This is a genomic window from Paenibacillus terrae, assembly GCF_005217525.1.
Taxonomy (GTDB): Bacteria; Bacillota; Bacilli; order Paenibacillales; family Paenibacillaceae; genus Paenibacillus; species Paenibacillus terrae_C.
Window position 1 is genome coordinate 187,645 of record NZ_PNXQ01000011.1, and the last position, 57,671, is coordinate 245,315.

At 49.9% G+C, this 57,671-nt stretch carries 54 protein-coding genes, 1 pseudogene and 1 riboswitch (1 of these 56 running past the window's edge); of the genes and pseudogenes, 39 read left to right on the top strand and 16 right to left on the bottom strand.

The features are described from left to right. From C1I60_RS25515 to C1I60_RS09745, 4 genes and pseudogenes are all read left to right on the top strand, one after another. On the top strand, positions 1 to 235 hold a 235-nt coding region (locus C1I60_RS25515), incomplete at its 5' end, for an energy-coupling factor transporter transmembrane component T (protein WP_252361653.1). Between the two features lie 126 nt (positions 236 to 361). Next, positions 362 to 952 carry an ECF transporter S component gene (locus tag C1I60_RS09735; RefSeq protein ID WP_137061531.1) on the top strand — a complete coding sequence of 197 codons (591 nt, stop codon included), beginning with the start codon at positions 362 to 364 and terminating at the stop codon, positions 950 to 952. 40 nt (positions 953 to 992) lie between these two features. After that, positions 993 to 2,481 (top strand): annotated as a pseudogene (locus C1I60_RS26430) (ABC transporter ATP-binding protein). Between the two features lie 171 nt (positions 2,482 to 2,652). Further along, a complete protein-coding gene (locus tag C1I60_RS09745) occupies positions 2,653 to 4,167 on the top strand; it encodes an MDR family MFS transporter (protein ID WP_137061532.1) in 1,515 nt (504 codons plus the stop codon). 215 nt (positions 4,168 to 4,382) lie between these two features. Here C1I60_RS09745 and C1I60_RS09750 read toward each other — a convergent pair whose 3' ends face one another. Beyond that, positions 4,383 to 4,847, bottom strand: a complete 465-nt coding sequence (locus C1I60_RS09750; protein WP_014279758.1) for a MarR family winged helix-turn-helix transcriptional regulator — start codon at positions 4,845 to 4,847, stop codon at positions 4,383 to 4,385. A 277-nt stretch (positions 4,848 to 5,124) separates the two neighbouring features. Between C1I60_RS09750 and C1I60_RS09755 the strand changes: the two genes are divergently transcribed. Next, the gene (locus C1I60_RS09755) at positions 5,125 to 5,559 is read left to right on the top strand and encodes a hypothetical protein (protein WP_137061533.1); all 435 of its coding nucleotides are present in this window, start codon (positions 5,125 to 5,127) and stop codon (positions 5,557 to 5,559) included. Positions 5,560 to 6,007: 448 nt separating this feature from the next. Continuing rightward, positions 6,008 to 7,678 (top strand): ribonuclease J, encoded by a 1,671-nt coding sequence (locus tag C1I60_RS09765; protein ID WP_137061601.1) that lies wholly within the window; start codon positions 6,008 to 6,010, stop codon positions 7,676 to 7,678. 132 nt (positions 7,679 to 7,810) lie between these two features. On the opposite strand, the gene C1I60_RS09770 is transcribed toward C1I60_RS09765, so the two are convergent. After that, positions 7,811 to 9,076 (bottom strand): BaiN/RdsA family NAD(P)/FAD-dependent oxidoreductase, encoded by a 1,266-nt coding sequence (locus C1I60_RS09770; RefSeq protein ID WP_137061534.1) that lies wholly within the window; start codon positions 9,074 to 9,076, stop codon positions 7,811 to 7,813. Between the two features lie 293 nt (positions 9,077 to 9,369). Between C1I60_RS09770 and C1I60_RS09775 the strand changes: the two genes are divergently transcribed. The 3 genes from C1I60_RS09775 (at position 9,370) to nadE (ending at position 12,597) form a co-directional block, all read left to right on the top strand. Beyond that, entirely contained in the window at positions 9,370 to 11,103 is a 1,734-nt protein-coding gene (locus C1I60_RS09775; protein WP_137061535.1) for a two-component system sensor histidine kinase NtrB, read from the top strand. Between the two features lie 148 nt (positions 11,104 to 11,251). Further along, on the top strand, positions 11,252 to 11,686 hold the full coding sequence (locus tag C1I60_RS09780; RefSeq protein WP_044646128.1) for a BrxA/BrxB family bacilliredoxin: 435 nt from the start codon (positions 11,252 to 11,254) through the stop codon (positions 11,684 to 11,686). 101 nt (positions 11,687 to 11,787) lie between these two features. After that, complete coding sequence (gene nadE, locus C1I60_RS09785; RefSeq protein WP_137061536.1) at positions 11,788 to 12,597, top strand: NAD(+) synthase; 810 nt, start codon at positions 11,788 to 11,790, stop codon at positions 12,595 to 12,597. An 84-nt stretch (positions 12,598 to 12,681) separates the two neighbouring features. Here the strand turns inward: nadE and C1I60_RS09790 are convergent, their stop codons facing one another. Continuing rightward, positions 12,682 to 13,497 (bottom strand): alpha/beta hydrolase family protein, encoded by an 816-nt coding sequence (locus C1I60_RS09790; protein WP_137061537.1) that lies wholly within the window; start codon positions 13,495 to 13,497, stop codon positions 12,682 to 12,684. A gap of 179 nt (positions 13,498 to 13,676) precedes the next feature. Here C1I60_RS09790 and acpS point away from each other — a divergent pair, with 179 nt between their 5' ends. Together acpS and mutY are read left to right on the top strand one after the other, a co-directional pair. Continuing rightward, positions 13,677 to 14,081 carry a holo-ACP synthase gene (gene acpS, locus C1I60_RS09795; protein ID WP_137061538.1) on the top strand — a complete coding sequence of 135 codons (405 nt, stop codon included), beginning with the start codon at positions 13,677 to 13,679 and terminating at the stop codon, positions 14,079 to 14,081. Positions 14,082 to 14,085: 4 nt separating this feature from the next. After that, entirely contained in the window at positions 14,086 to 15,321 is a 1,236-nt protein-coding gene (gene mutY, locus C1I60_RS09800) for an A/G-specific adenine glycosylase (protein ID WP_137061539.1), read from the top strand. Positions 15,322 to 15,457: 136 nt separating this feature from the next. On the opposite strand, the gene yiaY is transcribed toward mutY, so the two are convergent. Next, the gene (yiaY, locus tag C1I60_RS09805; protein WP_137061540.1) at positions 15,458 to 16,612 is read right to left on the bottom strand and encodes an L-threonine dehydrogenase; all 1,155 of its coding nucleotides are present in this window, start codon (positions 16,610 to 16,612) and stop codon (positions 15,458 to 15,460) included. 238 nt (positions 16,613 to 16,850) lie between these two features. Between yiaY and C1I60_RS09810 the strand changes: the two genes are divergently transcribed. Beyond that, positions 16,851 to 17,774: an AraC family transcriptional regulator gene (locus tag C1I60_RS09810; RefSeq protein ID WP_252361654.1), complete on the top strand. Its 924-nt coding sequence runs from the start codon at positions 16,851 to 16,853 to the stop codon at positions 17,772 to 17,774. 80 nt (positions 17,775 to 17,854) lie between these two features. Here the strand turns inward: C1I60_RS09810 and C1I60_RS09815 are convergent, their stop codons facing one another. Together C1I60_RS09815 and C1I60_RS26300 are read right to left on the bottom strand one after the other, a co-directional pair. Then, positions 17,855 to 18,469, bottom strand: coding sequence for a superoxide dismutase (locus C1I60_RS09815; RefSeq protein WP_137061541.1), 615 nt, complete (start codon positions 18,467 to 18,469; stop codon positions 17,855 to 17,857). 80 nt (positions 18,470 to 18,549) lie between these two features. Continuing rightward, positions 18,550 to 18,684 carry a Cas8a1 family CRISPR/Cas system-associated protein gene (locus tag C1I60_RS26300; RefSeq protein WP_353505566.1) on the bottom strand — a complete coding sequence of 45 codons (135 nt, stop codon included), beginning with the start codon at positions 18,682 to 18,684 and terminating at the stop codon, positions 18,550 to 18,552. Positions 18,685 to 18,995: 311 nt separating this feature from the next. On the opposite strand from C1I60_RS26300, the gene C1I60_RS09820 reads away from it, so the two are divergent. From C1I60_RS09820 to C1I60_RS09850, 7 genes are all read left to right on the top strand, one after another. Next, positions 18,996 to 19,421, top strand: a complete 426-nt coding sequence (locus C1I60_RS09820; protein ID WP_137061542.1) for a GNAT family N-acetyltransferase — start codon at positions 18,996 to 18,998, stop codon at positions 19,419 to 19,421. A gap of 130 nt (positions 19,422 to 19,551) precedes the next feature. Next, positions 19,552 to 20,136 (top strand): signal peptidase I, encoded by a 585-nt coding sequence (gene lepB, locus C1I60_RS09825; protein WP_137061543.1) that lies wholly within the window; start codon positions 19,552 to 19,554, stop codon positions 20,134 to 20,136. A gap of 100 nt (positions 20,137 to 20,236) precedes the next feature. Continuing rightward, positions 20,237 to 20,674: a ribonuclease HI gene (rnhA, locus tag C1I60_RS09830; protein WP_025681918.1), complete on the top strand. Its 438-nt coding sequence runs from the start codon at positions 20,237 to 20,239 to the stop codon at positions 20,672 to 20,674. Between the two features lie 89 nt (positions 20,675 to 20,763). Next, the gene (gene queG / locus C1I60_RS09835) at positions 20,764 to 22,497 is read left to right on the top strand and encodes a tRNA epoxyqueuosine(34) reductase QueG (RefSeq protein ID WP_137061544.1); all 1,734 of its coding nucleotides are present in this window, start codon (positions 20,764 to 20,766) and stop codon (positions 22,495 to 22,497) included. 107 nt (positions 22,498 to 22,604) lie between these two features. Next, complete coding sequence (locus C1I60_RS09840; protein WP_137061545.1) at positions 22,605 to 22,859, top strand: YneF family protein; 255 nt, start codon at positions 22,605 to 22,607, stop codon at positions 22,857 to 22,859. A gap of 51 nt (positions 22,860 to 22,910) precedes the next feature. Then, a complete protein-coding gene (gene folE, locus C1I60_RS09845) occupies positions 22,911 to 23,504 on the top strand; it encodes a GTP cyclohydrolase I FolE (RefSeq protein WP_137061546.1) in 594 nt (197 codons plus the stop codon). Positions 23,505 to 23,624: 120 nt separating this feature from the next. Further along, entirely contained in the window at positions 23,625 to 24,470 is an 846-nt protein-coding gene (locus tag C1I60_RS09850) for a lipoate--protein ligase family protein (protein WP_137061547.1), read from the top strand. Between the two features lie 36 nt (positions 24,471 to 24,506). Here the strand turns inward: C1I60_RS09850 and C1I60_RS09855 are convergent, their stop codons facing one another. Both C1I60_RS09855 and C1I60_RS09860 read right to left on the bottom strand, forming a co-directional pair. Then, positions 24,507 to 25,907: a Fe-Mn family superoxide dismutase gene (locus C1I60_RS09855; protein WP_137061603.1), complete on the bottom strand. Its 1,401-nt coding sequence runs from the start codon at positions 25,905 to 25,907 to the stop codon at positions 24,507 to 24,509. Positions 25,908 to 26,160: 253 nt separating this feature from the next. Then, positions 26,161 to 27,198 carry an alpha/beta hydrolase gene (locus C1I60_RS09860; RefSeq protein ID WP_137061548.1) on the bottom strand — a complete coding sequence of 346 codons (1,038 nt, stop codon included), beginning with the start codon at positions 27,196 to 27,198 and terminating at the stop codon, positions 26,161 to 26,163. Between the two features lie 300 nt (positions 27,199 to 27,498). Here C1I60_RS09860 and C1I60_RS09865 point away from each other — a divergent pair, with 300 nt between their 5' ends. Next, positions 27,499 to 28,242 (top strand): IclR family transcriptional regulator, encoded by a 744-nt coding sequence (locus tag C1I60_RS09865; protein ID WP_137061549.1) that lies wholly within the window; start codon positions 27,499 to 27,501, stop codon positions 28,240 to 28,242. 107 nt (positions 28,243 to 28,349) lie between these two features. Continuing rightward, positions 28,350 to 28,462: riboswitch (TPP riboswitch) on the top strand. Between the two features lie 183 nt (positions 28,463 to 28,645). After that, positions 28,646 to 30,433 (top strand): phosphomethylpyrimidine synthase ThiC, encoded by a 1,788-nt coding sequence (thiC, locus tag C1I60_RS09870; RefSeq protein WP_252361655.1) that lies wholly within the window; start codon positions 28,646 to 28,648, stop codon positions 30,431 to 30,433. 104 nt (positions 30,434 to 30,537) lie between these two features. Here the strand turns inward: thiC and C1I60_RS24450 are convergent, their stop codons facing one another. Then, a complete protein-coding gene (locus tag C1I60_RS24450) occupies positions 30,538 to 30,690 on the bottom strand; it encodes a hypothetical protein (protein WP_010348453.1) in 153 nt (50 codons plus the stop codon). Positions 30,691 to 31,199: 509 nt separating this feature from the next. On the opposite strand from C1I60_RS24450, the gene C1I60_RS09875 reads away from it, so the two are divergent. After that, on the top strand, positions 31,200 to 32,036 hold the full coding sequence (locus tag C1I60_RS09875) for a YitT family protein (protein WP_044646111.1): 837 nt from the start codon (positions 31,200 to 31,202) through the stop codon (positions 32,034 to 32,036). A gap of 149 nt (positions 32,037 to 32,185) precedes the next feature. On the opposite strand, the gene acnA is transcribed toward C1I60_RS09875, so the two are convergent. Next, on the bottom strand, positions 32,186 to 34,897 hold the full coding sequence (gene acnA, locus C1I60_RS09880; RefSeq protein WP_137061550.1) for an aconitate hydratase AcnA: 2,712 nt from the start codon (positions 34,895 to 34,897) through the stop codon (positions 32,186 to 32,188). A gap of 456 nt (positions 34,898 to 35,353) precedes the next feature. Between acnA and C1I60_RS09885 the strand changes: the two genes are divergently transcribed. The 13 genes from C1I60_RS09885 (at position 35,354) to C1I60_RS09945 (ending at position 49,023) form a co-directional block, all read left to right on the top strand. After that, a complete protein-coding gene (locus tag C1I60_RS09885; protein WP_137061551.1) occupies positions 35,354 to 36,349 on the top strand; it encodes an amidase domain-containing protein in 996 nt (331 codons plus the stop codon). A 73-nt stretch (positions 36,350 to 36,422) separates the two neighbouring features. Next, positions 36,423 to 37,511 (top strand): D-alanine--D-alanine ligase, encoded by a 1,089-nt coding sequence (locus C1I60_RS09890; RefSeq protein WP_137061552.1) that lies wholly within the window; start codon positions 36,423 to 36,425, stop codon positions 37,509 to 37,511. Between the two features lie 100 nt (positions 37,512 to 37,611). Then, positions 37,612 to 37,926: a hypothetical protein gene (locus C1I60_RS09895; RefSeq protein ID WP_137061553.1), complete on the top strand. Its 315-nt coding sequence runs from the start codon at positions 37,612 to 37,614 to the stop codon at positions 37,924 to 37,926. Between the two features lie 277 nt (positions 37,927 to 38,203). Continuing rightward, on the top strand, positions 38,204 to 39,121 hold the full coding sequence (locus C1I60_RS09900; protein WP_170970772.1) for an inositol monophosphatase family protein: 918 nt from the start codon (positions 38,204 to 38,206) through the stop codon (positions 39,119 to 39,121). Between the two features lie 37 nt (positions 39,122 to 39,158). Beyond that, the gene (locus tag C1I60_RS09905; RefSeq protein WP_137061555.1) at positions 39,159 to 39,401 is read left to right on the top strand and encodes a hypothetical protein; all 243 of its coding nucleotides are present in this window, start codon (positions 39,159 to 39,161) and stop codon (positions 39,399 to 39,401) included. 174 nt (positions 39,402 to 39,575) lie between these two features. Beyond that, the gene (locus C1I60_RS09910) at positions 39,576 to 41,306 is read left to right on the top strand and encodes a sensor histidine kinase (protein WP_252361656.1); all 1,731 of its coding nucleotides are present in this window, start codon (positions 39,576 to 39,578) and stop codon (positions 41,304 to 41,306) included. After that, positions 41,284 to 42,843, top strand: coding sequence for a response regulator transcription factor (locus C1I60_RS09915; RefSeq protein ID WP_137061557.1), 1,560 nt, complete (start codon positions 41,284 to 41,286; stop codon positions 42,841 to 42,843). Before C1I60_RS09910 ends, C1I60_RS09915 begins: the two co-directional genes overlap by 23 nt. Before the next feature lie 174 nt (positions 42,844 to 43,017). Further along, positions 43,018 to 44,310 carry an ABC transporter substrate-binding protein gene (locus C1I60_RS09920; RefSeq protein WP_137061558.1) on the top strand — a complete coding sequence of 431 codons (1,293 nt, stop codon included), beginning with the start codon at positions 43,018 to 43,020 and terminating at the stop codon, positions 44,308 to 44,310. 226 nt (positions 44,311 to 44,536) lie between these two features. After that, a complete protein-coding gene (locus C1I60_RS09925; RefSeq protein ID WP_137061559.1) occupies positions 44,537 to 45,445 on the top strand; it encodes a carbohydrate ABC transporter permease in 909 nt (302 codons plus the stop codon). Positions 45,446 to 45,450: 5 nt separating this feature from the next. Then, positions 45,451 to 46,290, top strand: a complete 840-nt coding sequence (locus C1I60_RS09930) for a carbohydrate ABC transporter permease (RefSeq protein WP_137061560.1) — start codon at positions 45,451 to 45,453, stop codon at positions 46,288 to 46,290. Positions 46,291 to 46,327: 37 nt separating this feature from the next. Further along, positions 46,328 to 47,455, top strand: a complete 1,128-nt coding sequence (locus C1I60_RS09935; protein WP_137061561.1) for a rhamnogalacturonan acetylesterase — start codon at positions 46,328 to 46,330, stop codon at positions 47,453 to 47,455. A 73-nt stretch (positions 47,456 to 47,528) separates the two neighbouring features. After that, complete coding sequence (locus C1I60_RS09940; RefSeq protein WP_137061605.1) at positions 47,529 to 48,563, top strand: glycoside hydrolase family 88/105 protein; 1,035 nt, start codon at positions 47,529 to 47,531, stop codon at positions 48,561 to 48,563. Between the two features lie 55 nt (positions 48,564 to 48,618). Continuing rightward, positions 48,619 to 49,023, top strand: a complete 405-nt coding sequence (locus C1I60_RS09945) for a sensory rhodopsin transducer (protein ID WP_137061562.1) — start codon at positions 48,619 to 48,621, stop codon at positions 49,021 to 49,023. A gap of 142 nt (positions 49,024 to 49,165) precedes the next feature. Here C1I60_RS09945 and C1I60_RS09950 read toward each other — a convergent pair whose 3' ends face one another. The 3 genes from C1I60_RS09950 to C1I60_RS09960 all read right to left on the bottom strand — a co-directional run bounded on the left by C1I60_RS09950 (position 49,166) and on the right by C1I60_RS09960 (position 52,890). Beyond that, complete coding sequence (locus C1I60_RS09950; protein ID WP_137061563.1) at positions 49,166 to 50,125, bottom strand: DMT family transporter; 960 nt, start codon at positions 50,123 to 50,125, stop codon at positions 49,166 to 49,168. A 245-nt stretch (positions 50,126 to 50,370) separates the two neighbouring features. Beyond that, a complete protein-coding gene (locus C1I60_RS09955; protein WP_170970774.1) occupies positions 50,371 to 51,687 on the bottom strand; it encodes a glutamate-1-semialdehyde 2,1-aminomutase in 1,317 nt (438 codons plus the stop codon). A gap of 84 nt (positions 51,688 to 51,771) precedes the next feature. Beyond that, positions 51,772 to 52,890 carry an LCP family protein gene (locus C1I60_RS09960; protein WP_137061565.1) on the bottom strand — a complete coding sequence of 373 codons (1,119 nt, stop codon included), beginning with the start codon at positions 52,888 to 52,890 and terminating at the stop codon, positions 51,772 to 51,774. A gap of 104 nt (positions 52,891 to 52,994) precedes the next feature. Here C1I60_RS09960 and C1I60_RS09965 point away from each other — a divergent pair, with 104 nt between their 5' ends. The 4 genes from C1I60_RS09965 to bcp are packed head-to-tail and all read left to right on the top strand — an operon-like array spanning position 52,995 to position 56,142. Further along, a complete protein-coding gene (locus C1I60_RS09965) occupies positions 52,995 to 54,044 on the top strand; it encodes an ABC transporter ATP-binding protein (protein ID WP_137061566.1) in 1,050 nt (349 codons plus the stop codon). After that, complete coding sequence (locus C1I60_RS09970; protein WP_137061567.1) at positions 54,037 to 54,831, top strand: ABC transporter permease; 795 nt, start codon at positions 54,037 to 54,039, stop codon at positions 54,829 to 54,831. Before C1I60_RS09965 ends, C1I60_RS09970 begins: the two co-directional genes overlap by 8 nt. Before the next feature lie 4 nt (positions 54,832 to 54,835). Then, positions 54,836 to 55,624: an ABC transporter permease gene (locus tag C1I60_RS09975; RefSeq protein ID WP_137061568.1), complete on the top strand. Its 789-nt coding sequence runs from the start codon at positions 54,836 to 54,838 to the stop codon at positions 55,622 to 55,624. Between the two features lie 41 nt (positions 55,625 to 55,665). Then, on the top strand, positions 55,666 to 56,142 hold the full coding sequence (bcp, locus tag C1I60_RS09980; protein WP_137061569.1) for a thioredoxin-dependent thiol peroxidase: 477 nt from the start codon (positions 55,666 to 55,668) through the stop codon (positions 56,140 to 56,142). Positions 56,143 to 56,253: 111 nt separating this feature from the next. Here bcp and C1I60_RS09985 read toward each other — a convergent pair whose 3' ends face one another. From C1I60_RS09985 to C1I60_RS09995, 3 genes are all read right to left on the bottom strand, one after another. Then, the gene (locus C1I60_RS09985) at positions 56,254 to 57,348 is read right to left on the bottom strand and encodes a GerAB/ArcD/ProY family transporter (RefSeq protein ID WP_137061570.1); all 1,095 of its coding nucleotides are present in this window, start codon (positions 57,346 to 57,348) and stop codon (positions 56,254 to 56,256) included. A gap of 19 nt (positions 57,349 to 57,367) precedes the next feature. Then, positions 57,368 to 57,604, bottom strand: a complete 237-nt coding sequence (locus C1I60_RS09990) for a hypothetical protein (RefSeq protein ID WP_137061571.1) — start codon at positions 57,602 to 57,604, stop codon at positions 57,368 to 57,370. 65 nt (positions 57,605 to 57,669) lie between these two features. Next, positions 57,670 to 57,671, bottom strand: partial view of a Ger(x)C family spore germination protein gene (locus C1I60_RS09995; protein WP_137061572.1) — a 2-nt sliver only. The gene runs 1,210 nt beyond the window's last position; a 2-nt sliver of its 1,212-nt coding sequence is all that appears in the window; its start codon lies beyond the right edge, outside the window — the gene reads right to left on this strand; its stop codon straddles the right edge of the window (only 2 of its three bases are visible, at positions 57,670 to 57,671).

A 57,671-nucleotide genomic window follows, 5' to 3' on the forward strand; every position in this document is an offset into this window, starting at 1 on the left:
ACAGGAACCGCCGCGAGGACTGCGGAACCGGCTATCCTGGTGGGGCGGGTATACGGCTGCAGTGCTGGTGAATGCCGTGAGGCGGGTTCAGCAGACGGCGCTGGCGATGGAGGGCAAAGGCTTTGGAGCATATGCAGACCGGACTTATCTTCGCATGTTGGATCGTCGTCGTTCCGGCTATGTATGTGCTGTGGTTGCTGTATTAGGTACTGCTGTTTTATGGTGGAGCTTATAGGGAGCAGCCTCTTTTTTCGTCCTTATTGTCAACTTTAATAAAAAAATTAAGGTTGACAATAAGAGCTTGTATGAATACATTTAGAAAGTGGAAATTTATATTTGGAGAGGAGATAGAGAATTACATATGAAGGAATCTCGTATTTTTGCAAGATTTACGACGCTGGATATTGTACTGATGGCGATGCTGGCAACGTTGAATGGAGTCATGACCGTTTATTTGTCGATGATTAACAAAACATTAAACAGTCTGGGGGGCCCCATCGCCACTTCCGCCATTGTCGGGCTGTACATGATATATGGTTTGCTGGCCTATTATATTATTCGTAAGCCGGGTACGGCGGTAATTGCTTATTCATTCGGTGCAGTGGTGCAGTCCTTTATGGGCTCAGTCTACGGAATCGCTTCTATTATCGCGGCTGCGGTCTGCTATATGGTTGTGGCTGAACTGGTATTTGCTTTACTGCGCTATCGACGCTGGAATGCCGTTTCGTTGATGCTGGCAGGTGGGGCCATGGTTCCGTTGTGGTTTATCGTGGCAGCCAATATGTTCGGCTATATGCATTGGGGCTGGAAGGTGCTGGCGATTACACTGGTCGTGCGCATCCTGAGCGGCATTGTATTGTGCGGTCTGCTGACCAAGATGTTGGGTGATGCGTTGAGTCGGACAGGACTGCTAAAACGTTTTGAGCTGGGACGCGCTTCACGTGCGGAATGAATATAGCGATTATGGTTCTGGATGTAAAATAGCCGTGTCCATGAAGGATTTTGGCTATCGGTATGATGATCAGACGGAACCCGCGATACGTGGCTTGACGCTGGACATCGCGGTGGGCGAGCATGTTGCGATTGTCGGGGCCAGCGGAAGTGGAAAGTCTACGCTGTGCCAGCTTCTCCATGGAGGATTATCCCGTTCGGGTGAAGGTGAACGGACCGGGAAGCTGACCGTATACGGGCTGGACCCGGACACGGCTGACCTGGCGGCTGTCGCCTCTACCGTCGGCGTCGTGCTTCAGGACCCGGATGCCCAACTGGTGCAGGGAATCGTCGAAGACGAGCTTGCCTTCGGGCCGGAGAACCTGCGCGTGCCTCCGGCGGAAATAGCGCAGCGCCTGACGGCTGCGCTGGAGGCCGTTGGCCTTGCCCCCGAGCGCGACTCCTTCGTGCGTCGCCTCTCGGGAGGCCAGCGCCAGCGCACCGCTATCGCTGCGGTGCTGGCGCTGGAAGCGCCGCTCGTCGTGTTCGACGACGCAGCGGCGCAGCTGGACCCGCCGGCTGGACGCGACTTCGTCGAGCTATGCCGGCGGCTCCATGCCGCAGGCCGGACAGTGGTCACCGTGTCCGGCCGCATGGACGATGCCGCGCGTGCAGCGCAGCGCGTCATCGTGCTGGAGGGCGGGGCTGTGCAGCTGCAAGGCCTGCCCGAAAAGCTGCTGCGCGAGCATAGCGCGCAGTTAGCCGCCTTGGGGCTGCTGCCCTCTCCCGCAGGGAAGGGAGGCGTGCCCCAAGGGCCGGGAGCGAAGCCCGGCCTGCCGTTGCTGGAGGTGAAGGGACTGGCCTTCACCTATCCCGGCAGTAGCCGGGCAGCGTTGGCAGGCGTGAGCCTTGCCCTTGCGCCCGGCGAACGAGCCGTGCTGCTGGGCGAGAACGGCTCAGGCAAAACAACGCTCGGCAAGCTGATGATGGGCCTCCTGCCTGCACCCAAGGGGTGTATGTGGTGGGAGGGTCAGGATATGGAGAAGCTGCCGATTCATCAACTGGCCGCCGGGATCGGCTATGTGTTCCAGCAGCCGGAGCATCAGTTTGCGGCTGCAACGGTGTGGGACGAATGCTTGTACAGCGTCCGGATCAAGCTTGGATTACGGGCTGGCGAGCCGATTCCTGCTGCGTATGAGGAACGGGCACAGCGATTGCTGACAGCCGCCCGACTGGATCACAGGCTGAATGCCTCTCCGTACCTGCTGAGTGGCGGTCAAAAAAGGCTCTTGAGCGTAGCTGCGCAGTTCATTCTGCCCAAAAAGCTTTACATTTTGGATGAGCCTACGGCCGGAACGGATTATGAAGGAGCGAGCATCCTGCTTCGAGTGTGCGCAGAACAGTCTGCCGAAGGTGCAGCTTTCCTGATCATCACCCACGATATGCAGTTCGCTGAAAGCTTTTCCAGCCATATTCTGTACATGGAAAAGGGGCAGCTCAAGCGGGAGAGTACCGTGGAGTTATCATGAGATTACAGTTGACAAAAATTAAGTATATGTAGACAATAATTTATATACATCGTACAAAACAGGCGGCCTATATAGGCCGCCTGTTTACGATTATGCAGTGCGGGTAATACCAATCCTGTGCAGTCGAATTGCACAGGTGCAACCAGTTTACATAAGGAAAGGATTTGTGATTTGCTTGGGAAAAGATAAACCCATGAAGCGCGGGCTCGTGCTGACCGGTGTCCTGTTGGCCACCTTTCTGGCCGCGATTGAGGGAACCGTCATCGGTCCTGCCGGACCGACTATTGTTAGTGAACTGGGCAGTGTGAATTTACTCAGTTGGATTTTTACGGCCTATTTGCTGACGATGGCTGTAACCACACCTATTTTCGGCAAGCTTAGCGATTTATTTGGCCGCAAACCGATTTTTCTGATCGGCTGTTCATTGTTTGTACTCGGTTCTTTGCTTTGTATGCTGGCTGGTAGTATGGAGCAGCTTATTTTGTACCGGGCTATTCAAGGGATTGGAGCGGGCGGCGTGATTCCCGTTACCTTTACCATTATCGGAGATATATACAAAATGGAGGAACGCGGCAAAGTTCAGGGAATGATCAGCTCGGTATGGGGGATTTCTTCCCTAATCGGGCCTTTGCTGGGCGGTTACGTGGTCACTTATTTTGGCTGGGAATGGATTTTTGGTTTTAACGTCCCTTTTGGACTGCTTGCAATGTTCTTCATCGCTCGTTACCTGCGGGAGCAGGTAGCGAAGCGTACCGCACGTATCGACGTGCCGGGAGCTGTTACCTTTACCATCGGAATGACAGCCCTGTTGCTCGTATTGGCGCTGGGCGGACAGTATATCGGCTGGGCTTCTCCTGAATTGCTGGCCTTGGCTGCTGTTGCTATTTTATTCCTGATCCTGTTTTTGTTTATCGAGAAACGCGCTCAGGAACCGATGGTGCCGCTAAAGCTGTTTCGGATACGGGACATTGCTTTTTCCTGTGCCGCAGCACTGCTGGTGAGTTCTCTGCTGATTGGCCTGACCAGCTACCTGCCGCTTTGGATTCAAGGCGTACACGGTGGGGATGCTGCTTCGTCCGGTCTGGCACTGGCTCCGATGTCGGTAGGCTGGCTATTCGGCTCCATGATCGGAGGACGCATTTTGCTGACTCTGGGTTCGCGTCGAACCTCATTAGTGGGACTGACCCTGATTGTATTGGGTGCCTTCGTGATGACCTTGATGGGCCAAACGGCGCCGATCTGGCTGCTGTTCCTGTCTACTTTATTGTACGGATTGGGATTTGGCTTCTCCATGACCGTGTTTACGATTATTGCCCAGTCTTCGGTCGGGTTCCAGTTGCGTGGTGCATCTACAGCATTGAATACGTTCCTGCGCACATTGGGGCAGACGATTGGTGTCGCAGCCTTCGGTTCATGGCTGAATTATCGCATTGCTGCCCAGACAGCAGACGGACAGCTTACACAGCAGGGGGTTACGCAAGAGGATATTAACGGTCTGCTTGCACCTCATTCTTCACAAAGCTTGAGTGGCAAGACTGCCGGCTTGCTCCGTTCTGTGCTGGAAAACAGCCTGCATTCCCTGTTCATCATCATGGTCGTTATTGCAATCGTTAGCTGGTTTGTCGTTCTCGGACTTCGGAACCGTCCACCGGGTACGCAAGAAGAAGCAAGCAAGCCTGCAAAGGCGGCACAGGGAGGAACTGCATAGGAATAAAGGAAACGTAGATCGTTTCCTTGTTACATGTGGCGCTTGCCAACAGAATGTTTATTGCTTGTATAGCGATGGCACGAGACAGGAAAATATGAATTTTTGCCCATTTATTCAAGCTGAAAAGTCCGCTCCAGGTACAAAAATGGGGCGGACTTTGCTATGAATGTCGGATTATAGGAACTAAATGCTTAAAAACTGCTGATTGGTTAAAACTATTTGTGATAGGGTGACAGGTTGTCAGCGCTACGGCCTAGCTTTTTGAGCAATCCGATAAGCTGATCTCTTTCGGTTTCGCTGATTCCGCTAAAAGCACGTTCAATCTGACGTGTATAGTCTGGGTAAATTTCGTCCATGACGCGTTGTCCCTCGTCCGTCAATTCCGCATATATAATCCGACGATCCTGGTCGCACGGGTGACGGTGCAAATAACCGCGGCTCTCCAGCTTGTCGATAACATAGGTGACATTTCCGCTTTGCAGTAGCAGCTTGGCTCCAATTTGCTGGATCGGCTGCGCACCCTTGTGATATAAAACTTCCATTACGGCGAAGGCCGTTGGGTTAAAGCCCACCGTTTTGATGCCAGCAACCGCATGCTCGTTTACACTTTTGAATGACTTGCCAAACACGCTATACAAATGCATAGATTGCTGTGTCACCAGTGTCCGGTAATCTATCATCTTCATTCCGCCTTTATGTATGGATTTGGGCATCCTTTGACCGCTCGGCTTGGATGACCGGGCAACCATACCCTTGTTACTAGCATAAAGGGATTTACGTAATGAGAACATGCGATTTGTCACAGTAGCTGCTTTTTTAACTATTTAATTTCAAAGCTTTAAAGTAAATTTTTGAAAAATAAAGGTTTTGAATGTAAAAAAACCTTTCCAGATGGTTATATTAAAAAATAATAAATCTTACAGACCCCAAATAAATGCAACAGAGGAGATGAGGCACATGGATACGGGTTCTTTCCGTTTTCATTTTCGTGATCCGCAGCAGGCCGCCAAAGCCTGTGAAACATTAAAAGAAATTGGGTACACCGCCAGCACAAACGGTGACACAGGTCTGAGTGTTCATATTGAGAATCAGGATGTACTGTCTGCACTGGAGATTTGCCAAGCCTATGAGGGCAGCATGATTGAGGGGGGGGATCTCACTTCTGATTCGGGTGACATTCCTGGCTTGCAAGGAAGTGTGTGGGTGCCAAATCCGGGTTATCGCTCGGAGGATTGGATGATTCCCGCTCACATCATCAATGAGGATTGGAGCGAAGCGTATAAGAACGGTTCCTCCCCAACGAACAGCAGCCCGACAAAGGAGCACAATGTCAGCTCCGATCAACAACCCGAAGAGGATGTAGACGGTTTTTCTGGCAGCATCCATATCTGAATTCACATGAATGAGCGTAATAACCGACCAAGTGGTGCTTTGATTTGTTTAAATCCAAAAAGGAGCTCTAATTCCGTGCACAAAAGGATTAGAGTTTTTTTAATGACAGGCTGATCAAAATGGGTGAGAACGAAATTTTTGCCGAAGTCTACACCCAAATCCTGCTACTGAATCCTGCCTATGAAGAGGCTTATATGCCTGTTGTAGCAGGCAAAGGGAATGAGAGTCGCTTTTGTAATCTTCAAGCTATTCCCGATCTTGTGGCTAGTTGCTGCTATTTTTGCTGCTATTTCGGCAGCGGTGGGTATTTAATAAATCAAGCACAGAACCCCTGTCTTTCAGAGACAAGGGTTTCTTTTTGTGCCATTTTTTTAACATGTATGGTGCATAAGTTTACGTGGGAAATGAATAATATGGATAGCTTTTTCCTAAGGAGGAAATAAACTTGATGCTTGCTGATAACAGACTACTCATTGCTGCTCTAGGCGGTGTGAATGAAATCGGGAAAAACATGTATTTCATCCAGTACAATCAGGATATTGTCGTTATAGATTGTGGCTCCAAGTTTCCTGACGAAAATTTGCCTGGTATTGATCTCATTGTGCCGGATGTCACCTATTTACTGGAAAATAAGGACAAGGTCAGAGCGCTTATCGTGACACATGGGCATGAGGATCACATTGGAGGCATTCCTTATTTGCTGAAGCAAATTAATATTCCCGTATATGGGACAAAGCTCACCATCGAATTGATTAAGATTAAGTTAAAGGAGCATAACCTTTTACGTGAAGCCAAGCTTCATCTTATAGATGCGAATTCAACCGTTCAAACTGGCACGATCCAGGCCTCCTTTTTCACCACCGTCCACAGCATCCCTGATTGCTTGGGAGTCTTTTTTCAGACACCAGAAGGAAATGTGGTTCATACCGGGGATTTCAAATTCGATATGTCTCCCGTCAGTGGACCGTTTCCAGATCTTCATCGAATGGCCGAAATTGGACAACAGGGGGTTAAAGTGCTTCTTTCCGAAAGTACAAATGCCGAAAGACCAGGCTTTACTCCTTCAGAACGTTTGGTCGGCGGGCATATTTTAGACGCATTCGCCAGAGCCAAACAGCAAGTATTTATCTCTACGTTTGCTTCCAATGTTAACCGTGTCCAACAAGTCATTGACGCGGCTGTGGAAACAGGACGCAAACTGGTTTTACTCGGACGAAGTATGATAAATGTGGTATCGGTGGCTAAGGAACTGGGCTTCTTAAGCATGCCCGAAGATCTGCTGATCGAGGCGGGTGAAACAGAGCGGTTTCCTGCAGAAGAAATCGCCATTTTATGTACAGGAAGTCAGGGCGAACCGATGGCTGCACTGTCCCGGCTAGCCAATTCGATGCATCCAAAAATCGAAATTTTGCCCGGTGATACCGTAATCATTGCCGCAGGAGCCATACCGGGGAATGAACGGAATCTTGCCCAAGTGATTGACAACCTGTACGTACTGGGCGCCAACGTTATTTATGGATCAGGCAGCAACACAGGGATGCATGTATCCGGTCATGGTAGCCAAGAAGAGTTAAAATTAATGATGACCCTGATGAAACCCCAGTATTTGATTCCCATACATGGTGAATTCAGAATGCTGTATCAGCATCGTCAGCTAGCAGAGTCTGTGGGCATTCCCATGGAGAATGTATTTATTGTCCATAACGGTGACACTATTCAAATCGAAGAGGGAAGGGCATCCATGGGGCCCAAAGTACCATCCGGCAATAGTCTGGTAGACGGGCTGGTAACAGGTGACGTAGGCAACATTGTACTGCGAGACCGCAAAAAGCTTTCTTCAGACGGAATGCTGATTATTGTGATGACGTTGAGCAAAAACGAGAAGCAAATGCTCGCAACGCCAGAGGTTATATCAAGGGGATTTGTATATGTCAGGGATTCCGAAGAGCTCATGAATCAGATTCACGACACGATCATGTCCACGGTGAACGAGTTAACAGAAATTGAAATGAGTCAGTGGGGTCTGATTAAGCAGATGTTAAAAGATGATGTTGGCCGGTTCATTTACAGTCAGACCAAGAGAAGACCCATGATTTTGCCTATCATTATTGAGGTTTAGGAAACTGGCATGGATTGTGTTCACTATGCCATTAACCAAAAAAAGACTTAAATCAGTAACACCACTGATTTAAGTCTTTTTAATTCCCTCCTACCTCCCCAAAAAACGAGGATGCGTAGCGTCTCCACACTCCTACAGCATTTCGTTTAAAGCCGCCTGTGTTCCCGCCGTATGCCCCGTCGTAAACGCTGCGGTAATATTATAGCCGCCCGTATACCCGTGAATATCCAAAATCTCACCGCAGAAAAACAGTCCCGTCATCAGCTTGGACTCCATCGTTTTTGGATTGATTTCCTTCAAATTTACACCGCCTCCGGTAACGAACGCCTCCTTCAGAGAGAGCGTACCGTTCACCCGAATCGGAAATGCCTTGATTCGATGGGCTAACTCCTGCCATTGCTGCTTCGGAATATGATCATACGTCAAATCCTCACGCAGCTCGGTTTGCTGGAGCAGCAGCGGAATCAGGCGTTCCGGCAAATAGGGCTTGAGCACGTTTTTAATCGCCTTTTTGGCATCGGCTGCCGCCAGCTCCAGTGTTTCCCGATAGACTTCATCAGCATGCTTGTGAGGCTGCAAATCCAGAGTCAGCAGTACCGTGCTGGTCTTGTCCTTTTTCATCCCTTTTACGACAAACTGACTGCATCGCAAGGCGGAGGGACCGGACAGGCCAAAGTGTGTAAAAATCATGTCCCCTTCGTGGGTGATTACCTTCTTTTGCTTCGCATTCCACACGGTTAGGCTGATGTCGCGCAAAGATAGACCTTGTAGCTCCTTCGTCTGGATAAACGTCTCACCTGACGTTAATGGAACCTCCGTGGGATACAGCTCGGTGATCGTATGGCCTGCTTGCTCTGCCCATGCGTAGCCGTCACCTTCCGAGCCTGTATGAGGGACGGACTTGCCGCCAACCGCTACAATCACGTTGCGGCTGCGAAGGGTTTCCCCGGAACGCAGTCTTACCCCCGCAGTACGACCTTCTTTGTATAGAACCTCCTGTACGGGGCAATTCGTCCGAATGTCGACTCCTTGAGAACGAATCTTGTTGACCAAAGCATCGACAACTGTTTTGGCCTTATCCGTCACCGGAAACATACGCCCGTTGTCTTCTTCCTTTAAGGCTATGCCCAGTTGTTCAAAAAAGGCGATGATATCCCGGTTGCCAAAAGCCGCCAGCGCACTGTGCAGAAAACGTCCATTGCCGGGGATGTGCCGGATCAGCTCGTCCAGCTCTTTTGCATTCGTGACGTTGCAGCGCCCTCCACCGGAAATACCCAGCTTTCGTCCGAGTTTATTTCCTTTTTCGAGTAAAAGCACCTGGGCGCCCTCACCGCTGGCTGCCGCAGCGGCCATTAATCCGGCTGAGCCGCCTCCAATCACAATAACGTCGTATGTCATGAACCTCTTCCTTTTTGTTGAAAAATTTTTCGAAATCTCAAAATAGGTTAACAGGATTTTCACCATATCGTAATACCGTTACCTTAGATACACATTATCGCTGTATTTCTGTATAAGGATATACCCTATCACATGCTTGGGTATTCACGTAAAGACGTCATCTTCTATTAATCTATGTTTCGCAGAATTTGTCGTTCTATACCGGGATTTTAACACATATATTGTAATATATTGTAGCCTGTGCTTTAATTCAACTAACGGCGTCAAGGAAAGATGATGAGGGGGAGAAGTCCTTGTTAATTGCGTTGAAGGAAAGTATGCTTCAAGTTCTCCTTGCCGTGATGCCTGCGGGTTTTTTCTCTATATTAACGGATTATGGGGATAAGAAAAAGGTTTGGGGTGGCAATCTGCTTTCCGCATCTAATCAAAGGATCCTTTTTTGGTGCTGCTTGCCAGCCATATTGCTATGTTCGCTCTTTCAATATCAGCCTCCTTATGGCCTACCTTCCAATCTGGGGATTATCCCCCTCGCTGTTGGCATCATGTACGGCAGACGGCGCACAGCATGTATTCTTGCCGCTTCTGCGCTGGTTAGTGTTCTGATTATAGCCCAGTCTACGGCAATGTCGCCAATGTATGTGGGTACGGGTTTTATTCTTTTTCCTTTTATGCTGCTGCACGTCAAGTTCTTTCAAAGAGGAACATTATTGGACAAAAAACTTCTTATTTCTGCCTATGTTGCGGCTGATTTGCTGCTTAAGGCGATTTTCTCGCTACTGTGGGGCAAACAGGATGTTTGGGTATATGTTCCTGATCTCCTTACGACGCTTTGGAACATTGCAGCAGGTGTGCTGGCAAGCTTTTTGGTCGTCAGTCTGATGCGAAATGCCTTCGAAAAGCTGGCGTTGCGGCGGGATGTGACCGAGTTTACGAGCAAATATCTAATTGAAGCCGATAAGCTGCGTCAAGTTATGGATCTGATGCCGTTAGCTCTAGTCACTCTGGACAGCGAAGAACGGGTTATACATATGAACAAAACGATGCTGGAACTCTATCGGGACGTCGATCCGTTTATTACGCTTCCTGAGGTGGTGGGGCGTCCTTTGACAACGCTGTTTGGTTTAAGCACTGCACCAGTGGTCAATGAACGGGTTGCGAAGGCCCTTGAAGGAGAGGCGGGTGCTGATTTTATAAATGTGCCTCCCAAAGTATTTTTCTCAAGCTTCCTTCCCATTCATGATAAACATGTAAGCCGAACGACAGGTGTCATTATCGCCTTACAGGACATTACAGAGCTGGAGACACTGCGCAGCGAGCTGGGCAATTTCGAGAGGCTTAGTCTGGTCGGACAGATGGCGGCGGGCATTACTCATGAAATACGCAATCCGATGGCGGTTGTGCGAGGATTTTTACAGCTCATGCGCGAAAAGAGTCCCGATTCCCTCGGTCACTATTATCGTATTGTGATGGAGGAGCTGGACCGGGCGAATGGAATTATTAACGATTTTCTGTCACTTGCCCAAAACCGGATTGTCGAGAAGGAGCAATGCCATCTGCATGATATTATCCGTGAACTCACTCCTCTGCTGTGGGCAGATGCCAATCTGAGAGGACAGACGATCGAGCTGAAGCTGGAGGATCATGTCGCAATGTTGCATTTGAACTCTAAGGAAATGAAGCAATTGCTGCTCAATCTGTCGCGTAATGCGATGGAGGCTATGGGGGATAAAGGTGTGCTGACGATTTCAACGCATGAAGAGGGCGATTTTGTGGAGCTGGAAGTGAAGGACACGGGTCCCGGTATTCCGCAAAATCAGCTTGAAAAGCTGTTCCAGCCTTTTTACACGACCAAAACGAAAGGTACAGGTCTGGGCCTGGCCTTATGCCAAAGTATTGTAGAGCGTCATCACGGTACGATTGCCGTAGATTCGGTGGAGGGAATGGGAACGCAGTTTAAAGTTCGATTGCGCAGAACCATTCCAACTCACAGGGATCATTCTGAATCACCCTCCATGAATTCCATATAGAAATAATTGTACAAATATATATCTGGATTTTTGCAAATTGCGTGAAAAAGATTGTATAATAAAGATTAGATGTCCATGTCTTTCACACGGCAGAGGCTGAAATGAAGCAACATAATATACATGATTTTTCGAAAAGGAGTGAACGAATATGTCGATGTCTTTTGATCAATATATGAGAGATTCTGTTCAGCCGATGCGCGAAGAACTGACAAGTCTCGGAATTCAGGAGCTGCGTACTCCGGAAGATGTGGAGGCCAAGCTGCCTGATGCCAAAGGCACAGTGCTGGTCGTTGTGAACTCGGTGTGCGGTTGTGCCGCAGGTCAATGCCGTCCGGGTGTAGCCGAAGCGCTGAAGCATGATATTACACCGGATCATCTGTACACGGTTTTTGCTGGTCAGGATAAGGAAGCAACGGCGAAGGCACGCGAATTTTTCGCACCATATCCGCCATCTTCTCCTTCGATCGCGCTGTTGAAGGACGGCGAACTGGTTCACTTCATCGAGCGTCATCAGGTGGAGGATCGTTCGGCAGACCAAATCGCTGCTGATTTGACCAGTGCATTTGACCGTTTTTGCCGGTAATACTGCTCAAGCTAGGCCCCGCATTTTTCGCTTGCGAAACTTGCCGGGGCTTTTGCATGTTGGCTTGTGAAGGAAATTCCTAAAAAAGAGGTGCTTATCTGATGAGTTTGCAGGAACAGATTATTGCTGAATTGGGAGTACAGCCTACCATTAACGTAGAGGCCGAGGTCCGCAAGCGTGTGGATTTCCTCAAGACGTATGTCACGAAAACCGGAAGCAAGGGCCTGCTAATCGCCATTAGCGGCGGGATCGACAGTGCCGTAGCGGCTGCCTTGTGCAAACAGGCTACGGATGAGCTGACGCAGGAGCAAGGCGAAGAGTACAAAACGCTTGGAGTATTTCAGCCGTATGGCAAGCAGGAAGATATCGAGCATAGCTACGCGGTAGCCAAAGCGTTTGACCTGAAATATGCAGGGGAAACGAACATTCAGGAAGCGGTGGACAAGATTGCCGTGGAGGTGGAGCATTCGTTGAAGGATATTGGTCTTGAGCGCTCCATTACTCCGCAAGTGAGAGGGAATGTAAAGGCAAGAACACGTATGGTGGTTCAGTACGCGCTTGCAAATGAGCTGAATTTGCTCGTTGTAGGTACAGATCATGCCTCGGAAGCTATCACAGGCTTTTATACCAAATGGGGTGATGGTGCCGTTGATATTACGCCGCTCAGCACGCTGAACAAACGTCAGGTGCGTTTGCTGGCGAGCTACCTGGGAGTTCCGCAGGCCATTTTATACAAAGCGCCTACAGCGGGATTGTGGGAAGGCCAGACGGATGAAAAAGAACTGGGTATTTCTTACGAAGCGAACAGCGACTATCTGGAAGGCAAGGAAATTGACCCGGCGGCACGTGAAAAGCTAGAAAGCTTCTTCACACGCACAGCGCATAAGCGGACAAGCATTCCAGGCATTTAAGCAGCGAACAATTATGGAATTGTAAAATAATAATGCGGCGATCCGCCCGGCGGATCGCCGTTTGTATTGACAGCAGGCTATGGCTTAATTGGTGATCCATTCCATGAAGCGGCGGGTTTCGGTAATCGCCTGATCCAGCGGAAGGCTGCTTCCCTGGAACGGATGAACAGTATTGAAGGTATGATTGCCCCCTTGAATTTGTACCCACTCAATATCGGGACGAACTGAGGTAAGCAGGGCAGAGCCTTCACGCAGGCGTTTGGAATCATCCGTACCTTGAATGAGTACGGCAGGCAGTTGGCTGTCTTTAAGCCTGTCCACGATGGCAAAGCGCTGGCGATTTTGCTCCAGATCCTCCAAAATAACAAGATCCAGCGGAAGCTGCTGTCCGGTTCTGGCGTTGGGTACGTAGCTGCGGCCCTTGGTCCGCATTTCTTCTTTTTGCGGCAAGGTGAACAGGTCCAGGTCAGTCACGCCATTCCATGAAATGACGCCTGAAACCTCTTCCGGATGATCCAGCGCATAGATGAAGCAGCTTCCCGCACCTCGGCTGTGTCCTAACAGAAACAACGGCAGTTGTCTGAACTCGTGGCGTGCTCTCAGATTTGTCAGCAATAAGTCCAAATCCTCTTGTTCCCGGCTGTAGGTGTTCCGTGCGAACTTTTCCAGCTCGGTAAAATTCGTTAGATCCTCACCTATGCCGTTATGTGAAAAGTTGAAGGTTATGACATGGTTGTCTGTGCTCAAGGCTTCTGCTATATAGGGGAACATGCCCCAATCCTTGAAGCCCTTATAGCCATGAGCAATGACGAGTAAGCTTTTGGCTGTATTTTTGGAGGGAAACCAGGAAGCCCTGATTACCGCATCTGTACCTGCTTCAATAACGAGTGATTCTGACATCCTATCCTTCCTTTCTACGGGAATTTTAAATGGGCATATAAGCTAAATCAACATTTCGCAAATAGCCTTTCTTATTTTAACATATTTTGGTGCTGATTTTACGGCTTTGCGACTCGCCATGATGTGGACACGCTGTTACAATAAGGGAAGTAAAGTATAAAAGGACGGGGAATACCCAAATGATCTACGGAATCGGACATGATGTGCTGGAAATGAGCCGGATGGCTGACATATTGGCAGGCAAGCATGCAGACGCTTTTTTAAATCGGGTGTTGACCCCGGCTGAACGCGACCTTGCTATGGAGCGAAAGGGCAGGCTGGCGGAGTTTGTAGCAGGGCGCTTTGCCGCGAAGGAAGCGATAACGAAAGCCTTCGGCTGCGGAATTGGGCAGATCATCGGGTTCGGCGATATGGATATTTTACCGGAGTCTGGGGGCAAGCCAGCGGTTTATTTGTCTGCCCCTGCGTGGCACAGACTCGGGCTACCGGGTGCGGGCGGCGCGGATTACAGCATTCACCTGAGTATTACACATCAACCCAACATTGCCTCTGCTTTTGTGATTGTTGAATATAAGGAGACGTGATGTGATGACCACCCATACATTGGAACAAAAACGTTATTTCAGCTTCGAGCTGCTGAATTGGTATACACGAAGCAAGCGGGATTTGCCGTGGCGCCGACACCGGAATCCTTTTTATATCTGGATTTCGGAAATTATGCTCCAGCAGACGCGTGTCGATACGGTGATTCCGTATTTTAACCGCTTTATTGCACGGTTTCCGACGATTGAGGCGCTGGCGGAAGCGCCCGAGGAGGATGTACTTAAGCTGTGGGAAGGGCTGGGATATTATTCCCGAGCCAGGAATTTGCAAACGGCCGCGAAACAAGTGGTTGAGCTTCACGGTGGGGAAGTACCGGATGATACGCAGGCTGTCGCCGCTCTGAAAGGCGTAGGCCCGTATACGACGGGAGCGATTATGAGCATTGCCTTCAATCGGCCAGAGCCTGCTGTGGATGGGAATGTGATGCGGGTGCTGTCGCGCTATTTCTTGATTGAAGAGGATATCATGAAGGGCAGCACGCGAGCACATATGGAAAGTCTGGTGCGGGAACTGATCCCTGAAGGGAGAGCCTCCGACTTCAATCAGGCACTAATGGAGCTGGGTGCGCTGGTCTGCACGCCGAAGTCGCCCCAGTGCCTGACCTGCTCGGTCATGGAGCATTGCTCAGGCCGATTGGCAGGCCGCGAGGAGACGCTGCCGGTCAAGACGAAGGCGAAGCCGCCGCGGCTGGAGCCGCGTTCCGTCGCCCTCATCGAGGGCAGCGGCGCGAACGCAGGCCGCCTGCTCGTGCGTCAACGCCCGGCCAAGGGCCTGCTGGCCCGCATGTGGGAGCTGCCGCACGAGCTTGTCGGGCCGGAGGGCTACAACGGCCCGGTGCCGGATGAGCCAGCCATGGATCACCTGGCGGGTCATTTGCTGGCGGAGGGCGTGCTCGCGCGTCCGGTGCGGTTCGTACGTGAGGCGGAGCACACGTTCAGCCACATTCACTGGAACCTGCGTGTGTTCCAGTGTGAAGAGGTCGCCAGCTCTGCTGGAGAGGCTGGCGGACAGTCGCTGGCTGCCGAGCAGCGGGCAGGCTACAACACCGACGGTGCGAAGCCGGGTGCGCTGCTTGCGCTGGCGGAGCAGGAGGAGCGCGTGGCGCTGCCTACGGGGTACCGCTGGATCAGCGAGGCCGATATGAACACCTTGGCGTTTCCCAAGGTGTTCCTCGATCTGATCACCGAATATTTTGCGAAGCAAAAAGGGACCTTGGTGTAGGTCCCCAAGCTGTCGGGAGAAGTCCCGACAGCTTTTTTTGTTCTTTTTTTATTCAGCCTGACATCTCATTTAAATAACGATGCGTATAGGTAATACCTATCCATAGTCGTAGCCGGGTTTTAGGCTATGCCTCTATCTACATCGCCTGTTCAAAAATGTCGATCACTTCTTGCTGCGTAGGTTGAATCGGATTGGTTACACCGCAAGCATCCTTGAGTGCGTTGGCGGCGAGAACAGCGAAATCTTCTCGCTTGACGCCGAGTTCTTCTAGCCCGGAAGGGATGTTGACCCGTTTAGCCAGCTTTTCAATGGCGTGCAGGGCTAGGCTGGCACCTTGCTCCGGTGTAACACCGTCCGTTTTTTCGCCAAGTGTACGGGCAATATCGGTGAGTCGTTCGGCGGAAGCCTTGGCGTTATAGCGCTCTACATGCGGCAGCAAAATGGCGTTACAGACCCCATGCGGCAGATTATAGAAGCCACCCAGTTGATGTGCCATGGCGTGAACAAAGCCCAATCCGGCGTTATTGAAGGCCATCCCTGCGAGGAACTCGGCGTAGGCCATTTGGCTACGGGCTTCCACATCGTTTCCGTCATCCACGGCTTTGACCAGATAATCCCGAATCAGCTCAATGGCTTTAAGCGCGCAAGCATCCGTGATCGGTGTGGCATTGGTGGAAACATAAGCTTCAATAGAGTGAGTGAGCGCATCCATCCCTGTTGCGGCAGTTAATGACTTGGGCATAGCCATCATCAGATCAGGATCATTGACGGCAATGAGTGGTGTCGTGTGCTTGTCAACAATCGCCATTTTGATATGACGCTCTTCATCCGTAATTATACAAAACATAGTCATTTCACTAGCTGTTCCTGCCGTGGTGTTAATGGCAATCAGAGGGAAGGAAGGCTTCTCGGATTTATCCACGCCTTCGTAGTCCCCGATCTGTCCGCCGTTGGAGGCCAAAAGCGCGATTCCCTTGGCACAGTCATGCGGTGACCCGCCTCCGAGCGAAATAATAAAGTCGCACCCGGATTGGTTCAACAGCTCCAAACCCTCATTTACATTTGAAACCGTGGGATTCGGTTGAGTGCCGCTGTATACGACGGATTTTACGTTTAGACTGTCTAACATGCTTGTTACCTTTTTCGCAATTCCAATATCAACTAAAGGCTTATCGGTTACGATCAATGCATTTTTAAAGCCCAATTTTCCGATTTCTGTACCTGCATCCGCCAATGCACCCGAGCCCATAAGACTCATACCCGGCATCATGAATTTGGAGGTTCCCGTCATAAATATGCATCCACCTTTGTTATTATTTTGAGGTAAATCAAGGTATAATGATGGAATAAAAGGATCTTTCAACCATCCTTATATCCTTATCATACTGCCCTATATTGGCGGGAACTAACGCATTTTATTATAAAATATCGTGATTTTTAAAAGGGAGCATTTTGCATAAATCCAGGGAGCGGCCTTCAATCAGCAATATAAAGATCGGAATGATTCTGTCCGCCTATATATTGTATCCATGAGCGACTGGAATCGAATTATGCAACTGCTGAAGGGTGAAACGATGGAGCATTCCAAAACTTTAGGCGACTTTAATCGTTATAGTGAGCTGCAATATGGATATGAAACCGAGCTGATCAGAATTTTGTATTATGATCTCCCAGAAAATTATTACGAGAAATATGCTTCATATGAATGCCCAAAGCTGTGTACGATTTTGGAGGGGAGAAAAGAAGTCAAAATTAATGAAATGGAGCGTTTTGAATACGATTCTCAGGAGATTATCCTGCTTCCTCCTCAGTCCAGCGTAGAAATGAAGATCAAAGAACAAACCAAGGCACTGGTCTTTGAATTAAGCGATCAGTTGATGGAACGGTTAAGGAACGTGGTAGAGGAGGAATTTCAGGTCCCGGAGAGTTCCCCGACTCATGCGGTGGTTCGCTGCGAGCTGAACGAAAAGGCGAATTCACTTACCGCATCTATGGAGCGGATCAAGCAATATATGGCACATCCCGCCGAAAGAAAAAATTTCCTGATTGATCTGAGCGCTCAGGAAATGGCCTATCATCTGCTACAGATGCAGGTGCTTGAGCAGAATCTGCTTACGAACCATCGGCATCCTGTGTTTCGGGCAATCCGGGATATTCAGGAGCAGTTGCCTGGGATCAGGTATGTGAAGGATCTGGCGGATAACTATAATATGTCACATGCGAATTTCACGAATCAGTTTAAAAAAATAACAGGATTAACCCCGCTCGACTATATTACGAATCAAAAAATGCAGCTCGCCAAGCAATGGCTCCAGCACCGGAACGTGACAGAGGTCGCTTTTGATTTGAATTATGAGAGCGTTTCCTATTTTATCGGTCTTTTTAAGAAAAAGTACGGGGTTACACCCAAGCAATATCAGATGAGTGTGCAGCGCCAAGTTGTGGTTACGTAATGTAAAAAAAGTAAAGCGGCGATTCCACAGTAACCGTGGAATCGCCGCTTGGCTTTTTTTACAGATATAGAGTTACCAGCTTATTTTTTCGCTGCTGCGTAACGTTTGTTCACTTCATCCCAGTTGATGACATTGTAGAATGCTGCAATGTAATCCGGGCGTTTGTTTTGATATTTCAGGTAGTAAGCATGCTCCCAAACGTCCAGTCCAAGTACCGGAGTCAGACCTTCGGAGAGTGGGCTGTCTTGGTTAGGAGTGCTGGTGATTGCCAGTTTGCCGTCTTTGCCGACAACCAGCCAAGCCCAACCACTACCAAAGCGTGTTGTAGCTGCTTTGGTAAAATCTTCTTTGAATTTGTCATAGCCGCCCAACTCGTTGCTGATTGCTTCAGCAATAGCGCCAGTTGGTTGTCCGCCGCCGTTAGGGCCAATAACTTCCCAGAACAGGCTGTGGTTGTGGTGCCCACCACCGTTATTGCGAACCGCAGGGCGGATGCTTTCAGGAACGCTGTCCAGATTGGAGATCAGATCCTCCAGGCTTTTGCTTTGCAGTTCAGGAGCGCTTTCCAGAGCTGCGTTCAGGTTTGTTACATATGTGTTATGGTGACGATCATGGTGAATTTCTACTGTCAGCGCATCAATGTGCGGCTCCAGTGCGTCTTTCGCGTAAGGAAGTTCTGGTAATTGAAATGCCATTGTAAAATCCCTCCTGATTATATGGTTTGGGTAAGGTATTCCTATGTAATAATACCCTCTACAGTTATATTAAACCGCATTCAGGCTATTTTATCAACATTTTTGTTTGTAAAATAGCAAACTGGGCAATACGACCTGGTAGCTATCATGTCCAAAAACCCGCTTGGAATACATGATGTATAGGTAATAAGAGGAAAATTATGCTGCCCAAAAATGTAAACGCTTCATATATAGCGCTTACATGAGAAAAAGGGATGTATTCCTTCTAAAAGTGTGGTTTAATGTTCAAGGAAGCAGAAATTTCGGCTTTTTTGTCGACTGCTATATCTTGTCATGTCTGCGGATATGACGAATTTGAGGGAATTCACCCTTTTCCTGTTCTTCAATTCATATATAGCAGATCGTTTGCATTTTTATCATAATGCCTTGTGATTAACACTATGCTAACAACTTTAAGGATTTATGTAAAAATGACGGTGCTGTCTCAATTTGTTTTATTAAGCTTACGAAAAGGGAGATATTACTTATGCACGTTCGTTCCTTTCAATTGAGTGATGTGAATCCAGTAATGGGACTCATGCAGGTTGCCTTGTCTGAGGAGTGCTACAAAGAGACGGTGGGTGCTTTTGCCCGTCAGCTTTCGTGGGATTCCGGCTTGATCGTTGTTGCAGAAGAGGATGATGAGCTGGTTGGCGCCCTGATTGGCACGATTGATCAGAATCAGGGTTGTTATTATCGTATTGCTATTCACCCGGATCATCGTCGGATGGGAATTGGCAAATCGCTTGTGGAGTTCATGGAGCAGCGTTTTCAGCAACGTAAGGTTAGTCGCATCTGGGTAGCCGGAGACAAGCACAACAGCGCAGCCATGCCTTTGTATGAAGCGATGGGTTATGGGGCAAACCAGATTTTGCAGGCTTTTCAGCAGCTCAGTATTTTGGCTCCTCATTAATCAGCAATGGATATAAAGAGAATCGAATATTTTCAAAGCTAATACTTCCATTTAAAGCATATCTGAGTAACCGTTGCAATCGGGTACGGGATATGCTTTTCTATTTATAACAGGGTTGAGGAGGTTTAATATGGACACACTGGCTCCTTCGTCAGGCCCGCTTCCTACGCCGGAAACGTCCAAGCATACTGGTCGTTGGAGTTATATACGCGATTGGCTGGTGACTCTTCTGATCGCGATGACCGTCTTGCTGCTGCTGAACCTGTTCGTGTTTAATTTGTCTACGGTCAGGGGACATTCCATGCAGCCGACGCTGATGGAAAGTCAGCATTTGTTCGTTAACAAGCTGGTTTACAATTTTCATGATCCAGGCAGGGGGGACATCGTGATCCTACAGGATCCCGACTCCAAGCCGTCCAGCCCGAGATTTTTAGTGAAAAGAGTCATAGGTACTCCCGGGGATGTAATCCGGGTTGAGCATAATCATTTATATGTGAACGGCGAGCTGCAAAATGAGCCTTACACCGACTCAGAGATTGAGGATGGTGATTACGGTCCTTTTACAGTGGAGCCGGGACACTTTTTTGTCATGGGCGATAACCGACACGCCGAGGGCAGCAAGGACAGCCGATATTTTGGCAGCATTAAATCTCAGGATTTGCTGGGGCGTGCGGAGCTTGTATTTTGGCCGTTATCCGAGTGGAAGTGGCTGTAGAGAAAGTATAGTCTGTATGCTAAAAATCAATGCGGAACGCGTGCCAATCGTCAGGACCATGACGGGGCAGGCGGTGACCGATCAGGAAAGGAAGAGAAGTATGAAAGAAGTGATGGTATATACCGACGGCGCTTGTTCGGGCAATCCCGGCCCTGGGGGCTGGGGCGTCGTTTTGCTATATGGAGAGCATCGCAAGGAGCTGTCCGGGGCCGAAAAAATGACGACAAACAATCGTATGGAGATAAAGGCCGTGATTGAAGCGCTCAAGCTGCTCAAGGAGCCTTGCCATGTCAAGGTGCACAGTGACTCCGCCTATGTCGTAAACTGCTTCAAACAGGGCTGGATTAAGAATTGGCTTCGTAACGGTTGGCGTAACAGTAAAAATCAGCCCGTTGAAAACAAGGAGTTATGGGAAGAACTGTGGGAACTGATGAGCAAGCATGAGGTAGAGTATGTGAAGGTCAAAGGTCACAGTGACAACGAGCTGAACAATCACTGTGATTTTTTGGCGACCAGCGCTGTTAAAAATTTACGGTAGCATCTGCTGAACTAATCTGTTGAAATTTGAGATATGAGGATTTTGCAAAAAACCTCATATAAGTGATATGAAAGAGAGGTGAGTATCGGATGCAACGCGGACAGACACCAACGGCTGCCGGAACCGCTTTGGTTTGGGCCTCGCTCAAGCAGGAGATTATCGAAGCCGCTCCGGGGCTGGGCATCGACTCCATCGGGTTCGCATCCGCCGATCCCTTTCTGTCTCTGAAAGCAATATTGGAGGAGCATCGCGCCAAAGGCTATGAATCCGGTTTTGAGGAGCCGGACATTGATAAACGGATCTACCCGGAGCTCTACGGTTCGCAGCCTGCATCCTTGATTGCCATTGCGGTGGCTTATCCTTCCAAAATGAAGGACCCGCCGAAGTCGGATAAAGGCAAGTACCGTGGCATCTTGGCGCGTTCCGCCTGGGGTAAGGACTACCACATGGTGCTGCGCGAGGCGATGGAAAAGCTGGAGGCTTTTATAGGTGAACGGGTTCCCGACGCGATTATGAAAAACATGGTGGATACCGGGGAGCTATCAGACCGGGCTGTTGCGGAACGGGCGGGTATTGGCTTTAGCGGCAAAAACACGATGATGATTTCACCGACACTGGGATCATGGATTTATCTTGGTGAGCTGCTGACGAATATCCCTTTTCAGCCGGATGAGCCGGTGACGGACGGTTGCGGGGAGTGTACCAAATGCCTGGATGCGTGCCCTACGGGTGCGCTTGTCGGGCCGGGGCAGCTCAATGCCCAGCGATGTGTGTCCTTTTTGACGCAAACGAAAGGCTTTCTGGATGAGGAATTTATGCTGAAAATCGGGAACCGGTTGTACGGATGTGATACCTGCCAAATCGTATGTCCCAAAAATCGGGGCCTCAACTGGGATCATCATCCTGAGCTTACACCCGATCCCGAAATTGTGAAGCCATTGCTGCTGCCGTTGCTGGAGTTGAGCAATCGTGAATTCAAAGAGAGATTTGGTCAAAGTGCGGCAGCCTGGCGGGGAAAGAAGCCGATTCAGCGCAATGCAGTTATTGCGCTCGGCAATTTCAAGGATATTAGCGCCGTGCCCAAGCTGACAGAGGTTCTGCTGGATGATCCGCGACCTGAGCTTCGAGGCACGGCGGCATGGGCTTTGGGCCGAATAGGAGGGGGAAATGCAATGACAGCGATCAAGCAAGCATCTGAGAAGGAACAACATGAGCAAGTACGTGAAATGGTCGCGCAGGCGCATTCCAAACTTGAGGAACGAGAACAGGCTGAGCAGCAACAGGTCTCAGAAGTAACGGTTCAAGGACCGCAGGGACCGACTACGATTTATTATGATGAAATAGAGACACCTATAGGTATTTTGACGCTGTGTGCAACGGACCGGGGGCTATGCCGGATTGATTTTGGCGTTTTTCATGCGAAGGAGGCGCTGCTTCAGCAATGGGCACGTACATGGATCGGGGAATATGTCTATGTGCAGGAGCCGGAAAAGCTGCGCGAGGCTGCGGATCAACTGCGTGAATATTTTGCCGGGAAACGACGGGATTTCACTGTGGCCTATGATTTGAGGGGCACCCCTTTTCAGGAGCAGGTATGGCGTGCGCTTCAAAATATTCCGTATGGGCAAAGCGTGTCCTACAAGGATGTCGCGGAGTCAATTGGCAGAGCCAAGGCGGTACGTGCGGTCGGAGGAGCGAACAACAAAAATCCGTTGCCCATTCTGATTCCATGTCACCGGGTATCGGGTGCAAACGGGAGTTTGGTTGGATATGCCGGGGGTCTGCCGACCAAGATGAAGCTGCTGGATTTGGAGAAGGAATGAGGACATACGTTTGCAAATTGTGATTTGCTAGCTGTCCCATGTTTTGCTATGATAGGTTCGTGTATAATTCAAGAGGTTTCATATAAATATACAGAGGTGACGACTTCGTGGTGTGGAATATTGTCATTCCGATCATTACCCTGATTGTTGGTTTGGTCGGGGGATTTTTCATCGGTGCTTATTATCTTCGCAAACAGCTTGAAAAGATGCAAAACGATCCTGAGACGCTGCAAAAAATGGCCAAGCAGATGGGTTATAATCTGAATGGGAAGCAAATGCAGAAAGCCCAGCAGATGATGAAGAACCAGCAGTTCTCCAAAAATCAGCCAGGTCAGCGTAAAAATCAGGGCCATCGTAAATAATGAGCAACATAAGCACGAATGCCGCATGAGGTTGCACAGAGGAGGATTACTGTGGCTGGCGTAAAAGATTATATTAACCGCAAAGCTGCGGATAACCGGGATAAAATCGAGTACCATGTGGAGCAAATTCTACAACTGATCGGTGAGGACCCCAAGCGTGAAGGCTTGCTGGAAACACCGGCACGCGTAGCGCGCATGTATGAGGAGATATTCGCAGGTTATGAGGTTGATCCCCGGGATGCGCTGGGTGTAACATTCGACGAAAATCACGAGGAGCTTGTGATTGTGAAGGACATCGTCTATTACAGCCAGTGTGAGCACCATATGGCTCCTTTCTTCGGAAAAGTGCATATCGGCTATGTACCCAGTGGCAAAATTGTAGGACTAAGCAAGCTTGCCCGTCTGGTTGAGGCTGTAACGCGCCGATTACAGGTGCAGGAGCGCATTACGGCACAGATCGCAGATATTTTGAATGAAGCGGTCTCCGCTCACGGGGTTATGGTGGTCGTGGAAGGCGAGCACTTGTGTATGTGCGCAAGAGGCGTCAAAAAGCCTGGCAGTAAAACGGTAACATCTGCGGTACGCGGAACGTTTCGTGATGATGCGGCGCAGCGTGCAGAGTTCCTCTCGCTGCTTAAGGATTGACCGAACAGGCGTGACAGTGATGTGATGAATAAAAAGGGGGGTTACGCATATAGGCGTAGCCACCCTTTTTTGCTAACATGAGAATAGGTGGACGTTAGCTGCTTTGAAGGAGGATACAGTATGGAGAATGTACATATGCTAGCAGCCAAAACAACGGTTTTGCCTGATCTGCAATGGTTTGAAGCGCCACTCGTGACCACTCAGACGGATGTTTTGTCTCCACTGGCGTGGGAGGAACTGGCCTGCCGGCAAGTAGGGCAAGGAGCTGTGCCTGTTTTGCATCTATGGCGGCACCCGGCTGCGCTGGTGATCGGCCACCGGGACCGCAGGCTTCCGTACGCGCCGCAAGCGATGGAGCGTGTGCGGAACGCCGGAACCTCGGTATGCGTGCGTCCCTCGGGCGGAGCGGCCGTCATGCTGGACAGGGGGGTACTGAACCTGTCCCTGATCTTGCCGAATCCGCAGCGAGCGATCAGCCTGCATGAAGATTTTCGGCTTATGGCGGGGCTGATCAGCGATGCGCTGGCCCCGTGGTCCGCCGAGGCGCAGACCGGGGAAATCGCCGGGTCCTTCTGTCCCGGCGATTACGATGTCAGCGTCCGAGGCCGCAAGTTTTGCGGCATTGCGCAGCGGCGGCAGGCCAAGGCCTATATCATCACGGCCTTTGTGATGATTGAGGGCAGTGGCGCGGAGCGCGCACAGGCGGTGCAGCGGTTCTATGCGGAGGCAGCCGGAGCTGCGCCGACGGGTGTGCCGAAGCCGGATTATCCGCAGGTGAATCCGTCAACGATGGGCAGCCTGGCGGAGCTGGCCGGGGTGCCGTCGGTTGAGGCGTATACGGCATCGCTGCGCCGTGTAGTCGAAAGTCGGGCGGCGATTTTGCCTGCCGATGGCTCACTGGTGCAGCCTCAGGGACTGACAGAGCAAATGGCAGCACTTAGAGAGCGATACGATTTGCAGGTGTAGTGTGGAGCATGCGCTTAGCTACAGATGACTCTTAGCTTAGAACGGCTGCCATCTCAGCTTAGAGGCTTGGGCATAGCGTTTTTCCACCTCAGGCCAGTTCACGACATGCCACCAGTCCTCGATGTATTTGTTGCGCTCGTTCTGATGCTTTAAGTAATAGGCATGCTCCCAGACATCAATCGCCAGTAGTGGAATGGACTCCCATTGAGTCAGGTTCTGGTGCTTTTCGGCCTGCAAAATTTCAAGCCGTCCTGCACGTGGACTCCACGTCAGGATGGCCCAGCCGCCACCCTCGACCTTCTCGGCTGCCGAGCTGAATTGTTTCTTGAATGCCTCATAGCTGCCAAAGTCCTTTTTAATCTGCTCAGCCAGCGGCCCGCTTGGTGTCCCGCCGCCTTGAGGACTCATGATCGTCCAGAAAAGAGTGTGCAGATAATGGCCTGCACCGTTAAACGCCAGCTCGCGTTCCCAATGCTTCACAAGGTCAAAATCACCCGTTTTCCGGGCTTCCTCCAGCTTTTTCTCCGCTTTGTTTAAATCATTTACATAGCTTAAATGATGCTTGTCATGGTGAATGCGCATCGTTTTCTCATCAATATATGGCTCAAGCGCATTATAGGGATAAGGAAGCGGTGGTAAACGATGTCCCCCGATGGGAACAGGTCGGCCGGGTGAAGTTTTTTCCATTGCCGCAGGCTCAGTCTGGCTTGACTGCACGCCTTTGTCTTTGTTCGCCCACGGTCCTTCCCACCTCGTGCTGTCTGTCTGGCCTGTCTGCCGCTCTCGGAGCGCATCCTCGGGGTAATCCTCACCCTCTGCCGCCATATGATACAATGCAGTGGCCCGCGCAATGGAGCCGGGCTCCTGAAAGGGATTGGTCGATATCAGGAAATACTGGCTCTCATGTGCTGCATGCAGCACAATTCCGGTGGATTTTGGCTGCTGTCGTAACGCATGGCTGTGCTCGGTCAGCAGACTGAGCTGCCGTACATACTCCTGTGACTGGCGGTTTGCGGTTAGCAGCAATTCGTCCAGACGACGATTCAGCCCTTGTGAGACAGGCTGTGAATCTGATGTCACTCCTGCCGTTGCCTCAGTCGATTGTAGCCCTTCTGGCGCCGATTCTGACTCCGAATCTCTCGACTGTCCCGATTGCCCGGCTTGTGCTTGTGCAGCAGCCGACGACCGCTCCCATTGACGATGCCACGCCTGATCTGCCGGATCGAGGGCGCTTCGCTGCTCTTCAAGCAGCTCTATAGCGGTGCGTTCCGTCTGTTCGAATACCGTCCTCCAGTCATCCAGCAGCCGCACGTAGGCAGGCTCCAGGCCCTCTGTAGCGGACTTAATCACTTCCACATGCCAGCTTTCCTGCTGCTTCCAATGCCGGATTTCCTCCAGCACACGCAAGGGCAGGAAAGACCCGTAAGTACTCAGCATCATTTTTACCTCCCGTTTCCCACTATGGCTATCCGGGCTGGTTCCAAGAGCCTGACCCGGATGCATACGTACACAGTATATTCGCCGTCTCATCGGGAATATGTCTACAAACTCCCCCGATCTGGCGCGGACATGTAATGTGGGGCAATGATACATAGTTGGACGCAAAAAAGAAGCCTCGCTGCGGCTCGGGTTAAGTGTCCACAGACGGGCTTCTCCAGGTTGAAGGAATATGGCTTCTAAAATAGAACCCTTACTTCGTAGTCGTTTGTTTACTGGCATTAGCAATCGTTTTCTTATCCTCCAGCTCTTGAACACCGCTTAAAAACGTCGATACCCGCCGCAAATACTCACGTGGGTGCTCTCTAAAAATAAGCTCATGCAGTCCGTTTTTGACAATCCATACACTGGAAAGCGGGTTGGTTTGATTGGCAGCGAGCTTTTCCGCAATCGGGTAAGGGGCTTTTTCATCCTGCGTCCCATGTACGAACATGATCGGGAACGGATAGTTTTCCGCTTTGACCTCTTGATATGGAATCTGATGCAGGCTGGTACCATTCAAGACTGGAAACAGCAGCTCCAGAATTTCCAGAGACGGATGGCGCGGCAGATCGATTTGATTATGAATGTTATGATACAGCGTATCCGGCTCCAGTAGGAAGGTGCTGTCCAAAATCATGGCGTCCACATCCTTGGTTTGCAAGCCCGCCTGAAGAGCGGTTCCAGCACCCATCGAGAAGCCCCATACGATGATCTCCGAGGAGCCGCGTTGCTTCGCAAGCTGGATGGCCCCGAGAAGCTGCTGGGATTCCGCTTTGCCCCCAGTTGCGACGGCTTTGCTATTTTGTGATGCGAATCCGTAATCGAACATGACTACGTTAAAATTCAAACGGTGGGCATAATGCGCCAGATCATACATCGGAATCCAGCTTTCTTCGCGATTGGCCCCGTAACCGTGGCTGAAAATAATCGTTTTCTTCGATTGACCTGCCGGGATATACCAGCCCTGCACCATCCGGCTGCCGTCCTTGGCGGGGAAGCTGATTTCCTCGTAGGGCATTCCTTTGGCCTGCATCGGGTTCGAGTAGAGTGGCGCGACGGTTGGATTTGTCAGCACCCATGCGATATAGGCGTGCAGGGTAATAAAGCAAAACAATAGAAAAAATACGACCGACAGCAGCAAGGCAATGACCACATGCTTGATCCGCAATAGCCGGGGGTTGATCAGTGGGGTGGACGGCTCCTGGACAGCATGCTGTAGCTGAGAGCTGCGCTGGGATGTCGAAATCATGTAAGAGCCTCCTTCATATAAAAATGAACTTCGTTTCATAGAATATTAGGTACAATTCCACTTGAAATTGATAGTTTATGCCCGTATCGATACCTATTATCGTATGATGCGTGTTATCCAAAGTCAACGCTTGAACCGGAAAAGTAAAAATGATGCAAAGAATTGTCGATGTTTGTCCTCGTTCTGTAATATGGCTGTCACAAAAACATTGGTTTACAGTAGCCGCGATTATTCTATATAATTTATGTAACCATGTTTCATGGTGTGAAACGAATATGAAACAAAGAGGAGCGGTTCACAATGGAAGACCGTAAATTAACCGTTCGCGCCGTGGAGCGTGCGCTTGATATACTGATGTGTTTTACCGGAGATTCCGATCTAGGCCTAACAGAGATTGCTTCCAAAATTGGTTTACATAAAAGCACGGTTCATCGGCTGCTGGCTACGTTGGAGGATCGGGGCTTTGTTGTTCGGAATGCTGCAACGGAAAAATATCGGCTCGGCATCCGGATATGGGAACTGTCCACCCATCTGTCGCAAAGCGACGAGCCGGCGATCCTGTTACAGCCAGCCATGGAAGGATTGCGTGACCGTCTGGGCGAAACGGTCAGCTTATACCTGCGCGATGGCAGCATGCGTATCCGCATACAGGCCGTGCAGAGCAATCAGGCGATCCGTCGCGTTGCACCAGTAGGTGCAAGCATGCCGCTGGCTGTAGGAGCCTCCAGCAAGGTGCTGGCGGCCTTTATGCCGCCGCAGGAGCTGGAAGCCCTGCTAACCGGGGATGAATGGCCGCCCTCGGTAGATCCGGAGGTCTATAAGGCTCAATTGCAGGATATCCGCGAGAAGGGCTATGCGACCAGCTATGAGGAACGGGAGCCGGGCGCTGCTGCTGTCGCTGCGCCTATCGTGAATCGGAAGGGGCAGGTCGCTGCGGCCTTGTCTGTATCTGGTCCGGTTAGCCGACTAGCGCCCGAGAAGCTGCATGATTTTGCACCGATTTTAATCGAGGCAGCCAAGGAAATGGGGCTTATGCTTCCATAATCTTTGGAAAAAGGGACCAGGGAAGGGTTGCCAAAGCCGCAAATTTGAAGTAATCTGTTGGTGATGGCGGGTTGTCCGTTATAGCCGCCACATGAGAACAGAATTAACAGAGTTACTGGGGGAGCCTGTAATGCCGGGCTGAGATGGAATCGCACTAGATTCCGGACCCTTTGCACCTGATCTGGATCATACCAGCGTAGGGAAGTAATCGGCCATTGAAATGTATACGCAGCCGCTGTCTACGGCAACGCATCGGAGTATGTTTCCGCGTGCGTAGCCGTCTGGATAACGGTTTCGTTAGATTAGCCGGTTCCCTTGGGAACCGGCTTTTTTGCATAGATCAGCCAGCCTGGGGATGGTTCCGGATCGGTGTGTCATTTCATCGAAACGGGAGGAATGGACAATGAAACCGACAGAAACAGAAGGAACAGTAGGGAACGCAGTGGATGAACAGACTGGAGGGGTAAAGCCCTTTCCAGGGAGCCGCAAGGTGTATATTCAAGGCTCGCGGCCGGACATTGCCGTGCCGGAGCGTGAAATCGCGCTGCATCCCACACATACGCCACAGGGCACGGAGCATCATGAGCCGTTACGCGTGTACGATACGAGCGGTCCCATGACCGACGAAGCCTATCAGGTCGATATCCATCAGGGCTTGCCTCCATTACGGCGGGCTTGGGCACTGGAACGGGGCGATGTGGAGGCTTACGAGGGGCGCGCCGTCAAGCCGGAGGATAATGGGCTGAAGCCCGGCTCCAAACGGGAGACGGCGGAATTTCCCGGCGTCACCAACCGTCCGCTCCGTGCGCGGCAAGGGCGTAGTGTAACGCAAATGCATTATGCGCGGCAAGGGATCATTACGCCCGAAATGGAATTTGCAGCCATCCGCGAAGGAGTGGAGCCTGAGTTTGTGCGGCAGGAGTTGGCGGCTGGACGAGCCATCTTGCCTTCAAATATCAATCATCCGGAAAGTGAGCCGATGGTGATTGGACGTCATTTTCACGTGAAGATTAATGCGAACATTGGTAATTCTGCGGTTACGTCCTCCATCGAGGAGGAAGTGGAAAAAATGACCTGGGCTGTACGCTGGGGCTCGGATACGGTCATGGACCTGTCCACAGGCCGTAACATCCATACGACGCGTGAGTGGATCATCCGTAACTCCCCTGTGCCGATCGGAACTGTACCGCTGTATCAGGCGCTTGAAAAGGTGAACGGCGAAGCTGAGGCGCTAACGTGGAAGTTGTATCGTGACACGCTGATTGAGCAGGCAGAGCAGGGCGTGGACTATTTCACCATTCATGCGGGCGTGCTGCTGCGGTATATTCCGATGACGGCAAGCAGAATGACGGGAATTGTGTCCCGTGGCGGTTCAATCATGGCGGCTTGGTGCCTTGCGCACCATCAGGAGAACTTTTTGTACACGCATTTTGAAGAAATATGCGAAATTATGAAAGCCTACGATGTAGCCTTTTCCCTTGGGGATGGTTTGCGTCCGGGTAGTATCTATGATGCGAATGATGAGGCACAGTTTGCTGAGCTGGATACGTTGGGCGAGTTAACGCAAATTGCCTGGAAGCATGATGTTCAGGTTATGATTGAAGGGCCGGGACATGTCCCGATGCACAAAATCAAGGAGAATGTGGATCTGCAAATGGAGATTTGCAAGGAAGCTCCCTTTTATACATTGGGACCGCTCACGACGGATATTGCACCTGGCTACGACCATATTACCTCGGCGATCGGGGCGGCAATGATCGGTTGGTTCGGGACGTCCATGCTGTGCTATGTGACGCCGAAGGAGCATTTGGGCCTACCGAACAAGGATGACGTTCGTGAAGGAGTCATTACGTACAAAATTGCGGCACATGCTGCCGATTTGGCCAAAGGCCATCCACGGGCGCAGCAGCGGGACGATGCTTTGTCCAAGGCACGTTTTGAATTCCGCTGGCGCGACCAGTTCAATCTTTCACTCGACCCTGAGCGGGCCTTGTCCTACCATGATGAGACACTGCCAGCAGAGGGAGCCAAGGAAGCACACTTTTGCTCGATGTGCGGTCCCAAGTTTTGCAGCATGCGTATCACGCAGGACATTCGCGCCTATGCGGCGGATAAGGGGCTGGACACTGAAGAAGCGATAGCCGCCGGGATGCGTGAGAAGGCAGAGCAGTATCGTGATGCCGGGCAGTAAAAAATGCATAAATAACAAAAGCCGTGGTTCTCTACAGATGATGTAGGGGCCACGGCTTTTTAGCTTATGTAAAGCGAGATCATCCAACCGGATAAACGACTGCTTTATTTTTTACCCATTTTCTCATTCAAAATGTCCTGAAAGCTGAGCTTCTTCTCCGAGCTGTCTTCCTTCTTCTGCATACTCACTGCGTTGGCACGTTGGTATTGGTGATGAAAGGGCATCAAGGTATGTACAGTTAAATTCATTGTATTCATGCGGGCTGTTCCTCCAATTCCATTTTGTCAAATTCAGATTGAGTTGCTTAGGACGTCTGTATAGGACTATTTGTATGTACATGATGTGGTAATGCCATGTAGGTTGCTTGGTTATGTTGCAATCATTATAACCGCATTTTTTCAAAGTAAAACGCTTTTGACATAAAACAGGAAGATGGTCGTATGTGTCTAAAATGAGGATTAGGTGTATGGTCATTTTGAGGGAAAATGTGCCTAGGTCCAGAACAAGGGCCAGAGGCCCGTTTTCTCAGTTTAGTAGTCGGGATTGTGTTTTTTTGTCGAACATCCTTATATAAGTGAGGATTTTGCAAAATCCTGAAATCAATATGAAGTCAGTCTGGTGGCGAATTAAAGTGTCAAAGTTGTATTGACTTTATGTTTGGGAGTGGATACCATGAACTGGTTGTAAGCGTGTTTTAGCTACTAGAGTCAGCCAATCCATCTGGCGATTCATCCGTTGAAATGTTTGAGAAAGGACCAGGACATATATGAAAAAAAGAATTGCAGACATCGCATTTATTATTCTGGGTGCGTTTTTTTTCGCGCTGGCTGTTAATCTGTTTGTTATCCCGAATGAGTTTGGCGAGGGGGGCGTTACAGGGGTCACGATCATATTGTACTACCTGTTTCAGTGGTCCCCCTCGATCGTCAATCTGGTGATCAATGGATTGCTGCTGATTGTCGGATATAAATTTTTGGACAAGAGAACGACCCTGTACACCGTCATTGCGGTTGCTTTTAACTCGTTGTTTTTACATTTAACGGCCAACTGGCGGATTGATTCGCATGAGCCGACGATTAATGCCGTATTTGCCGGGGTTTTGGTGGGGATCGGGATTGGTTTGATCGTGCGGGTGGGCGGGACAACAGCGGGAACGGTTATTTTGGCCCGGATTGCCAACAAATATCTGGATTGGAACATCAGCTATGGCTTGCTGTTTTTTGATCTGATTGTTGCATTTTCTTCCTATTTTATTATTGGCCCGGAAAAGCTTATGCTGACCATCGTTATTTTGTACGTCGGAACGAAGGTTATGGATTTTATGATCGAAGGACTGAACCCGAAAAAAGCGGTCATGATTATTTCGGAGCATCAAAATAAAATTGCCGAGATGGTCATTACCCAAATGGATCGGGGAGTTACCGTCCTGTCAGGCCACGGTTACTACACGAAAAATCCGAAAGAAGTTCTGTATATCGTCATCAGCAAGCAAGAGGTGTCAGCGCTTAAAAAGATTGTGAAGGCTATCGACACAGCGGCGTTTATCACGATTCATGACGTGCGGGATGTATTCGGAGAGGGCTTTTTGGATATTTCGAAGTAACTGGTGGTGCGAAGGCAATTTCATAGGAGACATAGATTGGAAGTCGGTCCTGAGGGATCGGCTTTTTTGTTTTATATAGATAAAAAAATACCCCCGATTCGCAGATAGAGCTGCAATCGGGGGTTCTTCACATATGACGTTAAAAAAACTTAGTCTGCGATCATTTGACGCAATACGGTTTGCAGAATACCGCCGTTGTGGTAGTAGTCGATATCGACGGTGCTGTCCAGACGGGCAGTGACCGGGAACTCGAACTTCGTGCCATCCTCGCGTTTGGCTACAACGGTAAGCTCTTGACCCGGCTTCACGTCATTGTCGATGCCGAGAATATCAAACGTTTCACGACCGTTCAGACCCAGGCTGGACCAGCCGTTGCCTTCCTGGAATTGCAGTGGAAGCACACCCATACCGACCAGGTTACTGCGGTGAATCCGTTCGAAGCTTTCTGCAATGACGGCTTTGACGCCCAGCAGAAGCGTACCCTTCGCTGCCCAGTCACGGGAGCTGCCTGTACCGTATTCCTTGCCGGCAATAACGATCAGGTTTTGATCGGCTGCCTGATATTTCATAGATGCATCGTAGATGGACATTTCCTCATCTGTCAGCAAGTATTTGGTCACGCCGCCCTCGGTACCCGGAGCCACGTTGTTGCGAATACGGATGTTAGCGAACGTACCGCGCATCATGACCTCATGGTTGCCCCGACGAGAGCCGTAGGAGTTGAAGTCCTTGCGCTCTACGCCATGCTCCTTCAAGTACAGTCCTGCCGGGCTGGAAGGGGCGATGTTGCCTGCTGGTGAAATGTGGTCCGTAGTGACCGAATCGTTCAGCAAGGCAAGCACACGCGCATTACGGATTTCCTGGATATCCTGTACACCATCTTGAAGTTTTTCAAAGAATGGCGGATTTTGAATATAGGTTGATTTTTCATCCCATTCATACAGTTCGCCTTCAGGAACCGGAATGGAATTCCATTTTTCGTTGGCAGTGAACACATTCTCGTATTTACGACGGAACATATCCGGGCTGAGAGACAGGCTGATCGCTTCCTTGATTTCCTCGGAAGTGGGCCAGATGTCTTTCAGATAGACCGGCTGATTGTCGTGATCGTAACCGAGCGGATCATTCACCAAATCAATGTTCACCGTACCTGCCAGCGCATAAGCGACGACCAGTGGCGGTGAGCCGAGATAGTTGGCTTTGACCTGCGCATGCACGCGGCCCTCAAAGTTCCGGTTACCGGAAATGACAGCGCCAACCGTCAGATCGTTGTCTGTGATGGCCTGACTTACTTCGTCAGGAAGCGGACCGGAGTTACCGATGCAGGTCGCGCAGCCATAGCCAGCCACATGGAAGCCGAGTGCTTCCAGCGGACCGATCAGCCCGGCTTTTTGCAGGTATTCCGTCACGACAAGGGAGCCCGGTGTCAAGCTGGTTTTAACATAGCCCGGCTTTTTGAGCCCGCGTTCTACTGCCTTTTTGGCGAGCAAGCCTGCGCCCAGCATAACGCTTGGGTTGGAGGTGTTCGTGCAGCTTGTGATCGCCGCAATTACGACTGCGCCAGTACCCAGCTCGCTGGTGGAGCCGTCCGGGTGGGTCAGCGGAATCTTCTGTTCGATCTTTTCATCACTCAGTCCGTAGCCGCCTTTGTCCACAGGGGTACGGATAATGCCTTCAAAGGTTTCCTTCATGCGACTAAGCTCAACACGGTCCTGTGGACGTTTGGGACCCGCAAGACTCGGTACAACCGAAGCCAAGTCCAGTTCAATCGTATCGCTGAACACAGGGTCCGGCGTATCGGATGTGCGGAACATGCCTTGCGCTTTGTAATATTCCTCTACAAGACTCACTTGCTCATCAGAACGTCCGGTGCTGCGCAGGTAAGCCAGCGTTTCCGCATCGACCGGGAAGAAGCCAATCGTTGCGCCGTACTCCGGTGCCATATTGGCAACCGTTGCACGGTCAGCCAGGCTGATGTTAGCCAGGCCGGGTCCGTAAAATTCCACGAATTTGCCGACTACGCCTTTTTTACGCAGCATTTGGGTTACCGTAAGCGCCAGATCGGTGGCGGTAGAGCCTTCTGACAGACTGCCTGTCAGCTTGAAGCCGATAACATCCGGTGTGACAAAATACAGCGGCTGCCCCAGCATACCCGCCTCTGCCTCAATCCCGCCGACGCCCCAGCCGACGACACCCAGACCGTTAATCATCGTCGTATGGGAATCCGTTCCGACGAGGGAATCCGGGAAGACGACGGTTTCGCCGTCAATAGTTTTGGTGGCGGCCACGGATGCCAGATACTCCAGATTGACCTGATGGACGATACCCGTGGACGGTGGAACAGCACGGAAGTTGTTGAACGCCGTTTGCGCCCAGCGCAGAAAACGGTACCGTTCCTCGTTACGCTCAAATTCTACATTAATATTATAGTCCAGCGCTTCGCTGGTACCGAAAGCATCAACCATAACCGAGTGGTCGATAACGAGATCGACGGGTACGAGCGGGTTGATTTGTTTCGGGTCGCCGCCCGCTTTTTTCACAGTATCGCGCATGGCTGCCAAATCGACAACCACCGGGACGCCGGTGAAATCCTGAAGCACGATGCGTGCGGGAATGAATGGAATTTCCTTGTTGGTGTCACGATTCTCAGCCCAGCCTGTAAGCTGCTGCACATGCTCTTCTGTAATCGCGCGTCCATCGAATTGGCGCACAGCGGCTTCCAGCAACACTTTAATGGAAAAAGGCAGCTTGGCGATACCGCTTTTTCCTTGTTCCTCCAGTGCCTTGAGACTGTAATAACGGTAAGGCTTGCCGTCAACTTCGAGACTGCGGGCAATGGAGAATTGATCTTTTCCTGACATAAGTATTACCTCCTTATAGTAGATGCTGGGGGAAAATAGGGATGTCGTTTTTTCGACGTCTTGCACAGTTGGCTTAAATTGGTTGCGCTCTCATGAAAGCAGCATAGCTGATCTGAAGAATAACCGATTAACCTATAGATAACAGTTATTTTCATAATAGAGCAGAAGACGATTTCCAATGGTTTCATTAGATGAAACTTAATTTCAAAATAATGTTTCTGAATTAAGTATACCGTTTTCACTCGATTCCGTAAAGTTTTTTTGGCCTAATTTATGCGCCGAAGCCTGGAAAATAAAACGTTTCTCTTTCTCGTGTTCCAGTGCTCATACCAAGCTTTAGAGATTCATACTTATAGATAGAGAGCCATACCAGGCTATAGAGGAAATGAAGAAAGCTATACGGTATTCCCGCTATCCCCACACAAGGATTGGCGGGACGGAAATGGAGGGACAGGGATGGGGGAGCGGGAATGGAAGCAGGCCCTTTTTGCTTATGTGAACCAATATAACCGGAGTGAGGTGAACGGCGCTCCGCAGCCGGATGAATATCTAGAGGTAGGTCAGCGAATGGAGCGTGCGGCCCGCACGGCTAGACTGGAACAGTGGTATAACGAGCGGAACGCCGTTCCCTTACGTAGTGAAACACGCGCCAAGCCGCTGCGAATAGTGCAGGATACGCCGGAGGAGGCTGTGGTGGATGTACAACTGCATGTCCGGCTTTTTTACGAAAAAGGCGGGATGACTCACCGGGAGGATCGGATTGAACGGGAACGTCTGACGTTCACGCGCGAGGGGGAAGCCTGGCAGGTGGCAAGAATCGAGCGTGATCCTGCAGAAAGAAAGCCGGCGGGGGGAGAGGTTCCTTTTGAACAGGCTTCGTTTAATCAGGGAGGGAATCTGCCGCTGCTGAATCGCGGTGTACTCGGCTTTGGCTCATCAGCACGCCCCAGCCGATATCGCCGCGAAGAGGCGGCAGCCTATGCGGATCAATGGTGGGATAGCTTCAACCCGGAGTTTGAGGGTTTTGATGTGGATTGTACCAATTATATCTCGCAATGCCTCTTTGCAGGGGGCGCACCGATCCACTATACTGGTAAAAGAGAATCGGGCTGGTGGTACAAGGGACGGGTCGACGGACGTGAGCTGTGGAGCTACAGTTGGGCAGTTTCCAACAGTCTGGAGCGGTATTTGGGCTCCAGCTCGTGGGGGTTGACCGCCGAGCAGGTGAGCCGTCCGGAGCAGCTTATGCTGGGGGACGTCATTTTTTATGATTGGGATGGTGACGGCATCTTTCAGCACAGCACGGTGGTAACGGCCTTTGATGCGGGCGGCATGCCGCTTGTTAATGCGCATACGGTAAGCTCCAGGCACCGTTATTGGGACTACAAAAATTCGTATGCGTGGACGGACAACACGGTATATCGCTTTTATCACATCGCCGACTATTTTTAAATGAGATGATTTATAGCAGGTACAGTGACGCAAATCAGGCACAATGACGAAAGCAGGAAAGCGGAGGATAGGCATGGCAAAACAAAAATTGACCGTAGGGCTAGTGTACGGCGGCAAATCGGGCGAGCATGAGGTTTCGCTGCAAACGGCGTATGCGGTACTGAACGCTTTTGATTATGAGAAATACGAGATTATTCCTTTTTATATTACGAAGGCTGGCGATTGGCGCAGAGGGTCGCTGCTTGACGCACCTTTGGCTTCTGTAGAGCAATTGAAGCTGGAGCGCGCAGAGGGCGGTACGAAGGCGGCATTAGATACGTTGTTCGGTAAACTGTACGGAGAGCATACGCTGGATGTGCTGTTTCCGCTGCTGCATGGCACCTTTGGTGAGGACGGAACGATTCAGGGCTTGTTTGAAATGGCGGATATGCCTTATGTCGGTGCAGGAGTGCTGGCTTCTGCCGCAGGGATGGACAAAGGCGTCATGAAGAAGCTGTTTGAGCATGCCGGACTGCCGCAAGTGAAATACTGTTATTTTAATAGTACACAGTGGGCGCATACCAGCCATGATTTGGTGCGCAACATGGAAACCGAGTTAGGGTACCCGTGCTTCGTCAAGCCGGCGAATCTGGGATCAAGTGTCGGCATTTCCAAAGCTACTAACCGGGAAGAACTGGAAAAGGCAGTCGAGCTGGCTTTGCAATTTGATCTGAAGGTCATTGTGGAGGAGTATGTCGATGCCCGCGAGGTCGAGGTTAGCGTACTCGGCAACGACGAGCCGATTGCTTCGGTACCCGGTGAAATTGTATCGTCCAGCGACTATTACGATTATGCTGCCAAATACACGGACGGCCAATCGGAAATGCTCATTCCGGCACCGTTGGACGAGGAAGTGGCGGATCGTATCCGTGAAGCCGCATTGCAAGCATTCCGCGCTCTTGAAGGCTGCGGGATTTCCCGTGCCGATTTCTTCGTCAGACGTTCCGACGGACATATTCTTATTAATGAAGTAAACACGATGCCAGGCTTTACGCCGTTCAGCATGTATCCATTGCTGTGGAGAGAAACAGGCGTATCCTATCAAAGCTTGCTGGACCGCATGATTGCACTCGCACTGGAGCGTTATGAGCGCAGGTCTGCGCTGCATTACGAGAATTCATAAAACGAACCAGGGGGGAGCTGATCACTCCTCTCTTTGTTCATATACACGGTATACAGTCAGGATTTGTAAAAATACTTATCACGAAAGGTGGCGGCTAAACATGGGCTTTCAAACCGAATTTAACTCGGTGTGCAAATTCAAAAGCGAACAGGAATTGTACGAACTGCTGGAATACGGACGCGGCAAAATGGTTAAATCCGGTCTGCGTGTGTTCCCTACAGGTCAGAAGGTCATCGCTTACAGCGTGGACAATGAGGCAGTAGCCATCGTGCAGATTGTCGGCTGTATTGCCGAAATCAATTTTCAGGGCGACGAAGTGACCGAGGTTGAAATGATCCTCATTCGTAAGCTGAATGAAGAGGAAGCCAGAATTCAGACCGCATTGGCAGATGAAATGTTTTTCGGAGCGCAATAGACAGGTCAAGGACAGATGAATGCCGAATCAGAGAGTTATGCTGGAAGCCAAAAGCAAGGATGAAGCGTGTTCGGGCTGATGAAGGAACTGCGTGCGTGTATGAGAAGGTGACGGAGTGAAGATGCTAGATGGGGATTCGCATAAATTACGCCTTAAAGAATAGTGTTCGGCGGATAAGTTCCCAAATAGAGAAACTTTATGGAATATATTGTGTATAATAGATTGTATAACTAGAAAAGCGGTACTTTAACAGAGATGGTTAAGAGACTGTGCTGTAATGCAGCTTCGTAGACCACGTAACAATGATATAGAAAGTAGAGTGAACACGTTGAACGAACATGAAAACGAAAAGGTTCCCTATATTGTATCAGGAAAAAGCTATACCGCCGTGGCCATTAACGCAGCATCCAAAGCCGGGGAATGGATCAAAAGCAGACTGGGCACCGTTGAGCAGTTAAGCACCAAGCAATCCTCGACGGACCTTGTGACCGAAGTGGATAAAGGTGCGGAGCAGATGATCCGCAGACTGATTCTCACGCATTTTCCCGACCATGCCATTTTGGGCGAAGAGGGGGTAGAGCCAGGTGCCGAGGCATCGGCCCGTGCATTGGAGGCTGCTCGTGAAGAGGAATATTTGTGGATTATTGATCCGGTAGACGGCACAACTAATTTTGTTCACAGCCTGCCGTACTACAGTGTATCTATCGCCTTGGCCCACCGTGGAGAGGTGATTGTCGGTGTCATTTATGATCCGTCCCGCGACGAAATGTTTGTGGCTGAAAAAGGTAAAGGCGCGTATGTGCATGGCAATCCGATGAGGGCATCCAGAGAAGAAACACTGGGAGACAGTCTGGTGTGCATCGGCTTCCCGCCGGACCGCACTTTTGCACAGCCGCTGAATATGAAAATAACGCAGGTTCTTACGCCGCAGGTACGAGGCATTCGGGCACTCGGCTCGGCAGCCCTGCATCTGGCTTATGTGGCATCGGGACGGTTGTCAGCCTATTGTGAAATCGGTTTGAATGCCTGGGATGTAGCAGCGGGCGCTTTGCTGGTACAGGAATCGGGAGGAACGATCACAGATACGCTCGGCAGACCTTATGACCTTAGCGTGCGACATATTGCAGCTACGAATACAGCTATTCATTCTCAACTCATTCAAGTACTGAAAGAAGCAGATGCAACTGGGTTATAATACATCTATATCGCTTATCGCTGAAGGAGGAAGGATGATGAGCCAATCCGAAGATTTGGAACGTGAGCTAAGTGAATTGCTGACGGAAGGCGAAATTCGTGAGAATGAAGCCAAAAAACGCGAACGGCTCACTCCTAAATATGAGGTGCGGATCCAAACCCATATTGACCCTATTGTGGAGGAGACGCGTAAATATCGCAGCATGGCAAGGGAACTGGACGACCGATACGATGAATATATGAGCAAGGCGGACAAATCGGAACCAACCGACCAACGCTGAGCGAACACAAATACCTCTTGCCTAATGACCAAGGCTTGGGGTATTTTGTATGATGTACAGCTTTATCGGACAATCTCCATTCCAGGCTGGAACAGGCAGGACGAGTGAAGGAGGCGACATCTACTGATCACTTATTTTAAAAGCGCTTTCAAAAATGCCGGAATCCATCATAAAATGGTACTGCTGATTACAGTGCTCATGCTGGTTAATTTTGCAGTTGTTGCAGTCATACTTAAATACGTATTTCATATTTATGATAATCAAATGTATAAAAAGACATCCGAAGTACTCAATATTTCTTCAATCGGCATTGAAAATGAGCTGAAGGATGTGGAAAAAGTTACTTTCAAGGTGACAACAGACGAACAGCTTCAGCGTTATTTACTACAATTGGAAAAGGAAACCTCACCTTACGTCAAAATGGTGCTGCGTAAAAAAATAACGAACAGGCTTATCGCCTTCGCCGGCTCTGAAACTTATATTTACTCTATGATGGTGATCGACAAAGAAGGTCAAGTCATGAGTGCGGGCAACCGCGAGGGCATTCCCCAGGAGCTTCGCTCCACCCTGTCTATGCTGGCAGACGAATATGACGGTTCCAACGCATGGTATGTAGCGGGTCACTCCTCCTTGCTCGCTGCGAGGCAGTTTAAATCCTTTACGGATTCCAACTTTACCCTGAACGGACTCGGAACGCTGGCGATTCGTGTACGAATTGACCGGATTGTAGCCGACCGTGTACAGACTTCTGGTGGTGACGGACAGCTAATGATCACCGATGGAAGGCGTATGGTCTATCCCGAAGCACCGCTTTTGAATGACAGCGATATGCTGGCCGAGCTTGGGCGGAAGCAGCCTTATGGTATTGCAACCTACACAGGCGGAACCTTTTTTGCAGCTCAAACCAAATCCTCTTATACGGGCTGGACGTATTTGCATATGACCCCCTTCGACGACATGTTTCGCAGTATTACGATCATCAAAGAAATTGTAAGCGCTATTTTTGTCATTATGCTTCTGATCGCGCTGGCACTGGGAGCCCGATTATCTGGCAGTATTACGAAGCCGATCGTTCAATTAATCCAGAACATGCGTAAAATTGAACAAGGAGATCTCGACCGTCTGGAGGAGGAAGCACTCGGCGTGGTTCCTCTATCCACACAGGATGAGGTGGGCTTGCTGCACCGGACCTATAAGAAGATGATCCGCCGTATCCGTGAGCTAATTAATGAAAATGTTGCAAAGCAGCTATTGCTGCGGGAGACGGAGCTAAAGGCGCTTCAGGCGCAGATTAATCCACATTTTTTGTATAACACGCTGGAGTCTGTGAACTGGCTCGCAAAGGCGAATAAGCAGGATCGTATCTCGGAAATGGTGGAGGCGCTGGCCTTTCTGTTGCGCAGTGCAGTCAGTTTTGAGGAACAGCTCATTCCACTTCGGAAAGAGTTGGACATTGTGAGAAGTTATGTAACGATCCAAAGAACACGCTTCGACGAACGTCTCGTTTTCCATCTGGATGTTCCCGAAGAACTGATGGACGCGCAGATTCCAAAGCTGACGCTCCAGCCCTTGGTGGAGAATGCGATTCATTATGCGCTGGAGCCGCGAATTGAGCCATGTCGGATTGCTATCATTGCCCGGGAGCAAGAAGGTGCGTTGTTGCTTAGAGTCGAGGATGACGGACCGGGCATGACGCAGGATTTTTTGGAGCAGCTTCGGAGCGGGCAGGTCGCTACACGGGGGCAGGGTATTGGGCTTGCGAACATTCAGGAGCGGATTGACCTGACGTTTGGTACACCATGGGGCATAGAACTGCACAGTGAGTCAGGAACAGGAACGTCGATTCATGTCTGTATTCCATATGTGAAAGGGGATCAGGATCATGTACAAGGTGCTGTTGGTTGATGATGAGCGTATGATTTTGGAAGGCATATCACAGGTGGTCGATTGGGGCAAGGCTGGTACGAGGCTGGTCGGTACGGCACGTAATGGGATTGAGGCGTATGATCAGATTCAGGCCAGCCCGCCTGATTTTGTCATTAGCGATATCTCTATGCCCGGACTGGACGGAATTGGACTGGTGGAGAGAACGACGGAGCATTTTCCGGACGTCCGCTTCATTCTGCTGTCTGGTTATAAGGATTTTGATTATGCCTGTCGTGCCATGCAATACGGAGTAAAACATTATTTGTTAAAGCCCTGCAACGAGCGTCAAATTCATGAGGCGTTGACCGAGTTGGGGCAGGAACGGGAGGAGCAGGAGGAACGCAAGCAGTTCGTGAACCGGATGAAGCTTGATTTTCAGCGTATGCTGCCTCATGTGAAGGAGCATTTTTTGAAGGAGTTTATTTCCTATAAAACTTACGGCAGTCGGGATATCGCTTTTTATGAGCGGTTATTCGGTCTGGAGCTGCAAGATAAGCAGGTTCGAATGCTGCTGCTGCGAGTCGAGGAATCCCATGAGCCGGAGCATCTGTTTGCCCTGCAAAATATTGCGGCGGATTTAATGGACGATGTATTGCTTGGGACGACCATGCAAGGACAACTGCTCATCGTGCTGGAAAGCGGGAACGATACGTCCAGGCTTATGGAGCAGCTTGACGCGGTACGTGCGACGTTTCGCCGTTTTTACAAGCTGGAGGTGACAGTCGCAGTTAGCGAGTCGGATAGTATGCAGCATTCACGCGGGATGTATCGGGAGACGCTGCATTGTATGAATCACCGTTTTTACACCGGAGAGGGCAGTCTGATTACCAAGGAGGATCTGGCGGCCGCAGAACCTCGGGAGATGGCCGATCTGGAGCTGGACGAAGAGAAGTTCGGCCTGCTGATTAAGGCGGGGAATACGGAGGAGGTGGTGCAGGAGGTAGATCGGCTGTTCGGTATCCTGTCCCGTATGAAGCTGGAAATTTCCGTGACCCGCTCCTATGTGCTTCAACTGTATGCAGCCATGATTCGCATATGTCCCGAGGAGGAACGCGCGGCATTCACCAGCCGAATGGTCGTGCTGGCTGAGCACAAAACGCTTGCTTCTCTTAAATCCTTCGTGCAGGAAGCCGCCGGACGAATGACCGCAATTTACTATAAAAGCAATGTGTACCGCCAGTCCTCCACCGTTAATAAAATGATCACCATCATCGAGCAAAACTACAGAAAATCCGATTTGTCACTGAATGGAGTGGCAGGCCAAATGCTGTATATGAATTCTGACTATTTAGGAAAAATCTTCAAAAAGGTGACGGGGGAAAACTTTTCGCATTACGTCAATCGCTACCGGATCGAGCGGGCAGCAGAGCATATTCGGGAGACGGGAGACGTGAAGGTATTCGAGCTGGCCGAATGGTTCGGCTTCGGCGGAAACGCCCAATATTTCAGCCAGGTATTCAAAAAATGGGCGGGTATGACGCCATCGGAGTATATTAAATCACAGGAACGGGGATGAGCGCTGGAGCCCCTCTGTTTTTTAAACCCAGGAAACCTGATTTGTGTATTCCAATGTTTCGCTGCTTTTGGGAAAATAACAACAGGAGCAAATGTAAACGCTATCAAATTGGCGTAAATACGTTATCACTTGTAACACAGCTCCTTTCAAGAACAGCGAAAAGGGGAGAGATAGGTGGGCAAAAAAGGATGGTTTCTGATCATAGCCATGCTGCTCGTATTGACGACGGCATGCAGCGGAGCAAATGACGGCGGCAATTCGGGCACAAGTGCAGACGGGAAGGTAAAGCTACGGATCGCCTGGTGGGGGTCGGATACGCGTCATGAATATACGCAGAAGGTCGTCGATCTGTATAAGCAGAAAAATCCGAATGTGACGATTGATGTGGAATACGCCTCTTTTGATGACTATTGGAAAAAGCTCGCCCCGCAGGCTGCGGCAAACCAACTGCCGGATATTGTGCAAATGGACATTTCGTACATTAGCCAATATGCGAAGAATGGCCAACTTGAGGATCTTGCGCCTTACTTGAATCAAAAAATTCAGGTCGCTGATGTGAACGAAAATGTACTCAAAACCGGCGTAATTGCCGGAAAGCAATATGGTATTCCAACAGGCGTTAATGTTCTGGGCTTCCAGTATGACCCGGCGTTGCTCAAAAAAGCGGGCATAGATAAAATTCCTGACAACTGGACATGGGATCAATACAAAGAGCTGGCTCTGAAGGCAGCCTCCAATAAAGTTCACTTCGATAGCACTATGGCTGCCGATATCTTCTTCCACTACTATTTGCGTACACATGGAAAGTCTCTCTACAATGCGGAAGGAACAGGCTTGGGGTATGACGACGATAAGCTGTTTGCCGATTTCTTTGGCGGATTGGCTGATCTCATTAAAAAAGGGGCGACCCCGACTCCTGAAATTATGAACCAAACCAAGGGCATTCTTGAAGAATCCGATATCGTAAAAGGAACGGGCATCGGAATCTGGCAGTGGTCCAATCAGTATGTGGGCTTACAGCAGGTCGTCAACCGTCCGATGGAGCTAGCGCCGATGTTTGGACCGAATATGGAAAAAGGCATCTACATGCAGCCTACGATGTACTGGACAGTCGCTGCCCGTTCTCAGGTGAAGGATGAGGCCGCCAAGTTTATTGATTTCTGGATGAACGATGTAGAAGCGAATAAGTTGATTAAAGGCGAGCGGGGCGTGCCGATTTCCGCTAAAATCAAGGAAGCTGTAGCGCCTGAGTTGAGCGAGGCTACGAAGCAGGTGTTTGATTTTGTGGCTTCCATGGAGCCAAAGGCTTCTCCAATGAGCCCACCGCCGCCAGTCGGATCACCGGAAGTGATTGCGACCCTGACCGATTATATTGAGCAGGTCAATTTCGGGCAGATGACAGCGGAGGATGCAGCGGCCAAATTCCGGGCTGATGCGAATACCATCCTTGCGAATAACAAGCAGTAATCAGCGCAATGGAATCAGGATGGGCCTGACAGACACCGCTTTAACATAGGGACGAAGGCTAGTTTCGTTAGGCTAACCGTGCGTAGAGATGGCATGATACGCACGGTTAACCCGACGAACGAACCGCGAAGTTTTCTTTATATACTTCATAACAAAATACATGTAACAACGATTTATCGATATAATGATTTGATTTGGCAGCAAAATGTAACAGAAGGGAGGCTTGATGAGCTTGCGAAACCATCAGAGCTTGAGAGCCAATATGACCGGATATGCGTTTATCAGCCCGTTTATTGTGGGCTTTCTGGCGTTTACGTTAATTCCGATGTTTATTTCATTGTATCTGTCCTTTACAAGCTACAATTTGTTCACCCCGCCCAAATGGATTGGTCTGGGGAACTTCGAGAAAATGTTCACAGGCGACCCGAAATACTGGAATTCAATCCGAGTCACGTTTACGTATGTACTGGTTGGCGTACCGCTGCGACTGATTTTTGCGCTGTTCGTGGCTATGATTTTGAATACCAAATCGCGCATGGTCGGCACGTATCGGACGATGTATTACCTGCCGTCCATTATCGGAGGCAGTGTTGCGGTGTCCATCATGTGGCGGAACATTTTCAGCAATGAGGGTATTGTTAACAGCTTGCTTTCAGCCTTGGGAGCGACTCCCGTAAAATGGTTTGGTGATCCGAATGCTTCGCTTACAATGCTGATCACTCTGTCCGTATGGCAATTTGGTTCCTCCATGCTGATTTTTCTGGCAGGATTGAAGAATATTCCTGTTGAATTGTACGAGGCGTCCGGCGTAGATGGTGCTTCGCCCGTACGAAAATTTTTCAGTATTACGCTGCCGCTGCTTAGTCCAATTATTCTATTTAACCTGATTATGCAGACGATCAGTGCCTTTATGACCTTCGTTCCGGCGTATGTTATTTCCAAGGGCGAGGGAGGTCCAATGGATGGAACGATGTTGCATTCACTGTATCTGTTCCGGCAGGCGTTTATGTTCAGCAATATGGGATATGCGGCGGCCATGGCCTGGGTCATGCTCATTATGATTGCGATCCTGACAGCGATATTATTTATATCCTCCAAATACTGGGTATTCTATGAAACGGAAAAGGGGCGCTGATACCGATGGCATGGAAAACGTTCAAATGGCCAATTTATCACATTCTGGTCGCTGCACTGGCGCTCCTGATGCTGTATCCCGTGTTTTGGATGCTGTTCAGCTCGTTTAAAGAAAGTCGGACGATATTCGTCACGGCCTCCTCACTTTTCCCTACAGAATGGATCTGGCAAAACTATGTAACAGGCTGGAAAGGCACAACGGGGTATAACTTTGGCACATATATTATGAATTCGCTCACGATCGTAGTGATTTCAACGATTGGAGCCGTGCTTTCCTCCTCATTGATCGCATTTGGCTTTGCACGTTTGAAATTCAGAGGACGTAACTTGTGGTTTGCCCTGATGATGGTGACGCTGATGCTGCCAGGGGATGTGGTACTGGTACCGCAATATATTATTTTCACCAAGCTAGGGTGGATCAATACGATCTTGCCGCTGGTAGTGCCGTCGTTTTTCGGAATGCCGTTCTTCATCTTCCTGATGGTTCAGTTTATACGGACGATACCGGCAGAGTTGGATGAAGCGGCTACGATTGACGGATGCGGCAAGTTCCGGCTGTATTTTCGAATTATTTTGCCCCTGCTCAAATCCTCACTGGCTACGGCGGCCATCTTTTCTTTCTACTGGAAGTGGGAGGATTTGCTCGGTCCGGTACTGTATCTGAACTCGCCGGATAAATATACCGTTTCGATTGCACTCAAAATGTTTCTCGACAGCGAGTCTGCCTCCAACTGGGGAGGGATGTTCGCCATGTCTATCTTAAGCTTGCTACCGGTTATCGCTGTATTCTTCGCCTTCCAGAAGCAGATTGTAGAAGGAATGAGTACAAGTGGCTTGAAGGGATAAAGTGGGGCTTAAGGGCTATCGCGGAGAGGTGAATGGAATGTGGAAGTTTGATTTTGGTCCGGGTGAGCCTGTGGATGGCTACACGGGAGTACCCCCGGATTGCTCGTACACTGCCGAGCAGGGCTACGGCTTCGAGAACGTGGATCATGTGTATGGTCGGGAAAGGCGATTATACGGCGTAACCGCACCCAAGGATACGCTCACACGGCTGCGAAGCCGCTTTTGCATCCCGCTGGGGACTGCGTTTGTCGCCGATGTACCGGAGGACGGGACGTATCTCGTCACCGTGCTGCTCGGCGATCCGCTCGCGGAGACGCTCACGCGGCTCAAAGCCGGCGAGGGCAAGCATGTGCTGCCCCCGTTACACACGCTGCCGGGCCAGTTCACAGAGGCCCGGTTTGCGGTGCCCATCAGGGGCGGCAAGCTGAGCCTCGCCGTATCGGGCACCGCGCCGAGGCTCAATGCGCTGGAGATAGCACCAGCGCCACAGACCCTCCGGCTATTCCTGGCCGGAGATTCCACCGTTACGGATCAGGACGCGTCCGGCTATCCGTATACAGGCTGGGGCCAGGCTTTGCCAGCCCTGTTCAAGCATGATGTGTGCGTGGATAATCACGCCGTGTCGGGAAGAAGCTCCAAAAGCTTCGTGGACGAAGGGCGGCTGGACGTCATTTTGGCCGAAATGAAGGCAGGAGACTTCCTGTTCATCCAGTTCGGTCATAATGATCAGAAGCCGGACCCGGAACGGGCTACAGAGCCTTTTACAACCTATAAGGAGCATCTGCGCCTCTATATCGACGGAGCCAGAAGCCGTGGGGCTACTCCAGTGCTGGTTACGCCTGTACACCGCCGTTGTTTTAACGGGGACGGTACACTGTCCGACACACATGGTGACTATGTAACAGCGGTTCGTGAGCTGGCGGAAGAGGCGAACGTGCCGTTGATTGACTTGGCTGCCCGCACGCAGGAGTTATATGAGCGGTTGGGTCCCGAGGCAAGCAAAGAGCTCTTTATGTGGCTACTGCCTGGTGAATACATGAACTTTTCCAGTGGCTTGGAGGATAATACACATTTTCATGAGAACGGTGCGGTCTGTATTGGAGACATGGTGGTGGATGCTGTGAAGGAGCTGGATTTGCAGCCCTTACGCATGTATTTGCGATAGACGGACAGATTGTTCTCGAACAGGTGTCAAGGAGGCAGTTAACGTGAAACTTACTAAAGGGGGAGACGAGGAAATGCCTGCATTGATTTTTGATGAGGAACAAATTAAACAGGTGATCGACCGGGTGGTGGAACGCACATTTCAAATGGACTATAGCTGGGATTGGCCGGGTGGTGTGGCCTTTTACGGGGTGTGTGAAGCCTATGAAGCAACCGGGAACGAGAAGTATTTGATCAAATTAAAGGAATGGGTCGATGAAAATATTGCAGATGGACTTCCACCGCTCTCGGTGAACGGCGTGTCTGTGGGACACTGCTTGCTGACGCTGTATCAGGCTACAGGAGAGCAAAAGTATCTTGATATCGCCACCGAAATGGCGGAATTTCTGGCGAAGAAAGCCGAGCGGTTCGCCGACGGCATTTTCCAGCATACGGTGAATTCAGTTCATGATGTATTTCCGCAGCAAGCGTGGGTGGATACGATGTTTATGGCAGGCTATTATTTGCTGCGCATCGGTCATTTGCTGGGTAACAAGGAATATTGGGAGGACGGTATCCGGCAATATCACGGGCATGAGGAATTTTTGCAGGACCCGGATACGAATTTGTATTATCACGGCTGGGATCATGCGAACCAAAGCCGGATGTCAGGTATTTACTGGGCGCGGGGAAATTCGTGGGCTGCACTCACAATGGCAAAAGCGCTGAAATTCGTGGAGGTGCAGCATCCATCCTACATGATCATCGACGGTTCGCTGCGTGACCAGCTCAGTGCGCTGGTGCGGCTGCAATCCCCGGAAGGGCTGTGGCATACGGTGCTGAATGATGAAACCTCCTATCTGGAAACCTCAGGCTCCGCAGGCATTGCGACGGCTTTGCTTATGCAGGGGCGACTTTTTAACAAATACACGCAAAAGGCGATCGACGGTATTCTTTCCCGAATCAAGGAGGACGGCACTGTGACGGGTGTATCCGCTGGTACCGCCGTGATGAACGATATTGATGGCTACCGCAACGTACCATACAAACGCATTCAGGGCTGGGGACAGGGACTGGCGCTCGCTTTTCTGGCCCAACTGCTGCGTACCAAAGAGAATCCATTTGGATAGTTTGTGAATAGCATAGGGATGCAAAAAGTATTATAGGTGAAAGGAGCCGGATAGCATGGAAAATACTGAGCTTTCTAAGGAAAAAGTAAACCAGCCGCGGGGCAGTTTATTCTGGGTTATTCCCGATGGCTATATTCCACCTGAAAGCCGGGGAGAGCTGCTTAGTCATGAGAGTATATGTGTGCTGAACTGTGGAACCCGAGCGGCCAAGCTGAGCATAGACATCTATTTTGAGGACCGCGAGCCGTTGGAGGGATTGATCGAGGTGGTGGAAGGAAGGCGAACTCGCCATATCCGCACGGCCTCCTTGGAGAGGGATGGTGAACGGATTCCGGCAGGCATTCCCTATGCGATTACGGTCACCAGCGATGTGCCGGTGATTGTGCAATATAGCAGACTGGACACGACACAGCCAGAACTGGCGCTAATGAGCGTCATGGCGTACCCGGTTGAAGGGTGAGATATTGGCTTGAGCGGGATATTTAATCTCAAGTGAACCATTCTAAGTAAAATAGATGAAATGAAAAAGAAATCCTCAAGATGGTCATTTATTCCAACTCGGGGATTTTTTTTGTGTTACAACCGTGAGCATTTATATTGCTTCAATCCACTTTTAGTGGTTCTACAGCAGATAATTTTTGCGACTTTAAGCTTTTCCGGCCTCCAAAATTGGTGCCTAACACCCCGATAATAATAATAATTGCCCCGATAATATGATAGTATGCGAGCTGCTCCTTCAAAATATAAGCACCTGCCATCATGGAAATGAGAGTTGATAAATTACCGATCACACTCATTTTGGAGGCTTCGATCCACTTCAAGGCAAAGCTTGATAGCAGCGAGGTCACGAGGGTAGACAGAATGCCCAGATAAGCCAGTGCCAGCCAGTAATCAGGCTTTACCAGAGGGGCAGTATAACTGCTCATGGAACCGTCTATGGCATGATATCCCAGCGCCACCAAGTTAAAAACGACACATCCCAAAATGGAGGTAACATAAGTCAGTTCCATCGGGCTGTATTTTTGTGTCAATGGACGAGCCAGCACATTATACCCGGATAGACAAACAGCAGAGAGCACGAGCAAAAGAATACCACCAAAGCTATTGGAGGCCAGGGGCGCTCCGCTTTTCATCACGAATATAAAAATAACGCCTGCTACAGAGAGCAGCAAGGAGAGCTTTTGGATAACCGTAGTCCGCTCTTTAATAAAATAGGACGCCAGCAGCAGCGTGAATATGGGAACGGTTGCCTGAATAATGCCGCCTTCCGATGAAGAGGTGCTCATCAGCCCGAAGGCTTGCAATGGAAAATACACTAAAGGCGAGAGCAGCGCCAGCGGTAAAATACGCAGGATATCGCGCCGCGTGATGTTAATCCTGATCCAGCCCAACACTACCGGAACCGTCAAAGCGATAAAAGACAAAGCAAAGCGGTGGGCGATTACATCCAGCGGGCTGGCTTCGGTGACCGTCAGCTTCACAAACAAAAATGAAAAACCGAGTATAGCGGCATAGCTGAGAGCAGCCAGGTAGGCGACTCCAGTTTTGGAACGATTGTGCATGATAAACCTCCGTAATGAATGGCTCAGGTATTTTTTTTAATTAGCCTGTGCTGAATGATTTCAACATGTTGCTCCTCCCAATATACCCGGATGGCGTAATTTGATACAATCCATAAAACATACAACTGTACGGGTACAGTTTGCAAAATAAAAAACCGGAAGGCAGTCTCAAAGGTGGGATATCCCAGTCCTTAAAGCTGCTTCCGGCCCTAATCATATCAAGATTCCATCATTTACTGATCTGCTTACTTGCCCTGTGCCATTGCATGGAAAGAATCGTCCGCTGCTTCCAGCGTAGTATCCACATCTTCATCTGTGTGTGCCGTTGTGAGGAACCATGCTTCGTACTTCGACGGAGCCAGATGAATACCGCGATCCAGCATATGACGGAAGAAGGAAGCGAACGCTTCGCCGTCCGTATTCTGTGCCTCATCGTAGTTCGTGATCGGATGATCACAGAAATGCGTCGAGAATGCTCCACGGATGCGGTTAATCGTCAACGGCACGCCATGACGCTCGGCTGAGGAAGCGATGCCGTCCGTCAGTCTCACGGCGAGACGTTCCATCTCTTCATACACGCCTTCGCCTTGAAGTACTTCAAGGCATGCAATGCCTGACGAGATGGAAGCCGGGTTGCCCGCCATGGTGCCCGCTTGATAAGCCGGGCCGAGTGGAGCAACCTGCTCCATTACATGCTTGCTGCCGCCGTAGGCACCGATCGGCAGGCCGCCGCCCATAATTTTACCCAGCGCCGTCAAATCCGGCTGAATCGCATCATGATTGTCCAACCCGGCGTACGTTTGGGTGGAGCCGTAGTGGAAGCGGAACGCAGTAATGACCTCGTCATAGATGACGAGTGAACCGTTCGCCCGTGCCATTGAGCATAGCCCTTCCAGAAAACCGGGCTGCGGCATCACCATGCCGAAATTGCCGACAATCGGCTCGACCATGACGGCTGCCACATCGTCGCTCCAGCGCTCCAGGGCTTGGCGCAGCGCGTCCAGATCATTGAAGGGCACGGTAATCACCTCGCTCGCAATGTTGGTCGTAATGCCTGCGCTGTCTGGTATACCCAGCGTGGACGGGCCAGAGCCTGCGGCTACGAGCACCAGATCCGAGTGACCGTGGTAGCAGCCTGCAAATTTGATGATCTTGTTTCGCTTCGTATAGGCCCGTGCAACACGGATCGTCGTCATGACTGCTTCTGTGCCGGAATTCACAAACCGGACCTTGTCCATGGAAGGAATGGCTTCCTTTAGCATCTTGGCAAGCTTGATTTCCAATACCGTAGAGGTTCCGTACAATACCCCGTTCGCCGCCGCCTCACTAATGGCCTTGGTAATATGAGGGTGGGCATGCCCGGTAATAATAGGGCCGTAAGCCGCTAAATAATCAATGTACCGATTATCATCCTCGTCCCAGAAATGAGCGCCTTTGGCGCGTTTCATAAATACCGGAGCACCGCCGCCCACCGCCTTGAAAGAGCGTGAAGGACTGTTTACGCCCCCGACAATATGCACCAGTGCTTCTTTATATAATGCTTCGGAGGTTTCCCGTTTCATCATCCAAAACTTCCTTTCCGTTCATTAAAATAGGGTATACACACGCCAAAGGGCAGCGTTCGCGGCTGCCCCCTGCATACATCATTATAGCTCTTTTTGTCCTGTCTTTGTTGTCGATTGTGTGGCAGCAGCATCACTGGCTTTGCTGCCACCCGTGAAAGAAGCCTTATCCGTCTTGGACGATGATGCACTGCCCGGTTGCTTCGTGTTGTTTTGATCCTTATTTTGTTCCTGTGTCTGTACAGGAGGATTGTTGAATATATCCTGCACGTACTTTTTCAATTCTTCCGGATCGCGGACGGTAAGAACCTCCGCACCGCCTACATTTTCTTCCCCGAGCAGCTTCATCGGCGGAACCTGCTCGCTGCCAGCAAAGTTGCTTTGGTAGCCGACGTTTGCCAGCCTCCACATATCGTTGACACTGAGATTTGTATCAATATACGGGTTTACCTGCTGCAAAATGCTCGGCAGATTGGCAATGGAGGTCGTGCTCCGCATTTTCTGTGCTATAGCCTCCAAAAATGCACGCTGACGCCCTGACCGGGAGAAGTCCGACATGGCATCGTGGCGAAACCGCACGTATTGAAGCGCCTCTTTGCCTCCCAGATGCTGCATGCCCTTTTTCAAGTCAATATCGTATTCATGCTTATCGGCATTACTTGTATAATGCATATCTTTTTCGACTTCAAAATCAATACCGCCTACGGCATCCACCAGCTTGATGAACCCCTGAAAATCGGTATACACATAATATTGCACCGGAATGCCCAGCAGATCACCAGCTGTCTTCATGGCCGTGTTGGGACCGTGAGTAATGGCGGTGTTAATCCGATTTTTATCGTAGCCGGGAATATCCACGTACGTATCACGCAAAATAGAGAAGAGGTGAATCTTTTTCTTGACGGGGTCCAGCGATACGACCATCATGCTGTCCGACCGGGGGACTTCCCCTTTTTGGATACCACGGCCATCGACACCCATCAGCAAAATGTTGACCGGATCCGTACCTTCCCACTTAGGCGGGTCTGGTGTGCGCACCTGATCGACCTGATTTACATTTTTGAATGGGGAGTTCGCACCCTCTTTATGCAGATTATCCAGTTGATTATAAATGGATGAAAAATAATACACGGCAAAGCCGACAATCGCGACGATAATCACGGCTAGAACCGACCATATCGTCCTTTTGGTTCTGCTTGTCATGGATGCTCTCCCTTTCGCTTTTCAATTCATTACATTATAATTTCTTTTTGGAGCACAATCAATTTAACTATGGATTTTATAAAATCCTGAATGTGAGGTATGACATGCTGGCAATTGATGTGCAGGATCTGCGCAAAACATTTAAAGTGCAAAAAAACCGCGAGGGACTGAAAGGAGCCTTCCTTGATTTATTCGCCCGCGAATACAACGAGGTGGCCGCGGTCAAAGATATTTCCTTCGGTATTCCGCAGGGAGAAATATGTGGCTATATTGGTGAAAACGGAGCTGGAAAGTCCACCACCATCAAGATGCTCACTGGTATTCTTGTGCCAACGTCTGGACATCTCAAAGTAGGCGGTTTTGTTCCTTACGAGGAACGTGAGAAATTCGTAAGTAATATCGGCGTTGTTTTCGGACAGCGCAGCCAGCTATGGTGGGATATCGGCGTGATTGAGTCTTTTCAGTTGCTGCGCAAAGTATATCAGGTTCCGGCCACAGACTTCAAACGCAGGCTGGATGAGCTGGTAGAGCGGCTCCAATTACAGGACCTGTTAAGCCGCCCGGTGCGCAAGCTTAGTCTCGGGCAGCGGATGCGTTGTGAATTGGTGGCTGCACTGCTGCACAATCCGTCCATCGTTTTTCTGGACGAGCCGACTATTGGACTTGATATTATGGTGAAGTCTGAAATCCGCGAATTTCTGAAGGACATGAATCGGGATCACGGTACGACGATTTTGCTGACAACCCATGATTTGCAGGATATTGAAGCGCTGTGCTCGCGCGTCATTATGCTGGATGACGGGAATATCATCTATGATGGTGGTCTGGAGGATTTGAAGGCACGTTGGGGTACAGGTCGTGAGGTACAGTTCCAGTTCGGCGTGCCCACCCAGCTTGAGAAATTACAAGCGTGGACAGCGGACATGCCGCTGGCTTGGACGGCGGATAATGATTTGGCTGCCAAGGTGTGGATTCCGCTTCATATTAACGTATCGGATGTACTGGCCAGCGTAGTCGGGCGTACGGATATTACGGATATCAAAATCATTGAAACGAACACCGATGATATCGTGCGTAGCATCTACCAATCCGGCTCGGCGGAACGCAAGGGCAATCCCGTGCTTCCGGCAGTGGAGGCCAAAGTCCATGCTTAGCGTATATACCGATTTTATTCGTATCCGGTTTCTCACCATGCTCGCTTATCGTGTAAACTATTATACGGGCATATTAATTTATTCCATGAATATTGGTGTATATTATTTCACGTATAAAGCGATTTATGGAGATGCGGGCAGCATCGGTGGCTTTTCCGCAGCCCAAATGACGACCTATGTAGCTGTATCGTGGATGGCGAGGGCCTTTTATTTCAACAATCTGGATCGTGAAATTTCGACAGAGATTCGTGATGGCAGCATTGCCATCCAGATGATCCGGCCGTATAACTATGTGCTGGTCAAAGTCATGCAGGGGCTTGGCGAGGGGATGTTCCGTTTCCTGCTGTTTATGATCCCGGGCATGGCGATTGCGATGCTGCTGTTTCCAGTGACGTTGCCGACAGATCCTGTAGCATGGATCAGTTTCCTCGTGATGCTGTTTTTCAGTTTTATGATCAATACCCAAATCAATATTATTACGGGGCTGACGGCCTTTTTTGTTGAAAATAACGAGGGTATGATGCGCATGAAGCGGGTGGTAGTGGACCTGTTCTCCGGCCTGATTCTGCCCATCAGCCTGTTTCCGGGCTGGCTGGCGACCTTTGCCCAGTGGCTGCCGTTTCAGGCGATTACGTATTTGCCCGGCTCGGTATTTACCGGACGAGTAAAAGGCGTGGGTATTTGGAATGTACTGGGTATCCAAATCATTTGGCTGGTCGTTCTGCTCGTGCCGATGATTATCATTTGGCGACTGGCGCGCAGACGTCTGTTCGTGCAGGGAGGGTAAGCCGATGATGTACTATTTGGGACTCATTAGCGAATATTTAAAGAATTACATGAAATCCCGGCTAACCTACCGCGCGGATTTTTGGGTAGAGGTCATTTCCGACCTGCTGTTTCAGGCAACCAACCTCATTTTTATTTTAGTTATTTTTATGCACACCAACACGTTGGGCGGTTGGAGTGAAAGTGAAGTCGTGTTCGTCTATGGCTTTTTCATGGTTCCTTACGGATTATTCAGCTGCTTCGTCAACCTGTGGAACTTTAGCGAACGCTATATTGTAAAAGGAGAACTGGATCGGGTCATGACCCGTCCTGCGTATAATCTGTTCCAGATTTTCCTTGAAAATGTGGACCCGCCCGCGCTGGTCGGTTCGGTCATCGGTCTGATCATTATGGGAATCAGCGGAGCGCAGATGGATTTGGCTATGGAGTGGTGGTTCATCCCGGCTCTAATCATCATGAGCCTAAGTGCCGTAGCGATTTATACGGGAATCTATACCATATTGACTTCTATTTCGTTCTTTTCGGACGCGCCAACAGGAATTATTCCACTCATGTACAATATGCAGAGCTACGGACGTTATCCGGTGACAATTTACAACCGTGCGATTCAAGTTGTGCTGACCTGGATTCTGCCGTTTGCTTTTGTTGGCGTATATCCGGCATCCCTTTTCCTTCATCGGGAGGATATGCAGCATATGGCGCTTTTGACTCCGGTCATGGGAGCTGTATTTCTAACCTTGGGCTTACTGGCATGGAATTTCGGCATTCGGCGTTACAGAGGTGCGGGTTCTTAGGCCGGATCATATGAGAACCCCACAAGAAAGGAGATGATGAGATGTCCACGACATCTACCGCTATTGGACAACCCGCGCCGGACTTTGAATTGCCGGGAAGTGAAGGGAAAAACGTCAAGCTGTCTGATTTTAGAGGTAGCAGGGTTTTACTGTATTTCTATCCGAAGGATTTGACTTCCAGTTGCTCGACACAGGCTTGTGACTTTCGGGATAAGCATACGGAGTTTGAAGGCTTGAATACCGTCATTCTGGGGGTGAGTCCTGATCCACTCAAGCAGCATGACAAGTTTATTACCAAGTACGGACTACCTTTTCAACTGTTATCCGATGAAGAGCATCAGGTGGCTGAAACGTACGGGGTGTGGCAGCAGAAACAGATGTATGGCAAGCAGTACATGGGCATCGTTCGCTCCACATTCCTTATCGATGAGAACGGTATTTTAATTCATGAATGGCGTGGCTTGAGAGTCAAAGGGCATATCGATGCTGCGCTGGAGTACATTCGGGAGCAGGCGTAAATCATAAACATTCTTACACCCTTGGGGACGCTGGTTGTTTTTCAGTCCCAGAGGGTGTTTTTACTATGTAATCTCCAACTTTTTTACCTCAGGATGTTATAAAATCCCTCATTAAGATTGTTTGCTTTTCTGCCTGATTGCGTAAATGCCCCACAAGCTCAAGGGAATGATGACCGAGTTGGTCAAATCCCAATCTACCCAGGAGGGGACAAGGGTATCAAAATAGTAGATGATATTGGGTGCAACCATCATGCTCAAGCCGTAAATGAGCATTGCCGCAGGCATGCTGAGAGGGCGGTAATCTTTTAGACGAAATGTCTGTGCTGTCCCCAATATGAACGCGTAAAAATAAAGGAAGCTCTTAAAAAAGAGCGATAATCCCCATATAGCTGCTATAAAGGCCTCCATACGTTGGAAAAAATTGAACACGTTTATTTTGGCAGTGAGCATATACGAAGGATACACGCTAGATTCAGTTAGAAAAGGGCCGAGAACAAACAGAGACATGATTACAAACAGACTGAGCAGAATTCCGCCTATAAGGCTTCCTAAAAGGATGCTTCTTTTAAAATGTGCTGAATGCTTCACATAGGGAAAAAGCATGAGAAATACGACTAATTCTCCAAATGGATAACTAACCCCAAGAAGCGTACCATGAATAGTAGGAAGAACCCCGTTTTCCATAATTGGCTTTACTTTAGAAAAATCAATCTCGGGAATAAGGCAAGCCACTACAGTAATAGTCACGATTACAAAGAAAGGCAAGCATAGCTCGCTGGCACGGGCAAGGGCTTCAATTCCGGTAAAAAAAGCGAAGACCAGCATGAGTATTGCCAGCAGCATTAATATCCTTAACGGGGTTAGCACATAAGTCTGTGTAGTATAAAAGTCACCAAATTCCCTAATATATATGGCATCGGACATCAAAAAATAGAAAAGATACCATATCGAGACGACAGGAGCCAACCATTTCCCTATAATTTTCCTTATAGCTTCAATCAAAGTAAGGCTGGGATACAGCTCATGTACACGCAGCAAAAGCCATACAAGCGCCATACCTGCCGGTATACTCAGCAGGGTACTGATCCATGCATCCTGTTTAGCGATATGGGTGCAGATGCTGGGGATGATCAGTATCATATCACCCATTGTGCAAAAAATAATGAGAACCGTTACTTGCCCAACACTAATACGGCCTTTTTCCAACGCTGGCGGCCCCCTTTATTTACAAATTGAATAGATGTGAAAACAGGTTATTTACCGGCTTATATATCATCTCAATCAAGATTAGTGGGCTCGATGTTTCCTTTGCCTGAGCAGCGATCGTGCTGAACCACGCCCCGAATGCGAGCATCACGATGTATACAACCATGTCCTTAAAGCGATGCTTGCGGTATAAGCCGGGCAAGTCCTTGATTGCAATCAATAGAGCAATGCACAAAACCGCAATGAGGGCCTTCATAGGGATACTCCTTCCGTAATCGTACTCGTTTTGGGATGCTATGAAGCCTCGAACCGTTATTTGGCTT

Bases quoted from the DNA above. Each gene is read 5' to 3' on its own strand.
- C1I60_RS09735 (WP_137061531.1), top strand. From the start codon at position 362: ATGAAGGAATCTCGTATTTTTGCAAGATTTACGACGCTGGATATTGTA.
- C1I60_RS09745 (WP_137061532.1), top strand. From the start codon at position 2,653: ATGAAGCGCGGGCTCGTGCTGACCGGTGTCCTGTTGGCCACCTTTCTG.
- C1I60_RS09750 (WP_014279758.1), bottom strand. From the start codon at position 4,847: ATGATAGATTACCGGACACTGGTGACACAGCAATCTATGCATTTGTAT.
- C1I60_RS09755 (WP_137061533.1), top strand. From the start codon at position 5,125: ATGGATACGGGTTCTTTCCGTTTTCATTTTCGTGATCCGCAGCAGGCC.
- C1I60_RS09765 (WP_137061601.1), top strand. From the start codon at position 6,008: ATGCTTGCTGATAACAGACTACTCATTGCTGCTCTAGGCGGTGTGAAT.
- C1I60_RS09770 (WP_137061534.1), bottom strand. From the start codon at position 9,076: ATGACATACGACGTTATTGTGATTGGAGGCGGCTCAGCCGGATTAATG.
- C1I60_RS09780 (WP_044646128.1), top strand. From the start codon at position 11,252: ATGTCGATGTCTTTTGATCAATATATGAGAGATTCTGTTCAGCCGATG.
- nadE (WP_137061536.1), top strand. From the start codon at position 11,788: ATGAGTTTGCAGGAACAGATTATTGCTGAATTGGGAGTACAGCCTACC.
- C1I60_RS09790 (WP_137061537.1), bottom strand. From the start codon at position 13,497: ATGTCAGAATCACTCGTTATTGAAGCAGGTACAGATGCGGTAATCAGG.
- acpS (WP_137061538.1), top strand. From the start codon at position 13,677: ATGATCTACGGAATCGGACATGATGTGCTGGAAATGAGCCGGATGGCT.
- mutY (WP_137061539.1), top strand. From the start codon at position 14,086: ATGACCACCCATACATTGGAACAAAAACGTTATTTCAGCTTCGAGCTG.
- yiaY (WP_137061540.1), bottom strand. From the start codon at position 16,612: ATGACGGGAACCTCCAAATTCATGATGCCGGGTATGAGTCTTATGGGC.
- C1I60_RS09810 (WP_252361654.1), top strand. From the start codon at position 16,851: ATGAGCGACTGGAATCGAATTATGCAACTGCTGAAGGGTGAAACGATG.
- C1I60_RS09815 (WP_137061541.1), bottom strand. From the start codon at position 18,469: ATGGCATTTCAATTACCAGAACTTCCTTACGCGAAAGACGCACTGGAG.
- C1I60_RS09820 (WP_137061542.1), top strand. From the start codon at position 18,996: ATGCACGTTCGTTCCTTTCAATTGAGTGATGTGAATCCAGTAATGGGA.
- lepB (WP_137061543.1), top strand. From the start codon at position 19,552: ATGGACACACTGGCTCCTTCGTCAGGCCCGCTTCCTACGCCGGAAACG.
- rnhA (WP_025681918.1), top strand. From the start codon at position 20,237: ATGAAAGAAGTGATGGTATATACCGACGGCGCTTGTTCGGGCAATCCC.
- queG (WP_137061544.1), top strand. From the start codon at position 20,764: ATGCAACGCGGACAGACACCAACGGCTGCCGGAACCGCTTTGGTTTGG.
- C1I60_RS09850 (WP_137061547.1), top strand. From the start codon at position 23,625: ATGGAGAATGTACATATGCTAGCAGCCAAAACAACGGTTTTGCCTGAT.
- C1I60_RS09855 (WP_137061603.1), bottom strand. From the start codon at position 25,907: ATGCTGAGTACTTACGGGTCTTTCCTGCCCTTGCGTGTGCTGGAGGAA.
- C1I60_RS09860 (WP_137061548.1), bottom strand. From the start codon at position 27,198: ATGATTTCGACATCCCAGCGCAGCTCTCAGCTACAGCATGCTGTCCAG.
- C1I60_RS09865 (WP_137061549.1), top strand. From the start codon at position 27,499: ATGGAAGACCGTAAATTAACCGTTCGCGCCGTGGAGCGTGCGCTTGAT.
- thiC (WP_252361655.1), top strand. From the start codon at position 28,646: ATGAAACCGACAGAAACAGAAGGAACAGTAGGGAACGCAGTGGATGAA.
- C1I60_RS24450 (WP_010348453.1), bottom strand. From the start codon at position 30,690: ATGAATACAATGAATTTAACTGTACATACCTTGATGCCCTTTCATCAC.
- C1I60_RS09875 (WP_044646111.1), top strand. From the start codon at position 31,200: ATGAAAAAAAGAATTGCAGACATCGCATTTATTATTCTGGGTGCGTTT.
- acnA (WP_137061550.1), bottom strand. From the start codon at position 34,897: ATGTCAGGAAAAGATCAATTCTCCATTGCCCGCAGTCTCGAAGTTGAC.
- C1I60_RS09885 (WP_137061551.1), top strand. From the start codon at position 35,354: ATGGGGGAGCGGGAATGGAAGCAGGCCCTTTTTGCTTATGTGAACCAA.
- C1I60_RS09890 (WP_137061552.1), top strand. From the start codon at position 36,423: ATGGCAAAACAAAAATTGACCGTAGGGCTAGTGTACGGCGGCAAATCG.
- C1I60_RS09895 (WP_137061553.1), top strand. From the start codon at position 37,612: ATGGGCTTTCAAACCGAATTTAACTCGGTGTGCAAATTCAAAAGCGAA.
- C1I60_RS09900 (WP_170970772.1), top strand. From the start codon at position 38,204: ATGCAGCTTCGTAGACCACGTAACAATGATATAGAAAGTAGAGTGAAC.
- C1I60_RS09905 (WP_137061555.1), top strand. From the start codon at position 39,159: ATGAGCCAATCCGAAGATTTGGAACGTGAGCTAAGTGAATTGCTGACG.
- C1I60_RS09910 (WP_252361656.1), top strand. From the start codon at position 39,576: ATGGTACTGCTGATTACAGTGCTCATGCTGGTTAATTTTGCAGTTGTT.
- C1I60_RS09915 (WP_137061557.1), top strand. From the start codon at position 41,284: ATGTACAAGGTGCTGTTGGTTGATGATGAGCGTATGATTTTGGAAGGC.
- C1I60_RS09925 (WP_137061559.1), top strand. From the start codon at position 44,537: ATGAGCTTGCGAAACCATCAGAGCTTGAGAGCCAATATGACCGGATAT.
- C1I60_RS09930 (WP_137061560.1), top strand. From the start codon at position 45,451: ATGGCATGGAAAACGTTCAAATGGCCAATTTATCACATTCTGGTCGCT.
- C1I60_RS09935 (WP_137061561.1), top strand. From the start codon at position 46,328: ATGTGGAAGTTTGATTTTGGTCCGGGTGAGCCTGTGGATGGCTACACG.
- C1I60_RS09940 (WP_137061605.1), top strand. From the start codon at position 47,529: ATGCCTGCATTGATTTTTGATGAGGAACAAATTAAACAGGTGATCGAC.
- C1I60_RS09945 (WP_137061562.1), top strand. From the start codon at position 48,619: ATGGAAAATACTGAGCTTTCTAAGGAAAAAGTAAACCAGCCGCGGGGC.
- C1I60_RS09950 (WP_137061563.1), bottom strand. From the start codon at position 50,125: ATGCACAATCGTTCCAAAACTGGAGTCGCCTACCTGGCTGCTCTCAGC.
- C1I60_RS09955 (WP_170970774.1), bottom strand. From the start codon at position 51,687: ATGAAACGGGAAACCTCCGAAGCATTATATAAAGAAGCACTGGTGCAT.
- C1I60_RS09960 (WP_137061565.1), bottom strand. From the start codon at position 52,890: ATGACAAGCAGAACCAAAAGGACGATATGGTCGGTTCTAGCCGTGATT.
- C1I60_RS09965 (WP_137061566.1), top strand. From the start codon at position 52,995: ATGCTGGCAATTGATGTGCAGGATCTGCGCAAAACATTTAAAGTGCAA.
- C1I60_RS09970 (WP_137061567.1), top strand. From the start codon at position 54,037: ATGCTTAGCGTATATACCGATTTTATTCGTATCCGGTTTCTCACCATG.
- C1I60_RS09975 (WP_137061568.1), top strand. From the start codon at position 54,836: ATGATGTACTATTTGGGACTCATTAGCGAATATTTAAAGAATTACATG.
- bcp (WP_137061569.1), top strand. From the start codon at position 55,666: ATGTCCACGACATCTACCGCTATTGGACAACCCGCGCCGGACTTTGAA.
- C1I60_RS09990 (WP_137061571.1), bottom strand. From the start codon at position 57,604: ATGAAGGCCCTCATTGCGGTTTTGTGCATTGCTCTATTGATTGCAATC.